The sequence below is a fragment of the Paenarthrobacter sp. CAP02 genome (genome assembly GCF_040137855.1).
GTDB lineage: Bacteria > Actinomycetota > Actinomycetes > Actinomycetales > Micrococcaceae > Arthrobacter.
This window is the reverse complement of record NZ_JBEEII010000015.1, coordinates 1-56,856: the sequence shown is the minus strand read 5'-3', so window position 1 is coordinate 56,856 and position 56,856 is coordinate 1. Positions and strand designations below refer to the sequence as shown.

At 63.4% G+C, this 56,856-nt stretch carries 54 protein-coding genes and 1 tRNA gene (1 of these 55 only partly in view); 30 read left to right on the top strand and 25 right to left on the bottom strand.

Annotation, left to right across the window (positions count from 1 at the left end; all coding sequences use genetic code 11):
• Positions 1-901 carry the 3' portion of an APC family permease gene (locus tag ABHM97_RS19945; protein WP_349471974.1) on the top strand. It extends 638 nt beyond the left edge of the window, so only the last 901 of its 1,539 coding nucleotides appear in the window; the start codon falls outside the window, past its left edge; its stop codon occupies positions 899-901.
• 113 nt (positions 902-1,014) lie between these two features.
• On the opposite strand, the gene ABHM97_RS19940 is transcribed toward ABHM97_RS19945, so the two are convergent.
• The 11 genes from ABHM97_RS19940 to ABHM97_RS19890 all read right to left on the bottom strand — a co-directional run bounded on the left by ABHM97_RS19940 (position 1,015) and on the right by ABHM97_RS19890 (position 11,113).
• The gene (locus ABHM97_RS19940; protein WP_349471973.1) at positions 1,015-1,560 is read right to left on the bottom strand and encodes an AMIN-like domain-containing (lipo)protein; all 546 of its coding nucleotides are present in this window, start codon (positions 1,558-1,560) and stop codon (positions 1,015-1,017) included.
• 216 nt (positions 1,561-1,776) lie between these two features.
• Positions 1,777-2,079 (bottom strand): DUF4193 domain-containing protein, encoded by a 303-nt coding sequence (locus ABHM97_RS19935; RefSeq protein ID WP_211712788.1) that lies wholly within the window; start codon positions 2,077-2,079, stop codon positions 1,777-1,779.
• A 131-nt stretch (positions 2,080-2,210) separates the two neighbouring features.
• Positions 2,211-2,423, bottom strand: coding sequence for a hypothetical protein (locus ABHM97_RS19930; protein WP_349471972.1), 213 nt, complete (start codon positions 2,421-2,423; stop codon positions 2,211-2,213).
• An 80-nt stretch (positions 2,424-2,503) separates the two neighbouring features.
• On the bottom strand, positions 2,504-3,709 hold the full coding sequence (lhgD, locus tag ABHM97_RS19925; RefSeq protein WP_349471971.1) for an L-2-hydroxyglutarate dehydrogenase: 1,206 nt from the start codon (positions 3,707-3,709) through the stop codon (positions 2,504-2,506).
• A 144-nt stretch (positions 3,710-3,853) separates the two neighbouring features.
• Positions 3,854-4,348, bottom strand: coding sequence for a DUF805 domain-containing protein (locus ABHM97_RS19920; protein WP_235518832.1), 495 nt, complete (start codon positions 4,346-4,348; stop codon positions 3,854-3,856).
• A gap of 316 nt (positions 4,349-4,664) precedes the next feature.
• Positions 4,665-6,212 (bottom strand): o-succinylbenzoate--CoA ligase, encoded by a 1,548-nt coding sequence (menE, locus tag ABHM97_RS19915; RefSeq protein WP_349471970.1) that lies wholly within the window; start codon positions 6,210-6,212, stop codon positions 4,665-4,667.
• Positions 6,213-6,223: 11 nt separating this feature from the next.
• A complete protein-coding gene (locus ABHM97_RS19910) occupies positions 6,224-7,549 on the bottom strand; it encodes an MFS transporter (RefSeq protein WP_349471969.1) in 1,326 nt (441 codons plus the stop codon).
• A gap of 41 nt (positions 7,550-7,590) precedes the next feature.
• Positions 7,591-8,046 (bottom strand): MaoC family dehydratase, encoded by a 456-nt coding sequence (locus tag ABHM97_RS19905; protein ID WP_235518828.1) that lies wholly within the window; start codon positions 8,044-8,046, stop codon positions 7,591-7,593.
• Positions 8,047-8,077: 31 nt separating this feature from the next.
• Positions 8,078-9,274 (bottom strand): acyl-CoA dehydrogenase family protein, encoded by a 1,197-nt coding sequence (locus tag ABHM97_RS19900; RefSeq protein WP_349471968.1) that lies wholly within the window; start codon positions 9,272-9,274, stop codon positions 8,078-8,080.
• Between the two features lies 1 nt (position 9,275).
• Positions 9,276-10,166: an amidohydrolase family protein gene (locus tag ABHM97_RS19895; protein WP_349471967.1), complete on the bottom strand. Its 891-nt coding sequence runs from the start codon at positions 10,164-10,166 to the stop codon at positions 9,276-9,278.
• Positions 10,167-10,168: 2 nt separating this feature from the next.
• Positions 10,169-11,113: an SDR family NAD(P)-dependent oxidoreductase gene (locus tag ABHM97_RS19890; protein WP_349471966.1), complete on the bottom strand. Its 945-nt coding sequence runs from the start codon at positions 11,111-11,113 to the stop codon at positions 10,169-10,171.
• 139 nt (positions 11,114-11,252) lie between these two features.
• Between ABHM97_RS19890 and ABHM97_RS19885 the strand changes: the two genes are divergently transcribed.
• From ABHM97_RS19885 to ABHM97_RS19875, 3 genes are all read left to right on the top strand, one after another.
• Positions 11,253-11,711, top strand: coding sequence for a MarR family winged helix-turn-helix transcriptional regulator (locus tag ABHM97_RS19885; protein WP_211712778.1), 459 nt, complete (start codon positions 11,253-11,255; stop codon positions 11,709-11,711).
• A gap of 89 nt (positions 11,712-11,800) precedes the next feature.
• Entirely contained in the window at positions 11,801-12,022 is a 222-nt protein-coding gene (locus tag ABHM97_RS19880; protein ID WP_235518821.1) for a hypothetical protein, read from the top strand.
• A gap of 42 nt (positions 12,023-12,064) precedes the next feature.
• Positions 12,065-12,793, top strand: coding sequence for a DUF72 domain-containing protein (locus tag ABHM97_RS19875; RefSeq protein ID WP_349471965.1), 729 nt, complete (start codon positions 12,065-12,067; stop codon positions 12,791-12,793).
• Between the two features lie 15 nt (positions 12,794-12,808).
• Here ABHM97_RS19875 and ABHM97_RS19870 read toward each other — a convergent pair whose 3' ends face one another.
• Both ABHM97_RS19870 and ABHM97_RS19865 read right to left on the bottom strand, forming a co-directional pair.
• A complete protein-coding gene (locus ABHM97_RS19870) occupies positions 12,809-13,270 on the bottom strand; it encodes a GatB/YqeY domain-containing protein (RefSeq protein ID WP_349471964.1) in 462 nt (153 codons plus the stop codon).
• Between the two features lie 67 nt (positions 13,271-13,337).
• Positions 13,338-14,618 carry an NAD(P)/FAD-dependent oxidoreductase gene (locus ABHM97_RS19865; RefSeq protein WP_349471963.1) on the bottom strand — a complete coding sequence of 427 codons (1,281 nt, stop codon included), beginning with the start codon at positions 14,616-14,618 and terminating at the stop codon, positions 13,338-13,340.
• A gap of 134 nt (positions 14,619-14,752) precedes the next feature.
• Between ABHM97_RS19865 and ABHM97_RS19860 the strand changes: the two genes are divergently transcribed.
• Both ABHM97_RS19860 and ABHM97_RS19855 read left to right on the top strand, forming a co-directional pair.
• A complete protein-coding gene (locus tag ABHM97_RS19860; RefSeq protein ID WP_349471962.1) occupies positions 14,753-15,529 on the top strand; it encodes a histidine phosphatase family protein in 777 nt (258 codons plus the stop codon).
• On the top strand, positions 15,513-16,436 hold the full coding sequence (locus tag ABHM97_RS19855; protein WP_349471961.1) for an NAD(P)H-hydrate dehydratase: 924 nt from the start codon (positions 15,513-15,515) through the stop codon (positions 16,434-16,436). The genes ABHM97_RS19860 and ABHM97_RS19855 overlap by 17 nt, the downstream gene beginning before the upstream one ends.
• A gap of 13 nt (positions 16,437-16,449) precedes the next feature.
• Here ABHM97_RS19855 and ABHM97_RS19850 read toward each other — a convergent pair whose 3' ends face one another.
• Positions 16,450-18,117 (bottom strand): RecQ family ATP-dependent DNA helicase, encoded by a 1,668-nt coding sequence (locus ABHM97_RS19850; RefSeq protein WP_349471960.1) that lies wholly within the window; start codon positions 18,115-18,117, stop codon positions 16,450-16,452.
• Between the two features lie 138 nt (positions 18,118-18,255).
• Positions 18,256-19,815, bottom strand: coding sequence for a glycoside hydrolase family 32 protein (locus ABHM97_RS19845; protein ID WP_349471959.1), 1,560 nt, complete (start codon positions 19,813-19,815; stop codon positions 18,256-18,258).
• A 311-nt stretch (positions 19,816-20,126) separates the two neighbouring features.
• Here ABHM97_RS19845 and ABHM97_RS19840 point away from each other — a divergent pair, with 311 nt between their 5' ends.
• The 8 genes from ABHM97_RS19840 to ABHM97_RS19805 all read left to right on the top strand — a co-directional run bounded on the left by ABHM97_RS19840 (position 20,127) and on the right by ABHM97_RS19805 (position 28,220).
• On the top strand, positions 20,127-21,563 hold the full coding sequence (locus ABHM97_RS19840) for a family 43 glycosylhydrolase (protein WP_349471958.1): 1,437 nt from the start codon (positions 20,127-20,129) through the stop codon (positions 21,561-21,563).
• A 45-nt stretch (positions 21,564-21,608) separates the two neighbouring features.
• The gene (locus tag ABHM97_RS19835; RefSeq protein WP_349471957.1) at positions 21,609-22,946 is read left to right on the top strand and encodes an ABC transporter substrate-binding protein; all 1,338 of its coding nucleotides are present in this window, start codon (positions 21,609-21,611) and stop codon (positions 22,944-22,946) included.
• A gap of 48 nt (positions 22,947-22,994) precedes the next feature.
• A complete protein-coding gene (locus tag ABHM97_RS19830; protein ID WP_309990001.1) occupies positions 22,995-23,876 on the top strand; it encodes a carbohydrate ABC transporter permease in 882 nt (293 codons plus the stop codon).
• Entirely contained in the window at positions 23,873-24,775 is a 903-nt protein-coding gene (locus tag ABHM97_RS19825) for a carbohydrate ABC transporter permease (RefSeq protein ID WP_349471956.1), read from the top strand. The genes ABHM97_RS19830 and ABHM97_RS19825 overlap by 4 nt, the downstream gene beginning before the upstream one ends.
• A 38-nt stretch (positions 24,776-24,813) precedes the next feature.
• Positions 24,814-25,893 carry a LacI family DNA-binding transcriptional regulator gene (locus tag ABHM97_RS19820; RefSeq protein WP_349471955.1) on the top strand — a complete coding sequence of 360 codons (1,080 nt, stop codon included), beginning with the start codon at positions 24,814-24,816 and terminating at the stop codon, positions 25,891-25,893.
• A gap of 115 nt (positions 25,894-26,008) precedes the next feature.
• A complete protein-coding gene (locus ABHM97_RS19815) occupies positions 26,009-26,902 on the top strand; it encodes a glucose 1-dehydrogenase (RefSeq protein ID WP_349471954.1) in 894 nt (297 codons plus the stop codon).
• A 218-nt stretch (positions 26,903-27,120) separates the two neighbouring features.
• Positions 27,121-27,726: a TasA family protein gene (locus ABHM97_RS19810; protein ID WP_257368994.1), complete on the top strand. Its 606-nt coding sequence runs from the start codon at positions 27,121-27,123 to the stop codon at positions 27,724-27,726.
• 86 nt (positions 27,727-27,812) lie between these two features.
• The gene (locus ABHM97_RS19805) at positions 27,813-28,220 is read left to right on the top strand and encodes an Hpt domain-containing protein (RefSeq protein WP_284985867.1); all 408 of its coding nucleotides are present in this window, start codon (positions 27,813-27,815) and stop codon (positions 28,218-28,220) included.
• Positions 28,221-28,231: 11 nt separating this feature from the next.
• On the opposite strand, the gene arr is transcribed toward ABHM97_RS19805, so the two are convergent.
• Positions 28,232-28,642 (bottom strand): NAD(+)--rifampin ADP-ribosyltransferase, encoded by a 411-nt coding sequence (gene arr, locus ABHM97_RS19800; RefSeq protein ID WP_349471953.1) that lies wholly within the window; start codon positions 28,640-28,642, stop codon positions 28,232-28,234.
• An 88-nt stretch (positions 28,643-28,730) separates the two neighbouring features.
• Between arr and ABHM97_RS19795 the strand changes: the two genes are divergently transcribed.
• From ABHM97_RS19795 to ABHM97_RS19785, 3 genes are all read left to right on the top strand, one after another.
• Complete coding sequence (locus tag ABHM97_RS19795; protein ID WP_349471952.1) at positions 28,731-29,243, top strand: DUF2306 domain-containing protein; 513 nt, start codon at positions 28,731-28,733, stop codon at positions 29,241-29,243.
• Complete coding sequence (locus ABHM97_RS19790) at positions 29,240-30,016, top strand: alpha/beta fold hydrolase (RefSeq protein ID WP_349471951.1); 777 nt, start codon at positions 29,240-29,242, stop codon at positions 30,014-30,016. Before ABHM97_RS19795 ends, ABHM97_RS19790 begins: the two co-directional genes overlap by 4 nt.
• Positions 30,017-30,535: 519 nt before the next feature.
• Positions 30,536-31,303, top strand: coding sequence for a Fic family protein (locus ABHM97_RS19785; RefSeq protein WP_349471950.1), 768 nt, complete (start codon positions 30,536-30,538; stop codon positions 31,301-31,303).
• Positions 31,304-31,376: 73 nt separating this feature from the next.
• On the opposite strand, the gene ABHM97_RS19780 is transcribed toward ABHM97_RS19785, so the two are convergent.
• Positions 31,377-31,450: transfer RNA gene (locus ABHM97_RS19780), tRNA-Thr, on the bottom strand.
• 175 nt (positions 31,451-31,625) lie between these two features.
• Positions 31,626-32,504, bottom strand: coding sequence for a DsbA family protein (locus ABHM97_RS19775; RefSeq protein WP_235518784.1), 879 nt, complete (start codon positions 32,502-32,504; stop codon positions 31,626-31,628).
• A gap of 176 nt (positions 32,505-32,680) precedes the next feature.
• Between ABHM97_RS19775 and ABHM97_RS19770 the strand changes: the two genes are divergently transcribed.
• The 5 genes from ABHM97_RS19770 (at position 32,681) to ABHM97_RS19750 (ending at position 39,368) form a co-directional block, all read left to right on the top strand.
• The gene (locus tag ABHM97_RS19770; protein ID WP_305082600.1) at positions 32,681-34,183 is read left to right on the top strand and encodes an alpha,alpha-trehalose-phosphate synthase (UDP-forming); all 1,503 of its coding nucleotides are present in this window, start codon (positions 32,681-32,683) and stop codon (positions 34,181-34,183) included.
• Complete coding sequence (gene otsB / locus ABHM97_RS19765; RefSeq protein WP_349471949.1) at positions 34,173-34,976, top strand: trehalose-phosphatase; 804 nt, start codon at positions 34,173-34,175, stop codon at positions 34,974-34,976. Before ABHM97_RS19770 ends, otsB begins: the two co-directional genes overlap by 11 nt.
• 199 nt (positions 34,977-35,175) lie before the next feature.
• On the top strand, positions 35,176-36,258 hold the full coding sequence (locus ABHM97_RS19760; protein WP_142936539.1) for an ABC transporter ATP-binding protein: 1,083 nt from the start codon (positions 35,176-35,178) through the stop codon (positions 36,256-36,258).
• Between the two features lie 105 nt (positions 36,259-36,363).
• Positions 36,364-37,950 (top strand): beta-N-acetylhexosaminidase, encoded by a 1,587-nt coding sequence (locus tag ABHM97_RS19755; protein WP_349471948.1) that lies wholly within the window; start codon positions 36,364-36,366, stop codon positions 37,948-37,950.
• Positions 37,947-39,368: a DUF4032 domain-containing protein gene (locus tag ABHM97_RS19750; RefSeq protein WP_257369003.1), complete on the top strand. Its 1,422-nt coding sequence runs from the start codon at positions 37,947-37,949 to the stop codon at positions 39,366-39,368. Before ABHM97_RS19755 ends, ABHM97_RS19750 begins: the two co-directional genes overlap by 4 nt.
• A gap of 7 nt (positions 39,369-39,375) precedes the next feature.
• On the opposite strand, the gene ABHM97_RS19745 is transcribed toward ABHM97_RS19750, so the two are convergent.
• Together ABHM97_RS19745 and ABHM97_RS19740 are read right to left on the bottom strand one after the other, a co-directional pair.
• On the bottom strand, positions 39,376-40,059 hold the full coding sequence (locus ABHM97_RS19745; protein ID WP_349471947.1) for a GntR family transcriptional regulator: 684 nt from the start codon (positions 40,057-40,059) through the stop codon (positions 39,376-39,378).
• 52 nt (positions 40,060-40,111) lie between these two features.
• On the bottom strand, positions 40,112-41,578 hold the full coding sequence (locus ABHM97_RS19740; protein ID WP_349471946.1) for a chlorohydrolase family protein: 1,467 nt from the start codon (positions 41,576-41,578) through the stop codon (positions 40,112-40,114).
• A 147-nt stretch (positions 41,579-41,725) separates the two neighbouring features.
• Here ABHM97_RS19740 and ABHM97_RS19735 point away from each other — a divergent pair, with 147 nt between their 5' ends.
• The 6 genes from ABHM97_RS19735 to ABHM97_RS19710 all read left to right on the top strand — a co-directional run bounded on the left by ABHM97_RS19735 (position 41,726) and on the right by ABHM97_RS19710 (position 48,965).
• Positions 41,726-42,778: an ABC transporter permease gene (locus ABHM97_RS19735; protein ID WP_349471945.1), complete on the top strand. Its 1,053-nt coding sequence runs from the start codon at positions 41,726-41,728 to the stop codon at positions 42,776-42,778.
• Between the two features lie 45 nt (positions 42,779-42,823).
• Positions 42,824-44,548: an ABC transporter substrate-binding protein gene (locus ABHM97_RS19730; RefSeq protein WP_349471944.1), complete on the top strand. Its 1,725-nt coding sequence runs from the start codon at positions 42,824-42,826 to the stop codon at positions 44,546-44,548.
• Positions 44,549-44,630: 82 nt separating this feature from the next.
• A complete protein-coding gene (locus ABHM97_RS19725) occupies positions 44,631-45,632 on the top strand; it encodes an ABC transporter permease (protein WP_235518772.1) in 1,002 nt (333 codons plus the stop codon).
• Positions 45,629-46,681: an ABC transporter ATP-binding protein gene (locus ABHM97_RS19720; RefSeq protein ID WP_349471943.1), complete on the top strand. Its 1,053-nt coding sequence runs from the start codon at positions 45,629-45,631 to the stop codon at positions 46,679-46,681. Before ABHM97_RS19725 ends, ABHM97_RS19720 begins: the two co-directional genes overlap by 4 nt.
• Before the next feature lie 8 nt (positions 46,682-46,689).
• Complete coding sequence (locus ABHM97_RS19715) at positions 46,690-47,712, top strand: ABC transporter ATP-binding protein (RefSeq protein WP_349471942.1); 1,023 nt, start codon at positions 46,690-46,692, stop codon at positions 47,710-47,712.
• A 23-nt stretch (positions 47,713-47,735) separates the two neighbouring features.
• The gene (locus tag ABHM97_RS19710) at positions 47,736-48,965 is read left to right on the top strand and encodes an amidohydrolase family protein (protein WP_349471941.1); all 1,230 of its coding nucleotides are present in this window, start codon (positions 47,736-47,738) and stop codon (positions 48,963-48,965) included.
• A gap of 83 nt (positions 48,966-49,048) precedes the next feature.
• Here the strand turns inward: ABHM97_RS19710 and ABHM97_RS19705 are convergent, their stop codons facing one another.
• The 3 genes from ABHM97_RS19705 to ABHM97_RS19695 form a co-directional block, all read right to left on the bottom strand.
• Positions 49,049-49,537, bottom strand: a complete 489-nt coding sequence (locus tag ABHM97_RS19705; protein WP_257369007.1) for a pyridoxamine 5'-phosphate oxidase family protein — start codon at positions 49,535-49,537, stop codon at positions 49,049-49,051.
• A gap of 102 nt (positions 49,538-49,639) precedes the next feature.
• Complete coding sequence (locus ABHM97_RS19700; RefSeq protein ID WP_349471940.1) at positions 49,640-50,920, bottom strand: MFS transporter; 1,281 nt, start codon at positions 50,918-50,920, stop codon at positions 49,640-49,642.
• A gap of 265 nt (positions 50,921-51,185) precedes the next feature.
• Complete coding sequence (locus ABHM97_RS19695; RefSeq protein ID WP_349472000.1) at positions 51,186-52,619, bottom strand: FAD-binding oxidoreductase; 1,434 nt, start codon at positions 52,617-52,619, stop codon at positions 51,186-51,188.
• Positions 52,620-52,908: 289 nt separating this feature from the next.
• Here ABHM97_RS19695 and ABHM97_RS19690 point away from each other — a divergent pair, with 289 nt between their 5' ends.
• Both ABHM97_RS19690 and ABHM97_RS19685 read left to right on the top strand, forming a co-directional pair.
• Positions 52,909-54,651 (top strand): glycoside hydrolase family 13 protein, encoded by a 1,743-nt coding sequence (locus tag ABHM97_RS19690; protein WP_349471939.1) that lies wholly within the window; start codon positions 52,909-52,911, stop codon positions 54,649-54,651.
• A 19-nt stretch (positions 54,652-54,670) separates the two neighbouring features.
• Positions 54,671-55,693, top strand: a complete 1,023-nt coding sequence (locus ABHM97_RS19685; RefSeq protein WP_349471938.1) for a LacI family DNA-binding transcriptional regulator — start codon at positions 54,671-54,673, stop codon at positions 55,691-55,693.
• Positions 55,694-55,718: 25 nt separating this feature from the next.
• On the opposite strand, the gene ABHM97_RS19680 is transcribed toward ABHM97_RS19685, so the two are convergent.
• Positions 55,719-56,237, bottom strand: coding sequence for a GNAT family N-acetyltransferase (locus ABHM97_RS19680; RefSeq protein ID WP_349471937.1), 519 nt, complete (start codon positions 56,235-56,237; stop codon positions 55,719-55,721).
• Entirely contained in the window at positions 56,230-56,724 is a 495-nt protein-coding gene (locus tag ABHM97_RS19675; RefSeq protein ID WP_235518748.1) for an SRPBCC domain-containing protein, read from the bottom strand. Before ABHM97_RS19675 ends, ABHM97_RS19680 begins: the two co-directional genes overlap by 8 nt.
• Positions 56,725-56,856: the final 132 nt, after the last annotated feature.

Genomic DNA, 56,856 nt, shown 5'->3' with positions numbered 1-56,856 from the left:
CTGGGACTGGTTCGACGTGACCAAGGTGGAAACCTTCGGCCAAATCGCTGCCGGCATCTCGTTGTCGATCTTCGTGTACTGGGGCTGGGATGTCTGCCTCACGGTCAACGAGGAAACCGCCAACGGCAAGAAGACTGCCGGACTCGCAGGCACGCTCACCGCTGTCATCGTCCTTGGCATCTACCTGCTGGTCACCATCGCCACCATGATGTTCGCCGGTGTAGGAGATGCAGGAATTGGCCTGAACAACGCCGAGAACCACGCCAACGTCTTCACCGCGCTGGCCTCTCCGGTCATGGGTCCGTTCGCGATCCTCATGTCCCTCGCGGTGCTGTCGTCGTCCGCGGCTTCCTTGCAGTCCACGTTTACGTCGCCGTCCCGCAGCCTGCTGGCCATGGCGCACTATGGTGCACTCCCGGAGCGTTTCAGCCACATGAGCAACAAGTTCTCGACGCCGGGCTTCGCCACTGTCGCTGCGGGCGTCCTGTCCGCAGGGTTCTACGCGGTGATGCACGTGATCAGCGAGAACGTCCTCAACGACACCATCCTGGCCCTGGGCCTGATGATCTGCTTCTACTACGGGCTCACGGCCATCGCCTGTGTTTGGTACTTCCGCAACAGCGTGTTCTCCAACGCCCGGAACTTCTTCTTCCGGCTCGTCTGCCCGCTGCTCGGTGGTTTGGGACTGTTCGTGGTGTTCATCCAGACCGCAGTGGACAGCTGGGATCCGGAGTTCGGCAGCGGTTCGGAAATCTTCGGTGTAGGGCTCGTGTTCGTGCTTGGCATCGGAATCCTGGCCCTCGGTGGCGTGGTCATGCTGGTTCAGGCCCGCATGCGTCCCGGGTTCTTCCGTGGGGAGACCATCCGCAAGGACACCCCGGCACTGGTAGTTCCGGAGTAGCCGGTCCGCACGGCTCGCATTTCGCCGAGTTCGTGGGAAAGCGGCCAGCTCGCAGGGAAGTTTCCCGCGAACTGGCCGCTTTCCCGCGTTGTGGCGGGCCAAGGGCTGACCGATCACCAGTGGTGGGCGACATCCACTACCAGCCGGGACCCGCCGTCGGGCCCGTCCAAGGTGAGAACCCTGAACGGAAGCCGCGCACGGACCCCCAGCCCAATGCTCGTGGTTCCTTCGAAGCTGCCGGCGAAAACCACCTGCCGGAACGTCTGGTACCCGGAAACATTGGACAGTTCCGCCTTGGCCGCGGGTTCATAGGTGGGTTGGCCGGCCTGGTTGTACGACGGCGCCGTCACAACCACCTGCAGGTCTGCGTCCCCCAGCACCGGGATGGGGAAGCCTGTCGGGTCCTGGGTCACCACCGGAACGTACTGCACGGAGTAGCCGGCAACCTTCCCGGCCATATCGATCACCAGGCGATCGAAGCACGGCTGCTGGCCGGTGCGGACGCCTGTGACGTTGGCGGCGCTCATATCGGGATCGGCCTTAGCCAGTGAACCCCACGAGATGCCGCAATACGTGGCGGCCGAGGCTGGTCCCGGCGCCACCAGACCGAGTCCGGCTGTTGCCACCACGGCCGCCAAACCCGCTCCCAATTTCCTCATTTTTTGTGCCCCCTTCAGGCGACGTTGATACTTCAACATTAGGAGGCTGGGAGGGGCTTGGGGCGGGTTGTGGCCGCTTCGGCACGCAACCGTTAAAGGGTGCGCCGATTGGTTACGGGCGGGTCATGACAAGGTCCCGCGGGCCGTGTTTTCAGGCCGGAAACGGGGTCTCCGTACCTTGGTTCGTGATCGAAGGTAACGAGACCTCGGCGTTATCTAGCCTTCGCAGTCCTTGCAGTACTTCAGGCCGTTCTTTTCCAAAGCCACCTGCGAGCGGTGACGGACCAGGAAACAGGATCCACAGGTGAATTCGTCGGACTGCTCAGGGACCACAATGACGGTCAGCTCTTCACCCGAAAGGTCAGCCCCGGGAAGGTCAATGCCTTCGGCCGTGTCGATGTCCTCTACGTCGATCACGGCGGTCTGGGCACCGCCGCCACGGGATGCCTGGAGGGCCTCAAGCGATTCAGCGGGAGACTCTTCTTCTGTCTTGCGCGGGGCGTCGTAATCAGTAGCCATTGGGTGTTCGCTTTCGTTGCTGCATAGTGCCTATTCCGGCACCTCAGTGATGCAGTTTAGGGCATGCTACCCGCAAATTACGAAAAGTGTGCTCAACGCAACAGTCCCAGGCTTTCCGACGCTCCCAAAGGCTAAATGACGGGCCTCGAAACGTGGGATTGAATGGCCTGCGAACCGGCAACTGTGACCCCGCTGAGCGCCGGCAACCACGTCAGATCCGCGCTGCCCGCCCCGGGGCTCTCCGACTCCGGCCCGGTGCAGTCCATCACGTAGGCAGCTTCAATGACGGAGCCCAGCTTGGCGAGCACGGTGGCGGCCCAGCTTCCAGGAGTCGATGCGATCATGCCGCCACGCTATCCACCGTGTGGTCCGGGGCGGTTTCAGGTACGTCACGGGCTTGTTAACTGTCGGGCGCCGCCCGTGGTCAGCCTGCCAGGGCCTGCTCCACGATGTACTCGGCGATGGCAAGGGACGACGTCGCGCCCGGGGAAGGCGCGTTGCGCACCATCACCGTGTCCCGGCGTCGTGCAATGACGAAGTCGTCCACCAGCGAACCGTCACCGTTCATGGCCTGGGCACGCACTCCACGGGTACCCGGCAGGACGCTGGCCCCCTCAAGCGAGGGAACGAAGCGCATTGCCTCCCGAATGAACTTCTTCCTGCTGATGACGGTCTGGAATTCCCGGACAGCAGACGGCACATTGTGCCGGGCGAAATTCCAGAAGCCCGGAAAGAGTGCGTAATCCAGGACGTCCCGGACATTGACGTTTTTCCATGCGTAGGATTCACGGCCAAAGGAGATAAACGCATTGGGACCCAGCATCATTTCGCCGTCTATGCGTTTGGTCAGGTGCACGCCCAGGAAAGGATGCTTCGGGTCCGGCACCGGATAGATCAGGCCCCGCACCTGCTCCCTGGCTTCGCCCCCGAGAAGGAAGTATTGCCCGAAAAGGGGCACGATCCGCGGGGTTGGGGGCTCTCCGGTTGCCTTGGCGAGGCGATCGGATTGGAGCCCGGCGCACGTAACCACCAGGTCGTAATGTTCGTCACCGTCCTTCGTGGACACCGCAACGCCGCTCCCCTGCTGTTCCAGCGACGTCACCTCGGTCCTAAGGCGGATGGTCCCGCCCGCTGTGCCGACGTCGTCGGCGAGCGCCCGGGTGATGGCTGCGTAGTCGACAATCGCCGTTTCGGGCGAGTGCAAAGCAGAAAGCCCGACGGCGTTTGGCTCCACCTCGGGTATCTGGTCACCGCGCAGCATCCGCGCTCCGGGCACCCCGTTGGCCGTGGCGCGGGCGAAGATGTTGTCCAGGCGTTTGGACTCCTCCGGTGTCTGGGCAATGACCAGCTTGCCGCAGGCCTCGTAGGGAAGGCTCTTGGCGGCGCAGAATTCCTGGAGCAGATCCACCCCACGGCGGCACAACCGTGCCTTCAACCCACCGGGCTTGTAGTAGAGGCCTGCGTGGACCACCCCGGAGTTGTGCCCGGTCTGGTGGGCCGCGAGGTGGTCTTCCTTCTCATACACGGTGACCTGGACGTCGTCGAGCGTGTTGGTCAGTTCCCTGGCCACAGCGATGCCAATGATCCCGCCGCCAACTACTGCGGCGCGTTTGATGTTTCGCGGGGACATGGCACTCCTCGTCGTTGGGGTCGGTCCGTGTCAGTCACAGCATGTCATGTCCGCCGCATCGGAACTCGGAGGTGGGCACGCAAAAGGGGCGGCACGCCGGGCGCCGCCCCTTTCATTGGAGCGTACTGCTTGGTGCTCGGCTGGCTAGGCAGTCGGCTGGTCGAAACGCTGGCCGGCCGGGTTGGACGGCAGGAGCGCAAAGATGAGCAGTGCCAGACCACCAAGGCCCGGGATCAGGCCGAGCAGGACGAGCCAGCCGCTGAAGTTGCCGTCGTGGAGACGGCGCACCAGCAGCGCGATGGACGGAATCAGGACAGCCAGGTAGAAAACGACAATCAGAATGAGTCCGACGACTGCGCCCGGCCCCGGAACGGAGGTGCCGTTGGCGCTGACGGTCGCGCCTGCGGCTCCGAGGATGCCGGTGAGGAGCTGCAGGACGAAACCGACGACGCCCAGGACCAGGGCGACCCACCAGTATTCACTGCGGCTGGCGCGGCCGTTGAAGGCGGTGTACTTCTTGAAGAAACGGTTGACTGCTGCGCCGATCGGGGCGCCGTAGTAGGGAGCCCACAGTGGCGGCTCGCCGCCTTGGGCGGCGTAGGGCTGGGTCTGCTGAGGTTGCTGCGGGTAAGAGCTCATTAGTATTTCCCCCGGGTAGGTGTGAGGTGCTCAGGTGATGAGTCGTGCCTTATCGTAATGCCCCGGGAGCCAATAAGGCAGTTTGATGGACAAAATTAACCCGGATTTAGCCTGTTGACGGATTATTTCCCCCAAACCCTCACTCACAAACCACCCCCACCCACCAAACCCTCACTCAGCAATCCGTGGGACGTGAGATAGCGTCCCCACCAAACGGGCGGGACGTGAGAGAGCGTTCGGATCAAACAGGCGGAACGTGAGAGAGCGTCCGGTTCAAACAGGCGGAACGTGAGAGAGCGTCCGGGGGTGGGGACCCCTATTGGGCGAACTGTTTCCGCAGGTCCATCTTGCGGATTTTCCCGCTGGCCGTCCGTGGCATCTCCTCGACGAAGACCACGGACTTGGGGATCTTGTACCGGGCCAGGCGCCCTTCCAGATGCGCCCGCAGTTGATCCTCCGTCAAGGTCCTCCCTTCACGCAGGGTGACGATGGCCCGGGGCACTTCGCCCCACTTTTCGTCGGCAACACCGATCACGGCCACGCTCCCCACCTCAGGCAGCTCCGCTATGGCAGCTTCCACCTCCGCCGGGTAGATGTTCTCGCCTCCGGAAATGATCATGTCCTTGAGGCGGTCCGAGACGAACAAGAAGCCCTCTTCGTCCTGGTGGCCCATGTCGCCCGAACGGAACCAGGAAGAGTCCGCGTAACTGTCTGCGGTGGCCTCGGGCCGGTTCCAGTACTCCTTGATGACGTTGGGGCCGGAAATCTGGATCTCGCCGACAGCGCCGAGAGCAGCAACACCGCCCAGTGGATCAGCGATCCGCACATCCGTGAAGAAATGCGGCAACCCGGCGGATCCGGCTTTCTCCTTCGACCGGGACACCGGCAGCATGGTTGCCCCGGGCGCGGTTTCGGTCATGCCATAGCAACTGGTGAAGCCGATGCCGCGCTCCTCATACGCGTCCAGAACCCGCTGCGGAACGGCAGAACCGCCGCAGGTGAGCTTGTCCAGGGAGCTGAGGTCCGCCGTCGACCATTCCGGATGGTCGCAGAGCATCTGGAACGTGGTGGGGACACCGTTGAGCGTGGTGACTTTGTGCTCCGCCACCAGTTCCAGTACCCGCCCGGCGTCGAATTTCGCTTCAAGGACCACGGTGGCGCCCTTGAGCAGCATCGGCAGCAAGCCCATGTCCAAGGACGCCACGTGGAACAGGGGCGAGATCATGAGGGCCACATCGTTGCGGTTCAGGTCCATGTCCACCACCGTGTTGATGCAGTTCCAGGTGATGTTGCCGTGCGTCAGCAGCGCACCTTTCGGCTTGCCCGTGGTGCCGGAGGTGTAAAGGATCATGGCGCCGTCGTCCAGGGTCACGGCCACATCCAGTGGCGTGTCACCTGCCGCGTCAATCGCGTCGCCATAATGCTCGACGCCGGGTGGCAGCTCAGCGACGGACCCGGCGTCGCCGTCGGGCGCCACAACGAGGCGGTGAGTGACGTCGGTTCCTGCCGTGGACGCACCCGCCACGGTCTCCAAAGCGGAAGCGTTAACCAGGAGCCGCGCGCCGGAGTCTTGCAGTTGGAACTGCAGTTCCGGGGCAGCGAGCCGGGTGTTGAGCGGCACGAAGATGGCCCCGACCAGCCCGCAGGCAAAGAAGGTCTCCACGAACGATGGGTGGTTTTCGCCAAGGTAAGCCACCCGGTCCCCTTTGCCCACGCCGCGGGCGACAAGTGCATTGGCCAGGCGATCGGTGCGGGTAGAGAGTTCGTCGTAGCCCAGGATCCGGCTGCCGGAGACGAGGGCAGCTTTGGCCCCGGACTTTGCCCGGCGGCGGTGCAGCCAGGATCCAACTCCGTTGTTGTCCATGGTCCGTACTCCTAACTGACCGATGAAAGGTCGTTGTTCTTAGACTCCCGCGTGAGCAGGATGAAGACAATCGACACCAATGACATTGCTGAGAGGAAGACCACCACGGGGACGATGCTTTGCCCGGCATCCTTGTAGAGGCCAGCCACGATGCCCGGGGTGAAGCCGGCACCTATCAGGGTGGCCAGTTGGTAGCCGACCGCCGCACCGGTGTAGCGGTTGGTGGTGCCGAACTGCTCCGAAACAAACGCGGCAAGCGGCCCGTAGAGGGAAGAGTGCAGGATCAGGGCAACGGTGAAGGCCAGGAAGATCAGGGCGATGTTGCCCGAGCTCAGCATCCCGAACATGGGGAACAGGTACAGGATGAACAGGGCCAACCCGGTGACCATCACTGGACGCCGTCCGAAACGGTCGGACATTCGTCCGCCCAGGAGGACGAACAGAATGGAAATAGCCGAGGCTCCCGCGAAGGCATAGAGCACGCCTTGCTGGGGTGCGCCCTTGGAGACCGCGTAAGTGACGGAGAACGTGGGCAGAACTACCTGCAGTCCGAACCCGGCGGCACCGGCGAACATGATCATGATCAGGGCCTTGGGACGCCGCAGCACTTCCAGGAGCGGGATCTTGCGCTTGGTTCCTTGTGCGCTTTCCTTGGCCACCGCTTCAGCGAAGATGGGGCTTTCGGAGACCCGGAGCCGCACGAACATACCGACAATCAGGAGCACGAAGGACAGCAGGAACGGCACGCGCCACCCCCACGCAAGGAAAGCATCCTGCGGAAGGGCGGAGAAGATGCCCATGACCACTGTTCCCAGCACGGCACCCGTCGGCGCACCAGCGTTGACGAACGATGCCGCGAACCCCCGCCGCTTGGGGTCCGAGTGTTCCAGCGCCATCAGTGCGGCGCCGCCCCATTCACCCCCGACGGCGATGCCCTGGCAGACGCGCAGGACCACAAGGAGTACGGCACCCCAAGGACCGATGACGTTCGCTCCCGGGATCAGCCCGATTAGCGTGGAGGCAATGCCCATCATGGCCATCGAGACGATGAGCATCCCTTTTCGCCCGATGCGGTCGCCGAAGTGGCCAAAGATGATGCCACCCAATGGCCGGGCGACATAGCCGGCGGCGAAGGTGGCGTAAGCGGCAACCACGCCAACCCATTCGTCCGTGCCGGCAAAGAAGACTTTGGGAAAGGCAACGGCCGCGGCTGTTGCGTACAGCAGGAAGTCGTAGAACTCGATGGTGCTGCCCAGATAGCTGGACAAGATGACCGTGCGTGCTTCTTTGCGCTTGGCGGCCGTGCTCGACGTAGCGAGCGCAGTGTGTCCTGACATGGCTGTTCCTTGGGAGAGGAGGGATATTGCTGGTGGAAGGTTTATTTGTAGAAGCGTGCGAGGAATTCAGCTACGACGGCGGGGCGTTCCTGGCCTTCGATTTCGATGGTGGCGTTGACCTTGATCTGGGCGCCGCCCTTGACTTCGCTGACTTCGGCGATGGTGCCGTTCATGCGGACTTTGGAGCCCACCTTGACCGGTGAGGTGAAGCGGACTTTGTCCAGGCCGTAATTGACCTTGGTGGTGACCCCGTCCACGTCGAACAGCTCTCCCCAGAACGGGATGATCAGGGAAAGCGTGAGGAAACCATGCGCGATCGGGGCACCGAAGGGGCCGTCCTTGGCGCGTTCGGGGTCGGTGTGGATCCATTGCTGGTCGTCCGTGGCGTCGGCGAAGAGGTTGATCTGCTGCTGGGTGATTTCACGGTAATCAGTGGTGCCGAGGTCCTTGCCGGACATGGTGAGCAGGGTGTCGAAATCGACGACGAGATTGGGCATCTTTGCCTCCTGTGTTGTTGTTTGAAGAGATTCAGCGGGTGAAGGCACTCTCGCCCGTGAGGGCGCGGCCGATGATGAGGGCGTTGATTTCGTGGGTGCCCTCGTAGGAATAGACAGCTTCTGCGTCGGCGTGGAAACGCGCGACGTCGGCGGCGAGCGTAATGCCGTTGCCGCCCACCACTTCGCGGGCCAGGGCGACGGTTTCGCGCATCAGAAGGCTGGTCTGCATTTTGGCGAGCGCCGAGTCCTGGTCCCGCACGATCCCTGCGCTCTGCTGTTCGGTGAGACGCACCACGAGCGACAAGCTCGCGGTGAGGTTGCCGAGCATCCGGGCCAGCTTCTCCTGCACCAGTTGGAAGGAACCGAGCGACCGGCCGAACTGTTGGCGTTCCTTGACGTACGCCAGTGCGGCTTCGAACGCCCCGGCCTGTATCCCGGTGGCGATCCAGGCAACGTCCGAGCGCATGGCGCGCAGCATCGCCGCAACGTCCTTGAAGGAGTTCACGTTGTGAAGGCGCATGGCTTCCGGGACGCGGACACCGTCCAGGGTAATGTGCGCATTCTGCATCATCCGCAGGGACGTCTTGCCCGTGATCTTCTCCAGGCTGACGCCGCCGGCGGTTCGGTCCACGAGGAAGGCCTTGACCTGTCCATCGGCGACGTCCCGGGCAAACACACACAGCACATCCGCAGTTGAGGCGCCCCCAATCCAACGCTTGGCGCCGTCCAGAACCCATGTTCCGCCGTCGGAATCTTCTTCAAACCGGGCGGTGGTGGCCAGTCCGCCGGCAATGTCCGAGCCGTGCTCCGGCTCGGTCAGGGAGAAGACACCCTTGAGTGAAAAATCCACAACCTGCGGCATCCATCGTTTCTGTTGTTCCTCCGACGCGCCCACCCGGATCGCCGTCCGGAACAACCCGGCCTGCGCGGTGTACCAGGTGGCCAGGGAAGCATCGGTCCGTGCGAGTTCGAAGATCCGGAACCCCTGGTAGATGCCCCGGGCCGGAGCGTCGAAGGGTTCCATCAGGTCAAGGTCGATCAGCGGTTGGGCCAATTGCTGCGGGAACTCCCCCCGCTCCCAGTACTCGGCCAGGAGCGGCTTGGCCTCGGCGTCCAGGAATCCGCGAAGCCGGGCCAACACCTCCCGCTCTTCAGTAGCGAGGAGCGCTTCGGCGTCGTACCAGTCCCCTACTGCGTAGAGCCGTTGTTCCAATGCGGTGGTGGACATTTCAACCACCGAGCCCGAGCAACCGGACAGCGTTGTCCTTGAGGATTTTCGGCCGGACCTCGTCCTTCAACGGCAGGTCCGCGAACGCGCCCAGCCACTTCTGCGGAGTGATCAGGGGGAAGTCTGTGCCGAAGAGCACCTTGTCCTGCAGCACCGAGTTGGAGAGCCGGACCAAGGATTCCGGGAAATACTTCGGGGACCACCCGGACAGATCGATGAACACGTTGGACTTGTGTGTCGCGATCGAGTTGGCCTCGTCCTGCCACGGCACCGAAGGATGCGCCATGATGATCTGCAGGCCCGGGAAGTCGGCGGCGACAGCATCGAGCAACAACGGGTTCGAGTACGCCAGCTTGATGCCGTATCCCCCGGGCAGCCCGGCACCCATGCCGTTCTGGCCCGTGTGGAAGATACACGGCAGGCCCAGTTCCTGGAGGGTCTCCCAGAGTGGGTAGAACTGCTCGTTGGACGGATCGAAGCCCTGCAGGGACGGGTGGAACTTGAAGCCACGGGCGCCGAGCTCAACAGCCTGGTGCTTGGCACCGGCGATTGCGTCCTCCCCCGTGCGCGGGTCCACGCTGCCGAAGGGAATCAGCACGTCGTTGTTCCGCGCCGCGCCCTCGATGAGCTCCGGGATGCTGTTGGGCTCGTGCTTGAGCTGGGTGCGCGCGTCAACAGTAAAGACGACGGCGGCCATGTTCAGTTCGCGATACACCTCGGCGATCGTGTCCAGCGACGGCGTCCGGTCCTCGGCCTTGAAGTACTTGGCCGAGGCCTCCGTGAGCGCATCAGGGAGCGATCCGTGGCCGCAGCTGTCCACTTCGAGGTGGACGTGCATGTCGATCGCATCCAAGGCAGCCGCGTCGATGCCCGGTTCGTAACGGGTGGCCATGATCAGCGGGCCTCAGCCTTGGCCGGTTCGGGCTGCAGTTCCTCGGGCAGCGGCAAGAATTCCTCGCCGTAACTTTGAAGGTTTTCCTGGCCGAAGAGCGTGCCGGCGCTCTCCCGCAGTGCGTCGTAGCTCCAGCCGCCTTCGCGGTATTCGGTGCTGACAGCGGTCGGGTGGGTCCAGACCTGCAGCCGGTCACCGCCGGCGCCGATCGCCTGGCCGGTAATCCCGGCAGCTTCGTCGGAGGCGAGGAAGGCAATCAGCCCGGCGACGTCGTCGGCCGTTCCGAAACCGAGGTCGTGGCGGAAGAAGGACGGCATGGCCTCGCCACGCTCGTCCGCTTCCACGGCCTTCTGGAAGTACGGGACGGTCTTGGTCATGGCGGTGGCAGCCACCGGGATCACGGAATTGACCGTCACGCCGGCCCTCTTCATCTCCAGCGCCCATGTCCGGACCATGCCCACGATTCCAGCCTTGGCGGCGGCGTAGTTGCTCTGACCGAAGTTGCCACGCTGGCCCGTGGGCGAACCGATGGTGATGATACGGCCCGCGATGTTGTTTTCCTTGAAGTATGCAAACGCTTCACGGACGCAGGTGAAGGTGCCTTTCAGATGCACGTTGATGACCAGGTCGAAATCCTCGTCGGTCATTTTCAGCAGGCTCTTGTCCCGCAGGATGCCGGCGTTGGTGACCAGGATGTCCAACCGCCCGAACGTATCGACTGCGCCCGCCACCAGCGCTTTGGCGGCATCCGTGCTGCCCACCGGGACCACGACGGCGGTGGCCCGGCCGCCGTCGGCCTCAATCTGCGCGACTGCGGCAGCAGCGGTTTCCTGGTTCACGTCATTGATCACGACGGCGGCACCTTGGCGGGCGAGCTCCCTCGCGTAAGCGAGTCCAAGACCCTGTCCGCTCCCGGTGACGATTGCAACCTTGCCGTTCAAGCTCATGGCGTGCTCCTTCGCATGCAGTAACCGGCCGGAGCCGGTGGGGCCGATCCCACTGCGGCGTGAGATCCTTGTCATGATCAATGAGAATACGGATCATTGAAAAAGTCAACGATTGTTTTTCATTACTATTGGAGTTGTCATGGGACCGCAAAGCACCGAAGTGGAAACCCCGCGCCTGGCCGCCGCCAAAATCGGCAACGATGTGGGCCTGCTGCTGGCCAAGCTCCACGCCACCGGTTCCCTCCTGAACAACAAGGCGCTGGCGGACTACGGCCTTCGGGAACGGTCGTTTTCCGTGCTGACACTTGCCTGCAGCGGACTCGAACCCACGCAACGCGAGCTCGCCGATTTCCTCAGCCTGGATCCCAGCCAGGTTGTCAGCCTGGTTGACGACCTGGAACACCGCGGCTTGGTCAAACGGGCCCAGGGCAAGCAGGACAGGCGTGCCAAGATCATCGTTTCCACCGCTGAGGGCCGCCGGATCCACAACAAGGCCCGTGCCGCGCTGGAAGTGTGCGAGCAGACGCAACTTGAAGGGCTGAGCGAGGACGAAAACCTGCAGCTCAGGGCTCTGCTCAAGAAGGCGCTGTGGGGGTAGGCCTGCATGGACATCTGCACAGCGCCCACATAGGACGATATGCAACTGTCCATTTCGGGGGTTCCGTGGTTGTGTCAGGATCAGGAATCATGAACTTCCCGCTCTTTCACGATCCCTTCCAGGGCGCCGTCGCTGTTGACGCGCAGCCCGTTCGGGACCCCCAAATTCGCCGCCAATCGCACAACTCCAGCCGCGCGGAGCGTCCGGCAGTCCACGGATCAAAGCCGATCCGCAGTGCCCGCCAACGTGAGGTCGCCAAAGTCGCAGAGGACCTCCGGGCCCTCATGGCCAGTACCGCAGCGAAGCAGTAGCGGCTCGCGTTAGCAGGCATCCGACGCGGGTACATTTCCAGCATGGGTATCCACATAGGTACATCCGGCTGGAGTTATGACCATTGGGAGAACGTTCTCTATCCGCCCGGCCTTCCGACTGCCAAGCGTTTAGCTCACTACGTGGCGCGGTTCAACACCGTGGAACTGAATGCCAGCTTCTACCGTTGGCCCCGCGACACCTCGTTTGCCAGCTGGCGGAACCGGCTGCCTCCCGGTTTTGCCATGTCGGTCAAGGCCCCGCGAGGCCTCACGCACGCCAAGAAACTGTACAGCCCGGAAGTCTGGGTGGAGCGGATAGAGCGCTGCTGGCACGAACTGGGCGACAAGAGGGCCGTGCTGCTGGTCCAACTCCCGCCCGGTTTCGCCCGTGACGACGCCCGGCTCGACTACTTCCTGGCTGCCCTGCCCCACTGGATCCGCGTCGCCGTCGAATTCCGGCACGACAGCTGGGACCACCCCGAGGTGTATGCCCTCCTGGAACGGCACGAGGCCGCGTACTGCATCATGAGCGGAGCCAACCTCCCCTGCATTCTCCGGGCCACCGCGCCGTTCGTCTATCTGCGGCTGCACGGCCCGGACCACCAGCATCTCTACGGTGGCTCGTACTCTGATGACGACCTGCGATGGTGGGCCGATCGGATCCGCGAGTGGAGCAACGCCGGCAAGGACGTGTACGCCTACTTCAACAACGACGGCGGTAACGCCGTGCGGAACGCTGAAACTTTGCGGTGGCTGCTTGAGGCGGGATGACGCTCGCTTCCGCTGCTAGCCCAGACGGCCGCGCACGATCTCGCTCACGGTTTTGCCGTCGAAGCGTCCGGCCACCTTGGCGGTAACGGGCTTCATTACGGCTCCGATGGACCGCATGGATAGCTCCTGGCCGTCCGCCTTCAGGTCAGCAATGGCCTCATCGACGATTGCTTCCACTTCGTCACGGGTGAGCGCCTGAGGCAGATAGTCCTCGATGATCTCTGCTTCTGCAATCTCTGCGGCGGCCCGGTCGGTTTCGCCAGCCTCTGTATAGATGCGGGCGGTGTCGCGGCGCTTGGCAGCTTCCTTCTGCAGCAGCGAGGTGACCTGGACGTCGTCGAGCTCCACCGGCGTTTTGCCGGACTTCTCGCGGGTGGTGATTTCGCCCAGGACGTTGCGCACGGTGGTAAGCGCGACCTTGTTGCCGGCCTTCATGTGGTCCACGACGTCGGCCTTCAAGCGTTCTTTGAGTGACATGATGCTCCTTGTTTGGGTGTCCTCCTGCTATCTTCCCAGTTCGGCGCCCAGCGGTGCACTCAGGTGTTCAGGCAGTCCCGGGCGGAGCCTGCTCCGGTGGATCCTTCTCGACCGGTCCGCTCACCACAACCTGGGCCGGGCTGTGCAGGACGTACCCGTTGAGCCAGGAGAACAACGCACGCGCCTTCTGCTGGAGTCCGGACAGCAGGGCGAGGTGCACCAGCAGCCAGGACAGGAAAGCGAAAGGCCCCTGCAACTGGTGGCGTTTGCGTCCGAGCTCGGCCACGGCCGCGCCGCGGCCCACCATCGCCATATACCCCTTGTCGAAGTAACTGAAGGGCTTTCGCGTGCCTCCCTGCAGGTCAGCGACGATGTTGTTGGCCGCCCACTTGCCCGCTTGTTGGGCGACGGATCCCAATTGGGGCAGCTTGGCTCCGGTGGAATCGGTGATGTTGGCGGCATCCCCCAGGACATAGACCCCGTCAACGTCGGGCGCGGTCAGGTCGGGATTAACATCGATGCGCCCTCCCCTCCCCTGGGTGAGGCCGGAGTTGGCGATCAGGTCCCCGGCTTTCAGGCCGCCGGCCCACACAACAATCTGTGCAGGCACGGTGCTGCCGTCCGCCAACGTCACACCATCCTTGCGAACTTCAGTGACCCCGACGCCCATGTGCAACTGGACCCCGATCTTGGTCAGATGTTCCGTGGCGTAGCTTTGGGATTTGGTGGAGAACATGTTCAGGACACTCGGAACCATGTCCACCAAATGCACTTTGCACCGCGCAGCAAGGCCTGGCGAGAAGTACTTGCTGACAACGTATTTGACGTTCTCTGCCATGGCCCCGGCGGTCTCTACCCCGGTAGGGCCACCGCCCACCACTACAACGTCCACGGATCCGTCGGGGCTCCTGTCGGCCTGGTCCAGTAACCGGGTGAGGCCTGTACCGAGTCGGGTGGCATCGGTGACCGAGTACAAGGGATATGCGAACTCCTCCGCGCCGGGCGTATTGAAGAAGTTGGGGACGGCTCCGACGGCGATGACCAGGACCTCTGCGCGCAGGGTTCGGCCCTCCGCTGTGGTGACGGACCGCTCTGCCGCATCCACGGACTCCACCTTCGCGGTCAGGACCCGGACGGACTTGAAGCGTCGGAAGACCGAGCGGAGGGGCCGGGCAATGGCCGAGACTCCGATTTGCGAGGTCGCCAGCTGGTAAAGGAGCGGCTGGAACTGGTGGTAGTTGTTCGAATCGATGAGCAGGACGCGAATGCCCTTTCGGCCAAGCTCCTTGGCTGCTGCAACGCCTGCGAATCCGGCACCGACCACAATGACTTGGTATGAGTCCTCCATGCGAGCAACTTACTTCACGGGAGGTCCATGCGACAGGGGTCGACGGCGGACACCTCACGTTTAGTCTCTGGTCCGGTGGGTACGCAGTGGGTAGGGTTCTGAATTCGGCAAAGCACGCGGAAAGGTGATCTTTAGTGAAAGAGGACGGACTGACAGACGCTGTGCAGGAGGCCGGGGCTGTTGAGTTGCTGCTGATAAGGCACGGTGAGAGCGAAGGCAACGTGGCCGCAACCGAGGCGCACCTGTCCGGTGCCGAAATCATCGATGTGCCTGCGAGGGACCCCGATGTGAAGCTGTCCAGGACCGGGCAGGAGCAGGCCAAAGCCCTGGGAACGGCGTTGGCCAGGATCGCAGAGGAGCTGCGGCCCGATGCCGTGGTGTCCTCCCCCTACGCACGCGCCCGGCAGACAGCGGAAATTGCGGTCGAAACGGCGGGTTGGCCCGTGAAAGTGCTCATAGACGAGCGCCTGCGTGACCGTGAACTGGGAATCCTGGACCGGCTGACACGTCGTGGAGTGGAGAGCAGGTACCCGGATGAGGCCGAGCGGCGGCTCTGGCTCGGCAAGCTGTACTACCGGCCGCCGGGCGGCGAATCGTGGGCGGACGTTGCCCTGCGGCTGCGCTCGGTCCTGGACGAACTCAACACCCTCGCGGCAGGCCACCGGGTGATGTTGGTCTGCCATGACGCCGTGATCCTGCTGGTCCGCTACGTCTTGGAGGGCATGTCCGAGGATGAAATCCTGGACCTCGCGGCGAGCACATCGGTACTCAACGCCTCGATCACCCGCTATGTCCGTCCCAGTGGTGCGGGCCGCTGGGAATTGGAAAGCTTCAACGTGGCCGACCACCTGACCGAGCAAGGCGTGACGGTCACAGAGCACTCCGGAGACGCCAGTGTCCACCCCCAATAACCATGAAGAGCCCACTCTGGTGACCCCGTCCCTGTTGCGTGACTGGCCATTGCCGGCACCGGGCGACAGCAAGTATTCACGTGGAGCAGTGCTGGTCATAGGCGGGGCACGTGCCACCCCGGGCGCGGCTTTGCTTGCCGGCACCGCCGCCCTTCGCGCGGGTGCAGGAAAAATATCGTTGGCGGTCGCTGAATCCGTGGCTGTGCAGGTGGGCATCGCTTTCCCGGAGTGCGGGGCGCTGGGCCTGCCGGAAACAGATGACGGATCTCTAACCGGCGAAGGCCTGGACCGGATATCTTCCTATCTGGACGGTTCGGACGCGGTCCTGATCGGTCCTGGCCTGGACGATCTCGACCTGGCTGAGACGATGCTTAGGGCGCTGCTGGAGCGGGAGGAACAAAGCGGTGACCCGGACGGCGACGGCGGCCCCGCCGTCGTTCTTGACGCTTATGCGCTGGGGGCGCTAACCAAGCTGGAAGACCACATCGGGCCGTGGCGTGGCCGGCTGATCCTCACGCCGAACCCCACCGAAGCCGGGATCCTGCTGGGCCGGGACGTGGACACTCTGGAAGGGGCCATCGTGGAGATCGCCCAACGCTTTGACGCCGTGGTCAGCTGCCAGGGCTACATTGCCGGTCCATCCACCCCGGACGCGGACTCGCCCGGACTCTGGAAAATCACCACAGGCTACGGCGGGTTGGGGACATCGGGCAGCGGCGACGTCCTTGCCGGTGCCATCACCGGGTTACGGGCCCGCGGAACCAGCGACGCTCAGGCTGCGTGCTGGGGCACGCACCTCCACGCCGCTGCGGCCGATCGCCTGGCCAGCAAGCTCGGTCCCTTGGGCTTCCTGGCCCGCGAGCTCAGCGACCAACTCCCTGCCCTCATGCTGGAACTGAACACGTGACGCCCCAGCCAAACTACGCCGGTTTCAGCAGCTCGTGCTCCACCACCGCAGTGCGGGACAGGGTCTTGTAGCCCTCCTGCTCGAACAGGACTGTGATGACGTCATCCTCGTGGCGCATCACCAGGCCCTGCCCCCACTCCTTGTGGATCACCGTTGATTGAAGCGGAAACGGCTCATCAGATGCTGCGGGCACAGGGTCCGTACCAGTCGGAGCTTCGGAAGGGTCCGCCGCCTCGGTGCACGTATCGCAATTGCCGCACGGCTGGGGCATGTCCTCGCCGAAGTACCCCAGGAGGAACTGGCGCCTGCAACCGTCCGTTTCAGCGTAGGCACGCATCATGGTGAGCCGGGATTGGTCTACGCGCTGCCGGGCTTCGGCCAGCTCGACCGCCCGCTCCACCAAAGCGGGCAGCTTGGCTTTGGACGTGAGCCGAACGCCACGTTTTCCGGGGCTGACGGCACTGGCTTCCTCGAGCTGGCTTACCAGCGCGGTGACCCGCCGCGGCGGGAAGCCGGTGAGCTCTGCAATGGCGCTCTTGGGAGCTGGCGCCTTGGCGTTCTTCACCACGGTTAACACCGCGAGAAGAGCCTCGGGGTCCGGCGAATGGGTGCCGAAGAACTTCCGCAGCCCCAAGTCCTCCTCCCGGTAATGGAGGATGGCTGAGGCGGGCTCCCCGTCCCTGCCAGCACGTCCGATTTCCTGATAATAGGCATCCAGGGACTCCGGGATGTCCGCGTGTACGACGAACCGCACGTTTGCCTTGTCGATGCCCATACCGAACGCTGTCGTGGCCACCACAACGTCCAGTTCGTCGTCCAGGAATTGCTGGTGGATGCGTTCGCGTTCGGAGGCATTCCTGCCCGCGTGATAGGCCTCTGCACGGAGCCCGGCCTCGGCTAGCTTGCTGCTGTACTTTTCCGTGTCCTTGCGTGTTGCGGCGTAGAGCAGCCCCAAACCGTCGGTCTTGGCCAATGCGGCGACCTGTTCCACCACGGCCTTACGCTTGCCTTTGTCGTCCTGGTGGCGGACGACGTCGAGGCTGATGTTGGGGCGGTCGAAACCGCGGACCAGGATCAGTGGGTCCGTCATGCCCAGGCGCTCCACGATCTCGTCGCGCACCGGCGGGGAGGCCGTGGCGGTCAATGCCAGCACTGGCGGGTTGCCCAAGCGTTTGCGGACATTTCCAAGGTCCAGGTAGTCGGGCCGGAAGTCGTGACCCCAGGACGAAACACAATGCGCCTCGTCAACGACGAACATGGTGACGTCCATCGCGGCGATCCGGTCCACCGTCTCCTGCTTGGCCAGTTGCTCCGGCGCGAGGAAGAGGAATGTGGCACGGCCTGAACCCGCTGCCTCCCATGCGGCCTCCACGTCGGCATCACTGTGGGACGAGTTGACCGCGACTGCGGCGCCCTCCCCCAGGTCCTCGGCCAGGCCGTCGAGCTGGTCCTCCTGCAAGGCAATGAGGGGAGAAATCACGACGGCGGGTCGTCCCGTTTTGTTGTGAAGGTACTGGGCCGCCACCTGGTAGGTGGCGGACTTGCCGTACCCGGTGGGCATGACGGCCAGGACATCACGGCCCTCGACCAGGGCACTCATGCCGGCCAGTTGGCCGTCGCGCAAAGTTGGCAGGGAAAAAGCTGACGCCGCAAGGGCGGCGAGGTCTACGTCGTCGGACATTAAGAGGAAAGCTCCGCATAGGTGGTTCCTGCGGCCACTTGCATCAGCCGAGGTAACCAGCCTAGCGCGAGGCGAGGGCCGCCGTCGTCCGTGTCCTTGCGTTTGTGGATAACGACGTAACCCCGCCCCGCTGCGCCGCTAGATGGGATTCCCGAACTCGCGGATGGTTATTCCGGTGAAGGTCGCTGGGCCACCGTCGGCGTACAGCGAAATGCCGGTGTCACCTTCAGCGAAATGCACCTGCTGCGACACCACCGTGTGCCCGGAATTGACGAAGACCTCCACGCTTTGGGTGTCGACAAAAATCCGCAGGTGCACTGACCGCGCGCCGGCGTCGATGGGCGCGGCAGCACGCGTGTAAGGCGTCAGCGCGTATCCGCTCTGGTCTGACGGCGCACGGTCCACGTAGAGGTCCCCACCGTATTTGCCAATATTGGTGTGCCGCGAACCGTCGGCGGAACGCCCCACGGACACCCCAACATTCGCTGCGGCATCCCAGGAAATGTCGAGCTCCAACTCGTACGCGCGGCCCGACCACGGAAGCACTGCGCTTCCGTTCACCGTGCGATCAGGAAGCTGAACGGTGGCTGTCGCGTAGGACTCGAGAGCGGCGATGGGGGCGCTCAACAGGCTGTACCAGCCACCGGACTGGCGCTCCAGCCGAAGCTCCCGGACTATCGAGTTCTGCCCGTTGTAGCCATCCGTTGCGTCCGTGGGGACGTCGCGGGCAGCGTACTTCCAGTTGTTCATCCAGGCGACGGCGAGCCGCTTTGTTTCGGGCGCTTCCACGGCCGGCCACGTCACCGCGGCGTACCAATCCCACCCCCAATCGAGCCACTGGGGCGTCAGGTTATCGGCTGTGAACATCGTGCCGTTCCAGGAACCAGTCCAGTAGGCGTAGGTCATCGGCAGGCCAATGCTGTACGCATCCATACTCGCCCCGAAGATCCAATGCCGGGTGCCGTCGTCGGCGGTCATCTCGTACAGATCGGGGCATTCGATCCCGCCGAGCGCGTGGTTCGGGTAGTCGAAGTTGGAGGTCCACTGCCAGTCGCGCAGGTTGGATGAGGTGTAGAAGGCTGCGTAGCGTGCCCGCCCGATGACACACACCCATTCGTTCCGTGCGGTGTCCCAGTGAATCTTCGGGTCACGGAACCACTCGGCATTTTCGATCTCCGCGGGCGTCGTGGCGGCGCGACCGTCGGTATTCACGATCACCGGGTCCGGCAGCGCTGTGAAGGTAAAGCCGCCATCCGTGGACCAATAGAGGTATTGCTCCTGGTACTTGCGGATCCCGTCCGTGGGCTTGGTCGCGAGGGCGATCACCGCCCCCGCGCCAAAGCCCGCCGTGTTCGCTGTATCCACCACCGCCGATCCTGACCACACAGGAAAATCGGACTGGAGCGGCATCACCACACCGTGGTGGGTGAACGAGACGCCGTCATTGGTGGTCGCGTGGTCCCATCCGCCCTGGCCGTTGTTGATGCTGGAGTGCAGGTAATAGAGCTGGTAGGCACCGTTGGTGTGGACCGGCCGTTGGGGATCACACAGCCAACCAGACGGCGGTGTCATGTGGTAAACCGCCCTGAGGGAGGGCGCCGCTTGGGCTGTTCCGGCGGCGACGCCTCCCATGAGCAGCGCCAAAGCGCCCGCTCCCGTCCCTTGCAGGACTGTTCGGCGTGAAAATTTGAGCGTCATGAAGTGGTTCCTCTCAAGCATTCAGTGGCATGAGGACGTGACAAAGGGGCCGGCAGGGTGTGGCCGGGCACGCAAAAGCTACGCCGTCATAGGGCTGGAGAACATGTTTCGATGACGGTGACCAGGTCAGCCCGCTCGGCGTCGAGGGAGCGCGGTTTGTCATCGGTAGCTAGGACCATAGTGGCTTCCCGAGGCAACGGTCAAGCGTTTTAGCATCGCAACATTATTTTGCTAAAACGCTTGATCAGTTGATGTGACCTGCGCTACCTTCATGGTGATCAAACGCTTTAGCAGAATGGACATCAGCGCAGATGAAACGCTCAGTCTTCTTCCAGCCCGCCGACGGATGGGTTGGGGACCTCATCCCCTTCGAGAAGGACGGGGAGTTCTGGCTCTTCTACCTTCATGAAGAACGCTCCCACCCCAAGCCCGGAACGGCATGGAACCTGGTCACCACCAAAGACCTCACCCAGTTCGAAAACCACGGTGTCGCCCTGCCGCACGGAACCGAGGATGAACCGGACTTCAATGCCTACACCGGCAGCGTGACAGTCGACGGTGACGGCACCCACCACCTGTTCTACACCGGCCAAAATCCGGGAAACCTGGGCCCTGACGGCGCTCCCCTCCAACTGGTCATGCACGCCACCAGTACTGACGGGATGCGGAGCTGGACCAAGCACCCGGAGCTCACCTTCGGCGCACCGGAAGGGTACGAGACCGGCGACTGGCGCGACCCCTTCGTCTTTTACGATCAGGGAAGCGGACTCTGGCGCATGCTCATCGCAGCCCGGCACTCCAAGGGCCCCGAACGCCGCCGGGGTGTCATCGCCCAGTGCGTCTCCCGGGATTTGATGACCTGGGATTATGCGGATCCGTTCTGGGACCCGCGCCGCTACATCACCCACGAGTGCCCGGACGTTTTCCAATGGGGCGACTGGTGGTACATGGTGTACTCCGAGTTCTCCGAATCGTTCACCACCAGGTACCGCATGGCCAAAAGTCCCACCGGTCCATGGTCGGTCCCCGAGCTGGACAGCATCGACGGCCGCGCCTTCTACGCTTCGAAGAGCGCCGCCCGCGACGATCGTCGTTTCTTCTTCGGCTGGATAGCCAGCAAGGAAGGCAACGCCGACGACGGTTCGTGGCAGTGGGCGGGCACCATGTCCGTCCTGGAAGCCCGCCAGAACTCGGACGGGACACTCGGCTTCGGTTTTGCCGACGAACTCGTGGAGAGCTTCTGGGAGGACGTGCCCGTAACGCTGCCCGTTCCACTTCCGGCCACCCTGGACGTGCCGGACAACTACTCCGCCATGGTCTCGAACGAGGAACTGCCCAGCCAGTTCTACGCGAAGGCCGTGTTCGACATAGCGCCCAACACCACCGAATGCGGGCTGCTGCTCCGGTCAAGCCACGACGGCGACCAGTCCTACGTGCTGCGCCTCGAACCCAAACGGGGCCGACTGGTCCTCGATCGTTGGCCCCGTGAAGTGACCGGCGATGCCCAGTGGCAGGTGTCGGGCGATGTGCCCTTCGACATCGCCTTGGAACGCCCCTGCCACCTCGCCGCAGGCAAGCACACGCTCGAGGTGATGGTCGACGGCGACACGTGCGTCGCCGTCGTCGACCGCCAAGTGGCGCTGAGCGCAAGGATCTATGACCGCCCCACGGGACGGATCGGCGTCTTCGCCGGCGAAGGCGCGGTCACCGTGGCCGAACTTGAGATACGCCAACGCACCGACAACTGAATATCCCCAACCCATCATTCCGACCAATCAAGGGAGATTGTCCCCATGAAGAAGCTTTTCCGAGCCGCGGCTGTTGCGGCTGCCTGCGCGCTGGCGCTGACCGCGTGTGGTGGCGGCGGCACCGCGGGCAACCCAACCGACGTGAGTCCTACCGGCGAGATCAAGCCCCGCGAAATCTCCTGGCTGCTGTCCCGGCCCGCCGACGGCGCCGTCATCAACATCATGAAGAAGCTCGCCGATGACTACGCCAAGGACCACCCTGGCTTCGCGCTGAACCTCATCACCACCCCGGACCGCCCCTCCTACATCCAAAAGCTCGAAACGTTGGCCGCCGCGAACAAGCTCCCTGAACTGTTCGACACGGACGCCACCCCCTTCGCCCAGCAGCTGGCCAAGCAGGGCAAGATGGTTGACGCCGATAAACTGCTCAAATCCTTGGGCGTCTACGACGACTACCGCCCCGGGGCCCTGGACTACCAGCGCTTCGACGACGGCTCCCTGTACATGATTCCGTTTCAGTTCGAGCTCGAATTCATGTGGTACAACAAGGCACTGCTGCAAAAGGCCGGCGTTTCCGTTCCGAAGTCCCTCGATGACGTCCCTGCCATGTGCACGGCGTTGAGGAAGGCCGGCATCACCCCCATTGCCCTGGACGGACAGGACCAGTGGCCGTTGGAACGCTACGTCGCCTACCAGCCGTTCCGTGAAGCCGGGCCGGAGTTCGTGCAGAAACTGAAGAAGGGCGAGGCCTCATTCGCCGACCCGGCCGGGAAAAAGACGGTGGGGTGGCTGGCCGAACTCGGCAAGGCCAACTGCTTCCAGGACGGATTCTCGGCCCAAGGCTATTCGGACGCCCAGAACCAGTTCACCTCCGGCCAAGCAGCCATGTACAACATCGGAACCTGGGAACTCCCCAGCCTTGCCACCGACAAACTGAACCCTGCCGTGCGGAACGACATCGACTTCTTCACCCTCCCCACCACTGAGGGATCGGTGACGGGATCCAACGAGTACGTCTCGCCGTCGGGAATCGGCATGGCCGTGAACTCCAAGACCTACGATCCGCTGGTCAGCGACTTCCTGAAGTTCGCCCTGGGGAAGTATCCGGCTGAATACGCCGCAACCGGCGCCCTGTCCCCCACCACCACCGTCCAAACCGCGGTGCCGGCGAACGCCACGCCGCTGTACAAGAAGGCCCTCGACGCTGCGAACGGCCTCGGGAGCAAGCAGGCCATGCCATGGGACACCCAACTGGATCCAACCACCAACGGCAGGTTGCAGCAGGAACTCGTCCTCCTTGTGCAGGGAAACATCACCCCTGAACAGTTCACGCAAACGATGGACGACGCCATCAAGCAGAACGCGCCCAAGTTCTTCAAGTAGACACACATGCGGGGGGCTGCAAAAGCCCCCCGCACCGAAAGGCCCACCATGCTTCCCAACAGGTCAAGGACCTCAGTCCTGGTATTCCTGCTCCCGCCCCTCCTGCTCTATTGCGCAGCCGTGCTCTTCCCGATCCTCCAGTCGTTGTTCCTGAGCTTCTTCTCGTGGAACGGCATCAGCGACATGGAGTTCGTCGGACTGGCAAATTACGTCAGGATGCTCACTGCCGATGACATTTTCTGGCGCTCATTCTTCAATGCCCTGCTTTACCTGGCTATCTGCCTGGTCCTGCAACTCGGCGGCGCGCTGGTGGTCGCCAGCCTGTTGACCTCCCTGCGTCGCGGCCGGGAACTCATCAAGACCCTCTACTTGCTGCCCGCCGTCATCTCGACCGTAGCCATTGCGTTTCTCTTCGTACGTATCTACTCGATCGACCCCGTGGGCCTGCTGAACCAGTTGTTGCACTGGGTAGGCCTGGGGTCCTTGGAGCGGGCGTGGCTCTCTGATGTGAACACCGTCCTGGCGGCAGTGTCCGCGCCGGAAGGCTGGCGCTTCACGGGTCTCTACATGCTCATCATCTATGCGGCCCTCATCGCCGTACCCAAGGAGCTCGAAGAAGCCGCGGTCCTTGACGGCGCCTCCAAGTGGACGCTTTTCACCAAGATCCGGTTCCCGTACATCCGCCCGGTATGGATAACCACCACCATCATGGCCACCACTTATGGCCTGCGCGGGTTCGACATCCCCTACCTGATGACCAACGGAGGCCCGGGTCAATCGTCGGAGCTGCTGACCACCTACATGTACAAGACAGCATTCACCAGTACCGATTTCGGGTACGCAAGCACCATCTCCGTGTTCATCGTGATCGAGTGCCTCGTCGCCGTCGGCCTCATCCTGTTCATGCTCAAGCGGAAGGCAGACTCATGATCGCCCAGACAGCCCCGGCCACTACCCGCACTGCCCCACCACCGGCACCCGTTTACAAGCCGCGTCGCCGCAAGCCCAGCCTCTACCGGACCCTCTCCCGGGTCCTGATCATGCTCATCGTGATTGTCCAGGTCTACCCTCTGGCATGGCTGTTCCTCACCAGCCTTCGCACCGAACAGGACTTCGCCACGGGAGACCCGTTCGCCCTCCCAGGTTCCCTGACCTGGGAGAACTACGCCCGCGCCTTCGAAACGGGAGACCTGGGCCGGAATATCCTCAACAGCTTCATCGTGACCATGGGCGCCAACCTGCTCATTGTCTTGTTCGGAATGATGGCCGCCTACGCCATCCAGGTTCTGGGCTTCCGTTTCAGCCGGTTTGTTCGGGGCCTGTTCCTGGTCGGGATTATTGTTCCCGTCCAAATCGCACTTGTCCCGCTCTTCATTGATTACTCAACCGTGAACCTGCTGGACACCTATCAGTCGATGATTATCCCGCTGGCCGGATTTGCCCTCCCGATGTCGATTTACCTGTTCTCATCCTTCTTCGAATACATTCCCCGCGAAACCTACGAAGCTGCTTCACTGGACGGCGCTGGGCCCTATCGGATTTTCGGTCTCATCACCTTGCCGTTGTCATTGAACACCGTGGTCACAGTGGTCCTGGTCAACAGCATCTTTATCTGGAACGACTTCATTTTCGCCAACACTTTTGTCCTTTCGGAGGAACTGAAAACAATCCCGTTGGGCCTGCAAAACTACATCGGTGCCATGGGCAAGGTTGACTGGACGGCCACTTTCGCAGCAGTGTGCGTAACTATCACGCCATTGCTCCTGGTTTTCCTGGTGCTGAACAAGGCCATGATCCAGGGCCTTGAAAGCGGGGCGACCAAGGGATGACGGCATCCACGGGCGGATATACTCCTGGTGGAGGACAGATGATTTCGCAGGAGAAAAATCCAGGCAACGCGGCCACCCCCGACGTTCCTGTCACAAGGGACCGCGTACATCCAGTGACCCTCCGCGAAGTGGCAGAAGCAGCCGGCGTTTCCACGGCCACAGTCTCCCTGGTGATCAACAAGAAAAAGAACGCGCGCATCGCAGACGAAACGCGCCGGCGCGTCAACGACGCCATTCGGCAGCTCGGATACCGTCCCAATGCGATGGCCAAGAACCTGGTCAGTGGAACCTCAAAGTTCATCGGGCTGGTCGCCGACGGAGTTGCCACTACCCCCTTCGCCGGCCAGATCATCCACGGCGCACAGGACGAAGCCTGGAAACACGGGTACGCGCTCCTGATAGCCAACACCGAGGGCAACGTGGACCTGGAAAAAGACGCCATCGCCATGATGCTGGAGTACAAGGTCCGCGGCATCCTGTACTCCACCTGGTTCCACCGGCCCACCGACGTTCCGTCGACGTTGCGGGAATCCGATTTTGTCCTGGTCAACTGCTTTTCGCCGGATTCACCGTCTGCCCGGGCTGTGGTTCCGGACGAGGCCCAAGGCGGGCAGTCGGCAACGGAGATCCTCCTCCGTGGAGGCCACCGCCGGATCGCCTTCATCAACACCACCACCCCTGCCCCGGCAAAGGACGGACGGCTCGCCGGCTACCGTGCAGCGCTGGATGCTGCGGGCGTACCCTTCGACCCTTCACTGGTCCTGGAGGCTTACCCGGACCAGGAAGGCGGCTACGGCGCTACCGGGGAGCTCTTGGAACTCGACGTGTCCGCCGTTTACTGCTACAACGACCGGATGGCCATGGGCCTGTACGACGGCCTGCGGGAGAACGGCCTGTCCATCCCGGACGACATCGCGGTGGTGGGGTTCGACAACCAGGAAGTCATCGCAGCACACCTTCGGCCGCCGCTCTCCACGGTATCGTTGCCCCACTACGAGCTCGGGGCGGCCGGCGTCCGCATGCTGCTGGGCCTTGAGGCAGCCCCGGACAATGCTGCTTTGAAAATCGAATGCCCGGCTGTTGAGCGTGCTTCCGTCGCCGTTCACTCGGCGGCATAGACACCGGTATCCGCTTGCGACTTGGCACGCACACCTCCACGTGCCTAAGGTAGAAATCGTAAGCCTACTTAGCTTTTCCGTCCGAGTTCCACGATGAAGGACCAGGAGGACCACCATGACTGACCAGTACACCTTCCGAAACCCGGTCACCGCCTACGAGCACATTTCCCCGCCCAAGCAGCACCAGCCTGAGCCCGGCCTCGACGCAGAACTGACGCCGCAGGCGGACCTGGGCGAAGAAAGCTACCGGGGCACGGGGCGGCTGGAAGGACGCAAAGCGATCATCACCGGGGCCGACTCCGGCATCGGAGCCGCTACCGCCATCGCCTTCGCACGCGAGGGAGCCGACGTCGTCCTTTCCTACCTGCCCGAAGAGGAAGAAGACGCGGCCCGGATCGCCAACCTCATCGAAGCCGCAGGCCGCAAGGCCGTCAAGGTTCCCGGCGACCTCAAGGACTCATCCACCTGCCAGGAACTCGTGGACACCGCCGTCGCCGTGTTGGGCGGGGTGGACATCCTGGTCAACAACGCCGGCAAGCAGGTGGCCCAGAAGGACCTCGCCGACATCACGGACGAGCAGTTCGACCACACGCTGAAGACCAACGTGTACGCGATGTTCTGGTTGACCAAGGCCGCCCTCCCGCACTTGGAGCCAGGCTCAACCATCATCAACACCACCTCCATCCAGGCCTACAACCCCTCGCCGACGCTGGTGGATTACGCCACCACCAAGGCAAGCATCAACAACTTCACCAAGGGCCTGGCGCAGCAGCTTGCGCCCAAGGGAATCCGCGTGAACGCGGTGGCTCCAGGACCGATCTGGACACCGCTGCAGGTCAGCAGCGGTCAGCCGAAGGAGGAACTGCCCGAATTCGGCCATTCGACTCCCCTGGGCCGCGCCGGCCAACCCGCTGAGCTCGCCCCGGCGTATGTCTTCCTCGCCTCGCCTGAATCCAGCTACGTGGTGGGCGAAACGCTGAACGTCAACGGCGGCAACCCCACCCCGTAGGACCGCTCTAACTGAATAACGACGCCGGTGCCTCCCCCTTGTGGGGAGGCACCGTTGCGTTTGGCGCGAGTCTTGAGGTTTTCCTGAGGGACTGTTGCGGGTTTGCAGGATTGGTTCTTGAGGGTGGCCCTGCAGAGTAGTTCTTGTCAGCCAGAGAGGCTGGAACGAAGAACGGCCGGCCGGTCTCACGGTGGCCTACCGAAAGGACATTGATTCCCATGGCCATCAGCCTCAAGACCACCTCCGGCAAGATCCTCGCTTCCGTCGCACTGGTCGGCACCGCGGCCGCCGTCGCCGGCATGGGAACCTACGGCGCGTTCACCTCCTCGACCTCCGCCTCACAGGCCGTCACCGCAGGAACCGTCACCATCGCCCTGGGCACCGGCGCCAACAACACCCTCAACGTCCCCGTCGCGGGCCTGCTGCCCGGCGACAAAGTCGAAAAGCTCGTCACCCTGGCCAACACCGGCAACTCCGACCTGAACAACGTCACCCTCACCACCTCCGCCGGCGCCACCGGATCCCTGCTCACCACCGACACCACCAACGGCCTGCAGCTGACCATCGAGAACTGCTCCGTTGCCTGGACCGGCACCGCCGCCCCCTACACCTGCGCCGGCACCAAGACCACCGTCCTGGCCTCGGCCCCCGTCATCACCGCGAACAAGGTCCTGAACAACCTGACCTCCCTGACCAGCACCAAGACCGACAACCTCAAAGTCACCACCGCGTTCCCCACCACCGCGGACAACACCTTCCAGGGCGCCACCTCCACCATCGCCTTCTCCTTCACCGGCACCCAACGCACCGAAACCACCAAGTAACCAACCACCGCACCACCAAGCTCCGGGGACCGGCCTGTTTGCCCTTCAGGCCGGTCCCCGGTCCACACCCGAAAGGAAGTCCAGGAATGAGCGCACCGCGAAACAACCGTGAAGGCCTCGACCTGGACCGGCTCCGCAGCCTCGCCGACGACCTCGGCGACCCTGCCCCGGCGTTGCGGTTCCTGACCAAGTACCTGTCCATGCTTACCGGCCGCGTTGAACGGATCGCACGGGCCGTGGAACAGGGAGACGAGGAAGAGACCACCAATGCTGTCCTGAGCCTGAAGATCAGCTCAGCGATGGTTGGGGCGATCGAAACCGAGCACCAATGCCGGGCCATCGAATCCATGATCAGGGAAGACCACTTCGACTACGCGGCCGACGCGCTTCCAGCCCTCCGGCAGACCGCGGACCGCTGCGTGGCAGCCCGATCTGACCTCATCAGCGCGGCCCACGCCTCCATGACGCGGCACGGTGGATTCTTCCGGGCCTGAAGGGCCTGGCACTAGTTGATGATCTCGCCGCGTTCGTCCGCAAGGATCGCGCCCAGGCGTTCCTTCCAGGCACTCAGCGCCTCCGGGGTCAGACGGGTCCAGTTGGTCACTTCGCCGATCACGCGGAGTGGCGCGGTGCTCCGATACGAACGGGTGGGGTTGCCCGGAAACTTCTTGTCCGTCACGTTCGGATCATCCTCGAAGGGTCCGGTCGGTTCCACAGCGTAGACCCGCGGCTCACCCTCCCCGGCTGCGAGCTCAGCGGCAAGTCCCGCACCGTCCCTCAGAGCAGTGAAGTAGATGTGGTTCATAATCACTTCCGGACGGTAGTTGGACCTGAAGCCCGCCCTCAGGAGGTCTCCCTCCCGGAGATCTGCCTTGGTGCCATGGAAGAAGGGGCCGTCGTCACGAGGTTGGGTCACGGGACCACCCTAACCCCGCGACACGAAGCTCCGTAGCGTTCAACCGGGCTGAGGCGGATCGGTCCGCCCTGACCACTAGGCTGGCCGTATGCCTTCGCCGTGGACATTCCTCATTGCATTGCACGCCATCGCCGCAGGCTACTCGCTGATCTTCGGCGCCGTGAACCTGCTCCGCCGCAACAAAGGCAGTGTGGCGCACAGGATTCTGGGCCGTATCTGGGCTGTGGCAATGTACGTAGTGGTGCTTACCTCCTTCGGGATCCGGACCATTGACGGCGGGTTCAACTGGCTCCATGCTCTCTCGGTTCTGACTTTCTGCACGCTGACCGTCGGCTTATGGTCGGTACGCAAAGGCAACATCCGAGCCCACCAACGCTTCATGACCGGGAGTTACTTTGGCCTTGTCGGAGCCTTTATCGGCGTGGTGGCCGTCCCGGATCGGCGGCTCCCCCAGATGGCTGTTCACGACCTCGCGGCCCTCACCCTGTGGGCTGGAGCCCTCGCACTCACCGCAGGACTCACCGTTGCCGGCCTGCTGCAATTGCGCCCAGGACCGGGGCCCAGCCCAGCATCCGGGAGCAGGGATAAAGTGGCACGGTGAACTTCGCCGAAGCGCCCGACGGCACCGGACTCGCCTGGACGTCCGAGGGCGAAGGCGAGCCACTGCTCCTCATCGCCGGACAGGCAACGGCAATGGATGGTTGGGGCCCGACGGCGGAACTCTTGTCCCGCTTTTACCGCGTCATCCGCTTCGATCACCGAGGGATTGGACGGAGTGGGCGGGGTGACGCCGATCGGTACACCACGCGGCTCCTCGCCGAAGACGCAGCAGCTGTCCTCTCCGCCGCCGGAGCGGACAACGCACATGTGTACGGCCACTCAATGGGTGGGCGCGTTGGGCAATGGTTGGCCATTGATCATCCGGAGACGGTCCGCACCTTGATCCTCGCCGCCACCAGTGGCGGCAAATGGCCGGATCCAGCAACCCAACCCGACAGGGATGCCCTCGAAGCGCTGGTGGGCGGCGACATGTCCCGGCTCGAACCGCTCTTCTTCGACGCCGACTGGGTCCAGCGCAATCCTGACGCGACGCATGCTTTCTTCAATTCCCCGGCCTCGGCATGGGCCAAAGCCCGGCATTTCAGGGCGAGCCGGGACCACGACGCGTGGAGCGCACTGGGGTCCATCAAGGCACCCACTTTGATACTTCATGGGACTGTTGACCGGCTCACCCCATTGCCCAATGCCCTGCTCCTCCGCCGGCATATTCCCCGGTCAGTGCTGGTGCGGGTGCCCGGCGCTGGTCACGGTCTCCATTTGGACCGCCCCGAAACAGTCGATTGGATCCGTCAATTCATCGCCCGCACAACGTGAACGCAAGCCTCCCTGGCTGCGCGGCTTATCCGACCGGCTGGAGTTTAGGATCCTCACCGAGTTGGCTGGTGGGAACTTTGTAGGTTTCCCTCAGGCGGACCATGGATGTTGGTTCCCTCCCATCATCCGGTTCAGGCAGAAGCGTTGGTCCGCAGCGGTCGTAGACGTTCGACTGAGCGCCGGCAACATGAGAACCAGGGACGCTGATATTCTCATTTCACACTCACTATGAGAAAATCAGGGTTATACCTTCTCAAAGGAAACCATGAACTCCCAGGCTAGACACCCGCACGGCATCCCCGCCGGCGGACAGTTTGCCGCAAACCCGCACGCCGAACCAGGCGTCTCCCTGTTCGACGGCGCCGGGGGCTGGCCGGCAATTGGCTATGAGGAGCATCCGCTGGCGCCCGCAAGATCGCCCTGGCCCAGCTTGGTGACACCTCCAGCACAAACGCCTCACTGATCGCCTCCAATGTCAGGGCCCTGCAGGCTGCGATCGACCTGTCCGAGGACCTGTCAGTGCAGAACATCGCGGTCATGCACCACGCCCTGCTGAACGCCTCCGACGAAAACATCGCCGGTGAGTACCGGGACGCGCAGAACTGGATCCGCGGCAACTCCCCACACACGGCCGAGTTCGTCCCGCCCCACCCGGATCGGGTGATGCCGGCAGTCGAGGACCTGGTGACCTTCATGCAGCGTGACGACATCCCGGCCCTGACCCAAGCGGCGATCGCGCACGCCCAGTTCGAAACCATCCACCCATTCGCCGACGGCAACGGCCGCACCGGGCGAGCCATCGTCAGCGCCCTGCTGCGTGCTAAGGGCGTCACCGAGAACGTCACCGTGCCCGTGTCCTCGGGATTGCTGACCGATACCCGCCTGTACTTCCACGCACTGGGCGCCTACCGCGAAGGGGACATCCAGCCGATCGTGGAGCGCTTTGCCGAGTCCGCTGTCCGCGCCGTCGACAACGGCCGGCAACTGACGACAGACATTGAGGCGGTAGAAGCAAGCTACAGGGAACGCCTGGCGGGTGCACCCTCATCCGTCCGTAAAGTCCTGGACCTGGTACCAAAGGAGCCGGCACTGACGGCTGAAATGGTCGCCGAACACACTGGGGCCTCCATGGCCACCGCCTACCGGGCAGTGGAACGGCTGGAACACGCGGGCGTCTTGGCATCCGCCGGAAAAATCCGCGGCACCCGGGTTTGGGTGGCTCCGGACATCATCGCAGCCCTGGACGCCTTCGCCGACCGGGCAGGACGCAGAAACAGGCATCGATAAAGACCGGACGCGTTCTACAGAGCAGCAGAAAACCCCTCCATCCCGGCAAGCGCCGGAATGGAGGGGTTCGCGGAGCCCCCTGTCGGATTCGAACCGACGACCCCCGCTTTACAAGAGCGGTGCTCTGGCCAACTGAGCTAAGGAGGCGTAACAACACAGGCGTAACAACACATCAGCGCCGCCGAAACAACGCTAGACAAGGTTAGCCCACACCCTCCCCCGCAACGAAATTCGGAAGCAGTGCGGTACCACGGGACCAAGAACAAACGGCGGCCGGCCACCCCGTGAGGGTGACCGGCCGCCGTCGTAATTCAAGGAAGGCTTAGCCCTTTGCCGTGATGGCGGTCTGGATTTCAGCGTTCAGGTCCGTGGAGCCGTCCCACTGCTTGCCGTCGACAAAAACGGTAGGCGTACCCGTGACGCCGATCGCTGCGGCTTCCTGCGTAGCAACCTTCACCCAGGGGCGGTACTGCTTGCTGTCGACGCAGGAGTCGATGTTTGCCGCACCTACCTCGGTGGCCATGGCCTTCAGGTCCTTGTCAGAGATGCCTGCGCTGCCTTCAGCCGGCTGGCGCTCAAAGAGGAGGTTGAAGAAGTCCGCGTACTTTTCCGGGGAAGAGTTCACTACGCAGGCCGCAGCGTTGGCCGCGCGCGAGGAGTAGTTGGTGGTGGACTGCTGGTCCAGGAAGCCAAGTGCGCGGTATTCGAGGGAGATTTTTCCATCGTTTCGGAGCTTGGTCAGCGAGTCACCGTAAGTGGTCTCGAAGCGCTTGCAGACGGGGCAGATGAAGTCGATGTAGGCAACAACCTTGACCGGCTTTCCGGCTTCAGCCTCGCCACCGGGAACAGTTACGGTTGCGGGCTTGCTGGCCAGCGGAGCAGGAACGTCGGCCACGTTGACGGTGGCGGGTTCGGACTTCACAACCTCGCTGTTGGCCAGCAGGGTGACGCCACCGTGGACGTTGCCGTTGGCGGGGGTGGGGCCGTTGTCGGCAATCGGCGCGTTGTTCTGGACGTTGCCAACAACCACGAACGCCACCACCGCGATGATGACAACGATGGCAACCACGATGCCCCAGCCGACCAGAAGCTTGTTGCGCTTCTCTTTCTTCAACTGCTCTTCGCGGATTGCGCGCGCTTTTTCCCGTGCCTGGGCGGTGCGCTCAGCCTTGGACAGGCGGGATTCGTTTGCGGGGCTCATCAGTTCCTCGGGTTACTCGACGTCGTAGTGAATATCTAGGGCAACGGGGACAGTTTACGGGAGCGAACTTGGAGCTCTACCGCACACCCTCCCGCCCGGTTGTTGAACGATCAACTGCCCGTGAAGATTCCACTAGTAGGCTGGGAGTTGAGTCACAGCAACCCCAGGGAGCGTTAATGCAGGAACCGGCAAGCGAAAAACTCAGTACCGAACAAGCCCCCAAGGCTTCTCCAACCAAGAAGCCTACGGCCAGCACGTTCGATTTCATGGTGGTCTCCAACAGGTTGCCTGTGGACCGTTGCAGCAGCGACGGCAACGACGACGGCGGTGACGGCTGGCGCCGTTCGCCCGGCGGCCTGGTCACGGCCCTGGCCCCCATGATGACAAAGTCCGACGGCGCGTGGGTGGGTTGGCATGGGGCCCCCGACGAGACGGTGCGGCCCTTCAGCCACGAAGGCATGGACCTGGTCCCGGTCCAGCTCAGCAGCCACGAAGTTGAACTGTATTACGAGGGCTTCTCTAACGCGACCATCTGGCCGCTCTACCATGACGTCATCGCCCCGCCGGAGTTCCACCGTACGTGGTGGGACTCCTACCGGACGGTCAACAAGAAGTTCGCCGACGCCGTCATCCGCCACGCCGCGGACGGCGCCACTGTGTGGGTCCAGGACTACCAGCTCCAGCTGGTGCCCCGCCTGCTGCGTCAGGCGCGGCCGGACCTGAAGATCGGCTTCTTCAACCACATCCCGTTCCCTCCGCCGGAAATTTTCGCGCAACTGCCCTGGCGCCGCGAGATCATCGACGGCCTGCTGGGGGCGGACCTTCTGGGCTTCCAGCGTCCCAGCGATGCCGGCAACTTCATGCGCTCCGCACGCCGGTTCCTGGGCGCCAGCGTCAAGCAGCAGCAGGTCCACGTGAAGGGCCCCGACGGCGAAGTCACCCACATCGCCCGGGCCCAGGCCTTCCCGATCTCCATCGACGTGGACCAGATCCGGCAGCTGGCAAGCAATCCGGACATCATTGAGCGTGCCAAGCAGATCCGCCGGGACCTCGGCAACCCCAAGACCATCCTCCTGGGCGTCGACCGGCTCGACTACACCAAGGGAATCGGGCACCGGCTCAAGGCTTTCGAGGAACTCCTCGCTGACGGGCAGATCAAAGTCGAGGACGCCACGCTCATCCAGGTGGCCAGCCCCAGCCGCGAGCGCGTGGAACAGTACAGGCTGCTTCGCGAGGAAATCGAAGGCACCGTCGGTCACATCAACGGCACCTATGACACAATCCAGAACACAGCCGTCCGCTACCTGCACCACAGCTACCCGGTGGAGGAGATGGTGGCGCTGTACCTGGCCGCCGACGTCATGTTGGTGACCGCACTGCGCGATGGCATGAACCTGGTGGCCAAGGAGTATGTGACCGCCCGCGCCGATGACAACGGGGCGTTGGTGCTGAGCGAATTCGCCGGCGCCGCGGACCAGCTCAAGCAGGCGTTCCTCATCAATCCGCACGACATCGACGGCCTCAAATCAGCCATCCTCCGCGCGGTCAACCTCGAGCCCAAAGAGGCCCGCCGCCGCATGAAACTCATGCGGAAGCAGATCCTGGACCACGACGTCGACCACTGGTCGGCCGAGTTCCTGGCCGCACTTGAGGAAAAGGTGGTCCGCGATGACAGCTGAAAAACTGTCCTTGAAGCCCGAACTGCTGGACGCCATCCGCCGCATCGCCAACACCGAGCAGCTCCTGGTGGCCCTCGACTTCGACGGCACGCTCTCCCCTCTGGTGGACCGCGCAGAGGACGCCCGGCCGCTCCCGCGGTCCGCCGCCGCTTTGACGGAACTCGCCGAACTTCCACGCACGACGACGGCACTCATCTCAGGCCGGGCATTGGACAGCTTGCGGCTGGTCGCCTCCCCTCCGGCCGCCACGCTGCTGGTTGGGAGCCACGGGGCAGAGGTCTGGCTGGGCGAAGGCTCCCACGGTTTGGAACTGGACGAGGAACAGCGCACAACGCTGGCTGCAGTTCGTGATGTGCTCCAGGAAATCGTGGAGACGGCTCCCGGGACGGTGCTCGAAGACAAGCCTGCCGGTGTCGTCCTCCATACGAGGATGGCAAAGGACGACGTTGCCGAGGACGCTGTGGAAGCCGCTACGCGCGTGCTCCGCGAATATGCAGGTGTCTATTTGAAGACGGGCAAGCGGGTGCTGGAAACCTCGGTAGTCCACGCTTCAAAGGGTGAGGCTGTGGAGTTCCTCCGGCAGGCAACCGGCGCGACGGCCATACTGTTCGCCGGGGATGACGTCACGGATGAGGATGCTCTGGGCCGGCTGATGGGTGATGACGTGGGCATCAAAGTCGGCTTGGACTTCACCCAAGCGCAGTACCGCGTGGAGGCTCCAGTCCACATGGCGGAGCTGCTGGAGGCGCTGCTGAGGGAGCGTCGCCGCGTGGTCGCTAGGCCCGACCGGTGACCAACGGCACATGTGACCTTTGTAACATTTAGGTCTTTCATCCAAAAGTCTGACATACTCTTGGATGTGATGTGACGCACAGCACCGTGCGACGTCACACGATCCTCCCCGGCCAATGGCCGGGGAGTTCAACTGAAGAAAATGAACCATTCACAACGGATCGTCCGGCACGTACCTGCCGGTGAAGGGATTGATAACTGTGGCTACAGTTACTTTTGATAACGCTACGCGTCTGTACCCGGGCACAGATAAGCCCGCCGTCGATAAGCTCAACATCGACATCGCCGATGGCGAATTCCTGGTCCTCGTTGGACCCTCCGGTTGCGGTAAGTCCACCTCGCTGCGCATGCTCGCAGGTCTTGAGGACGTCAACGCAGGCCGCATCCTCATCGGCGACCGCGACGTCACGGACGTTCCGCCGAAGGACCGCGACATCGCAATGGTCTTCCAGAACTACGCCCTCTACCCGCACATGACTGTTGCGGACAACATGGGCTTCGCCCTGAAGATCGCCGGCGTTTCCAAGGAAGAGCGCGCAGAGCGCGTCCGCGAAGCCGCCAAGCTCCTCGACCTCGAGCAGTACTTGGACCGCAAGCCAAAGGCACTCTCCGGCGGTCAGCGCCAGCGTGTTGCCATGGGTCGCGCAATCGTCCGAAACCCCCAGGTCTTCCTCATGGATGAGCCGCTTTCCAACCTTGACGCCAAGCTCCGCGTCCAGACCCGTACGCAGATCGCGTCCCTGACCCGCCGCCTGGGCGTCACCACGGTTTACGTGACGCACGACCAGGTCGAGGCCATGACCATGGGTGACCGCGTGGCTGTGCTAAAGGACGGCCTGCTGCAGCAGGTTGACACCCCGCGCAACCTGTACGACCGCCCGCAAAACGTCTTCGTTGCAGGCTTCATTGGCTCCCCTGCCATGAACCTGCTGGAACTGCCGGTAGTCGACGGCGGCGTTCAGTTCGGTGGAACGGTCTACCCCGTGCCGCGCGACGTCCTCCAGGAAGCACACGGCCAGACGGTTACCGTTGGCTCGCGTCCGGAAGATCTGGAGACGGTCGGCAACGGCGAAGGCCTCCAGGTCGAGGTTGACGTTGTTGAAGAGCTCGGCGCCGACGCTTACGTCTACGGCCACACCATCCTTGATGGCAAGAGCCACGACATCGTCGCCCGCGTCGATGGCCGTCGCCCCCCGATGAAGGGCGAGTCCATCTTTGTTCGTCCGCAGTCCGGCCACGTCCACCTGTTCGACACCAAGACCGGCCTCCGCCTGGGCGACTAAGTCCCCACCGGCGCTGACGCGTCTGTACGTTCCGCATTGTGATAGCGGCCCGACCCCTCACGGTCGGGCCGCTCTCGCGTTAACCTTTCTCCCAGGAAGAACGGCATGAACACGACAGATACCCTGATCCCCCGCCCCTCGCACGTCGAACACCTGGACAGCCCTGCCTTCACGCTCTCCCCCAAAGCCCGGATCGTGGCCAGTGATCCTGCCGTGCCCGTCGCTGAGCAGCTTGCCTCGCTCCTGCGTCGCGGCACCGGTTTCGAGCTGCCCATAACGGAGGACGCCCGCCCCGGTGACATCGTCCTCGAGCTGGTGGACATGTTCGACGGCGGCCCGGAAGCGTACTCGCTCACTGTCACCAGCGATGCCATCCGGCTTTCGTCCTCCACTGATGCCGGCCTGTTCAACGGAGTGCAGACACTGCGGCAGCTTTTCCCCGCATCCATCGAGGGTACGGAGTCGGGCGCCGATGGCGTCTGGGTGATTCCCGCCGTCGAAATCGTTGACGCGCCGCGTTTCGCCTACCGTGGCCTCATGCTGGATGTTGCCCGCAACTTCTTCACTGTGGAGGAGGTGAAGGAGCAGATCGATGTCATGACCCAGTTCAAGCTGAATGCACTGCACCTGCACCTAACCGATGACCAGGCGTGGCGCATCGAAATCCTGGAGCCCAAGGAGAATCCGTCCGGGCTGGACTACGCGAACCTCACCCGGCTGGGCGGCACGGGCGCCGTCGAGGTCCCCACTGCCGTGCCCGCGCGCGGCAACTCGGGCTTCTACACGCAGCAGGATTTCCGGGACATCCAGGCGTACGCCGCCAGCCGCAATGTCCTGGTGGTGCCGGAAATCGACCTCCCCGGGCACGTCAACGCCGCCCTCGCCGCCATCCCGCAGCTCAGCCCGGACGGCGAGGCCAAACCCATGAGCACCACGGCCGAGGTTGGCTGGTCAACCCTGAGCGCGGACCTACCGACCACCTACGAGTTCGCCCGCGAAGTCCTCGGACAGCTCGCCGACATCACAGTAGGCCCGTACCTGCACATCGGCGGAGACGAAGCCCACGTCACAGCACACGAGGACTACGTCGCCATGGTGCAGCAGTTTGTCCAGATAGCCGCCGCGACGGGCAAGGCCGTGGTGGGTTGGAACGAGTTTGCCGCCGTCGAGCTTCCGGAAGATGCGGTGATCCAGTACTGGCACGGCGATCTGGAGGCCACCGTGCGACAGGCCCATAACAGCGGAACACCGGTCATCATGTCCCCCGCAGCGAACACCTACCTGGACCAGAAATATGCACCGGAAAGTCCTGTTGGTTTGTCGTGGGTGGAAGGCGGCCCCTTCACCTGGTCCGAGTATTACAACTGGGACCCGGCCCAGAGCGGCCTGCACGACGAACAGATCCTCGGCGTCGAAGGCCCCCTGTGGTCTGAGACGGTACGGAACAACAAACAGGCCCAGTGGCTCCTGTACCCACGGGCGGTCTCACTGGCGGAAGTGGCCTGGTCCGGCCAGGAAGTCCGCAACGCCGGTGACTTCCGACGTCGGCTCGGCGCCTTGGGTGAGCGGCTCACGCGGCAAGGCGTCGTCTTCCAGGAAGCGCCCGACGTCGAATGGTCGGCGAAGCCGGAGTACCCCTTTTCAGGCGCGATGACCGCCGGCGACCCCAAGTACGGAACAATTGAGGCATGAGCGAGCAAAACGGAGCCCAGTGGCACGACGAACCCACCGACTACGGGCAGATCGGCAAGCTCCCCAGGACTGAGGCGGCCAGCGCGCAGGACACCGCACCGCCGGCCAGCGTGATCGGTTCGCTGAACATCACTGCTGCGGCAGCCGATCCCGAGCTGCTGGACCTGCCGTGGCACATCGCCCTGGAGGACTGGCCAGCCGAGAACCTCGCCGCCCTGCCCCGCGGTATTTCCCGGCACATCGTCCGTTTTGCCCACCTTGGCGGATCGGTCATTGCCATCAAGGAAACCTCAGAACACGTCGCCCGCCACGAGTACCACATGCTCCGTAAGCTGGCCCGGCTGGACGTTCCCTGCGTGGAACCCGTGGCCGTCATCACCGGCCGCACCACCGCGGATGGGCGTCCGCTGAACCCCGTGCTGGTCACCCGGCACCTGAAATTCTCCATGCCCTACCGCGCGTTGTTCTCCCAGATGCTGCGGAAGGACACGCTGACACGCCTCATTGACGCGCAGGCACTGCTGCTGGTGCGCCTGCACCTGGTGGGTTTCTACTGGGGTGACGTGTCACTGTCCAACACCCTGTTCCGCCGTGACGCCGGTGCTTTCGCCGCTTACCTGGTGGACGCAGAAACGGGTGAGCTCTACCCGGACCTTTCCATGGGCCAGCGTGAATATGACCTCGAAATAGCCCGGGTGAACATTGCCGGTGAACTGATGGACCTGTTGGACGGTGGGCTGATCGAGGAAAAGGTCGACCCGGTAGCCACCAGCGAGCTGATCATGGACAGCTACCGCCGGCTCTGGACCGAGCTCACGGAGAAGGAGTCCTTTGAGCTCGGCGAGCGTTGGCGCGTGGGTGCGCGCATCCGCCGCCTCAACGAGCTGGGCTTCGATGTGGAGGAATACGCCATCAAGACCACGGCGGACGGCTCCACCATCCAGCTCCAGCCCAAAGTGGTCGACGCCGGCCACCACCAGCGGCGGTTGCTCCGCCTCACGGGCCTGGACGCCCAGGAGAACCAAGCCCGCAGGCTGTTGAACGACATGGACCAGTTCCGTGCCGACAACAACCCGGAACTGGATGAGGAAATCAGCGCCCATATTTGGGTGAGCCAGATCTTCGAACCCATTGTCCGTTCCATACCCCGCCACTTGGCCGGGAAGCTGGAACCGGCAGAGGTGGTCCATGAGGTCCTGGAGCACCGCTGGTACATGAGCCAGAAGCAGGACAGGTACGTCCCGTTGGCGGAGACTGTGCAGTCCTACCTGGACACCGTGCTGCAGCACCGCCGCGACGAGGCAGCCATCATGCTGAATCCGGACACTGAGTTGTTGAAGATCCTTGAGGTCGAAGTGGAGGAATCCGGCCGCTACGACGACGAGGATGAAGACGAGTACCCGGACGCCGACGACTAGTGCAGCTTCAGGGCTCCAACGTCTCGGCGAGCCCGGACAGGACCGGTTCGCGGCCCAGCTCGATGTGCGAGTACGCCAGGGAGTAGGCCAGATCGGGCCGGCCTTTCAAGATGGCGTTGCAGAGCTCGGTGTGCTCGTCGCGTTGGAGTTCGTTGCTGCGGTTGTGCGCCAGCCCGAAAATCCACCGCATCCTGCCGAACAGCGGCTTCACGGACTCGATCAGCAGGCGGTTTCCGGACAGGCGGACGATTTCGGCGTGGAGTTCGGCACTGATCACGGCGACGTCCTCCGTCCGGTCCTCATCGATGGCCGAAGTGGAGGCCTGCATCAGCTCCTCCAACCGGCCGCCGTCGGCACCTTCTGCCACCCGGGTGGCAGCCATCCGGGCGGCGAACGTTTCCAGGCACAGCCGGATGTCGAACAGTTCGTTGACGTCGGTGAGGGTCAGCTGCCGGACCACGGCACCGCGGCGCGGGAACGTCTGGACAAAACCGTCCTGTTCCAGGCGTTGGATGGCTTCACGCACCGGAATACGCGAGACGTTGTAGACCTCGGAGAGTTCGCGTTCTCGTAAACGCATGCCCTGGGCATACGTGCCTGTGACTATGCCTTCGAGCACCAGTTGATAGACGTTCTCGGCGCGGGCCTCGTCGTCGCGGCCAGTTCCGGTTTCCGGCATCGCCTCAGCCACTGTCAAACCTTCCTTCACACCCTTGCACGCCTCGTGTGCCGGACGGCGCCGGTCAGCGTTCCAACCGAGCATACACGGGAGGAAACAGCTCATTGGCCGGGCGGTTCAGGGTGTCCCGAACGCTGTAGGCCTGGCGCATCTTGTCGAACAATTCCTGGCCCTTCAGGCGCCAATAGTCCAGGTCCACCCCGTCGATCACACCGTCAGCCATGATGGTTCGGCCGGCCACCACGGACAGCACAGCCTGGCGGGCTGTTCCGTTCAGGATAAGCGTCCGGAGTGGATCGTCGTGGACGCCGTCACGGATGTCTCCCAAGGAGAAGGCCACCAGGTCCGCCTGGGCTCCGGGCTCCAACCGGCCCAGGTCCGGGCGGCGGAGGGCATGCGCACCACCGAGCGTGGCTGCGTCGAAGTATCCCGCAACATCACCGGCGTCGTTGGTTCCGGCGAGGATTTTCGCGAGCTGCACCCCGGCGTCGATCCCGCGGATCAGGTCCGGCGGGAAGGAGTCCGTGCCCAGCGAAATGTTGATGCCCGCTTCCTTGTAAGCATTGAAGGAATCCAGGGCACTGCCGTAACGCATGGACGTGAGCGGGCAGTGGATGATGCTTGCACCGCTGTCCGCAAGCGTTGAGAGGTCGCCGCGGTCCTCGCCGAACACGGCCGGGTTGCGGTCTGTGTAGGTGGCATGCGGAATCAGCAGCCGTTCGCCCAACAGACCCACCTGTTCAAGGAGCTCCAAGGGCGCCACTCCATGCCGGTCCAGGATGAGTTCGCGTTCCATCAGGCCCTGCAGGGAGTGGAGGCGCACCAGGATGTCCCTGCCCGCAGATGCCGCCGCCGTTTCCTTCAGCAAACCTATGTCCAGTGTTTCGATCCGGCACGGGAGCAGGACGCCAGTCACCAGAGGGTCCTTAAGTTCCGTCGCATGGTCGATGAAGCGCAACGCATCGGCAAAACCCTCACGGCCACGCTCGACGTCGAACATCACCGAACGCTTGCCGCTCTCCAGGACGACGTTCACGCCCGAGCGGTAGGCAGGACCCAGGAAGCCGCGCAGGCCGAGGCGTCGGCTGGTGTCGGCCATTCCCACCAGCTCATCGAAGGGCTCGGCCCATTCGGAGTGTACTTCGGAGGCGATGGGCATGTAGGTGGTGATGCCGTGCAGGATGAGCTGGATCAGGGCGTACTCGCGGATTTGCTGGCGCTCTTCGGGAGTAAAGACGTCTGCGCGGCGGTTCCGGAAGTAGTCCTCCGACCACTGGTGCCCTTTGGCGTGTTCCGGTCCGGCCCAGCTGTCCAGGATGAGGTGGTCGATGTCCGTGAGCGCGTCGAGGTCGATCAGGCCGGGCATCAGCACGGCGTCACCGAGCTGACGCTCTTCGTCCACGGGTCCGGTGTAGTCATGGCCGACGTACTCAATGGTGGAGCCGTCATACACAACGCAGGCGTCTTCAAGGAGGACGTGGTGTCCGTTGTGATAACCCAGCACGTAGCGGGCGGTGACCTTGGTTGGCACGGGCGGCTCCTCGTTGTTCCTGTCCTCTGCGTACTCAGCGCGAGGATCTTTCTGGTATTCCAAACAGTACATTATTTGTGATTTACATCGCATGAATCCTGATCTAATCTATTTTGGTATACAAGAACTCCGGAGCACGCTCCTCGGATGATGAAACGAGCAGAACCGTTGACCCAGTTACAGTCCATCGAACCGAACACCGGCAGCCCGCCGCTTCCTCGGGCAGCGGCGGGCGAGTCCAAAGCGCCTGCCGAGGCCCGCTCACTGCTCGCCACTGCATGGATGCGGATCCGCCGCAGCAAGATCGCGCTCCTCAGCCTGTGCGTCGTGGTGGCCATCATGGTGTTCGCCATCCTGGCTCCCGTGTTGAGCGCCATGTCGGGAAACGACCCCTTTACGTCGAACACCAGCCCCGAGGTGCTGGATGACTTCCAAACACCCGGGCTTCCGCTTCCCGGCTACATGTACCCCTCGGCACAGCACTGGTTGGGCGTGGAGCCTGGCCTGGGCCGCGATCTCTTCGCCAGGCTTGCCTACGGCGGCCAGGTTTCCCTGACCATCGCCTTGCTCTCCACCGCTGTCTCGGTCGTGCTCGGAACTGTCCTGGGCGCGGCGGCCGGCTACTTCGGTGGCAAAACGGACGCGATCATCAGCCGCATCATGGACCTGTTCCTCGCTTTTCCCCATCTTCTCCTGGTGCTGTCGCTGACGCCCATCCTTCAGTCACGGCTCCGGGATACCCCGCTGGGCGAAGGAAGCTTCCTGCCCATGGCCTCGCTGGTGATCATCCTTGGCTTCTTCGGCTGGGCCTACCTCGCCCGCATCGTCCGTGGCCAGGTACTCAGCCTCCGCGAGCGCGAATTCGTGGAGGCCGCCAGGTCCTTCGGCGCCTCGCACGTGAGTGTCCTGTTCCGGCAGATCATCCCCAACGTCATGGGAGTCGTGCTGGTTTACGCCACCATGCTGATCCCCACCAACATCTCAGCCGAAGCGGCACTGTCTTTCCTGGGCGTCGGCGTAAAGGACCCCACACCGTCGTGGGGCCAGATGCTGAACGCCGCCCAATCCGGTAACTGGTACCTCAGCGATCCATGGTTCCTGGCCGTTCCCGGCGTCATGCTCATCGTCACCGTCCTGGCGTTCAATCTCCTGGGTGACGCCGTCAGGGACGCACTGGACCCTAAAGCTTCCCGCCACTGAATCCCGCATTCATCCCCGCATCACCACACCCCCTCAAGGAGCATCATGAAAACCCCTGCAAGAGCCTTGGCTCTTTCCGTGCTGATCGCCGCAGCCGCCACCGGCTGTGGCGCGGGACAGAACCAGCCCACCAACTCCAACCAGGCCCAGTCAGTCACGGAACTTGCGCCGGTTGTGGTCAAGTCCGGTTTCAACGGCAAGGGCGGAAACATCAACGTGCTGATGTCCTCCGACTTCCAGACACTTGATCCTGGCAACAGCAACTACGTACAGACGGCCAACGTCGGCCAGCTGTACTACCGCACGCTGACGATGGCCAAGGAAACAGCCGGCCAGCCGCCCACTGTGGTGCCGGACCTCGCAACGGACACCGGTAAAGTCTCCGACGACGGCCTCAGCTGGACGTTCACCCTGAAGGAAGGCGTGAAGTTCGAGGACGGTACACCCATCACCTCCGCCGACATCAAATACGGCGTGGAGCGCACTTTCGCGCAGGACGTCTTCACCCAGGCGCCGCAGGAGTTGAATGCAGCACTCGACGCCGGCGGGTACAAGGGGCCGTACAAGGATCCTTCCGCTGAACTCAAGGCAGTTGAAACACCCGACGAGCGGACCGTGGTCTTCCATCTGAAGAAGCCATTCGCGGAATTCCCCGCACTGGCTTCCCGCTCCAACACGGCCCCTGTTCCCAAGGCCAAGGACACCAAGCTGGACTACACCAACCACCCGGTATCCTCCGGCCCGTACATGGTTGAGTCCTACAACCGCGGCAAATCCCTGAAACTGGTCCGTAACCCGCACTGGGATGCTGCCACTGATCCCAACCGCTCGGCCCTGCCGGACACCTTCAGCTTCTCGCTGTCGACCTCCCAGGCCACCATCAGCCAGCAGTTGTTGGCCGACTCGGACCCCAATGCCATCACCCTGGACTCCAATGGCGCACTGCAGACCTCGGATTCCGCCAAGCTCGCAGACGCAAAAGTGAAGGATCGCGTGGCCTCCGGGCTGCTGGGCTGCAACGATGTGCTGAGCCTGAACACCCAGAAGATCAAGGACCCCGATGTCCGCAAGGCGATCGCACTGGCTTTGGATCGGCAGTCCATCCTGGTCCAGTACGGTGGCCGACGCTTCGGGGAGCTCACCCAAAGCCCACTGAACGCGAAGATGCGCGGGTACGTGGAGACTGAGCTGGAGCTCGACCCCACCGGCAAGCCGAAGCTCGAGGAAGCCAAGAAGCTCCTGGAGGGCAAGGACTACCCCAAGACCCTTACGTACGGTTACGCGAACAACCGCGACGCTTTCAAGAACACCGGCACCGTGGTCCAGCAAAACCTCAAGGCTTTGGGAATCGACGTGGAACTGGTGCCGATTCCGGCCCCGAACTACTACTCGGTCCTGGCCAGCGAGCAGCTTCCGGATATGGGACGGTCCGGCTGGTGCGGCGGTGCCGACCCTGCATCGGTGCGCACCTCGGCCGATCCGCTCCTGGGGCCGAACAATGACGGCACCAGCTATGGCTTCTCCAACACTTCCCGGTACTTCGACCCCGTAGTGTCCAAGGCGATGTTCGAGCTGCGCAACACTGACGGAACCTCGGAGGAACTCGGTAAGAAGTGGTCCGAGGCCTTCGGCTCAGCTTTGAAGACCTACCCGATCGTGCCGCTCATCCGCACCCACACCAACAGCGTGGTGGGCTCCAATGTCCGCAATGCCCAGGTGGGCTACTTCTTCGGCGGCATCGACCTTTCGATCGTCGGCGTCGAGCAATAGCCGGACTTCGAGAAACCAATCGGGCATAGTCCAGAAGGAGAAGCGGGCCGCCTGCATCAGCGGGCGGCCCGCAACCACCACCATGACGACTTTTATTATTCGCCGGACCGGATCGCTGGTATTGCTCCTGGCAGCGGTCAGTTTCATCACCTTTACGCTCTTCCAATTGGGCCCGTCTGATCCTGCCGCGGCTGCCTGCGGCCAGGAATGCACCCCCGAACGCATATCCGAGGCACGGGTCGCGCTGGGCATGGATCAGCCGTTCTTCGTCCAGTACTTCGACTACATCCGCGGCCTCTTCTCGTCACGGATGATCGGTGCCCCCGGCGCCCAGACGCTGTGCGAATGGCCGTGCCTGGGTAAATCGTTCCAAACCAACGAGAACGTAGCCGACATCATTGCCCGTTCCCTCCCCTACACCTTCTCGATGGCCATCGGTGCGCTTGTCCTGTGGACCATCACCGGCGTCGGGCTCGGCCTCCTGGCGGCCCTCCGCAAGGGTTCGCCGGTGGACAAGTTCATTGTGGGCGCAGCCTCTGTTGGCGTTTCCCTTCCCATCCCGGTCACGGGCCTGTTCCTGCTGCTCCTGTTCGTCAACCAACTGCACCTGTTGCCGTTCACCACCAACGAGATCAACAGCCCCTTCGGTCCGCACGGTCCCGGGGCCTGGGTGGCCAACTACCTGCTGCCCTGGATCGCGTTGGCCGTCCTCTTCAGTGCTTCCTACATCCGTGTCACCCGCACCAACATGATTGAGACATTCGGTGAGGACTTCATCCGGACCGCCCGTGCCAAAGGCCTGGCGCCCCGCACTGTGACTTTCAAACACGGTGTCCGTGCCGGCATCACCCCTGTGGTCACCATGCTGGGCATGGACATCGGCCTGCTGCTCGGCGGAGCAGTGCTCACCGAACAGATCTTCTCCGTCCCCGGCCTCGGCTTCACGGCAGTGCACGCTGCCATCGCCGGGGACCTCCCGGTCACCATGGCCATCACCATGCTCGCCGCATTCTTCGTCATCGTCGCCAACGTGGCGGTGGACCTTGCCTATGCCGCCATCGACCCCCGAGTGAGGCTCCAATGATGCAGTTGAACACCGCCCCCGCGAGCGCTCCCGCCAGCGGTACGGCCACCGCGCCGTTCCTGGAGGTCCGGGACCTCAGCGTGAAATTCCCTACGGACGACGGCGTTGTCTCCGCAGTGAACGGCATGGACTTCACCTTGGAACGCGGCCAGACCCTGGGAATTGTGGGCGAATCCGGATCCGGAAAATCCGTCACGAGCCAAGCGCTCATGGGCTTGCTCAAAGGCACGTCTGCGCAGGTCACCGGACAGGCCATGTTCCAGGGCAAGGACCTGGTGGCGCTCCCCGAATCCGCCATGCGTCAGTTGCGTGGCCGCAATATCGGCATGATCTTCCAGGATCCCCTGTCGGCGCTGCACCCGTTCTATACCGTGGGGCACCAGATTGCCGAGGCGTACCTGGTCCACAACAAGGCGAGCAAAAAGCAGGCCCGGACGGCCGCCGTCGACATGCTGGGAAGGGTGGGCATCCCCAGCCCGGAGCAACGCTATGACGAGTACCCGCACCACTTCTCCGGGGGCATGCGGCAGCGGGCCATGATCGCGATGGCGCTGATCTGCGAACCCGAACTGTTGATCGCGGACGAGCCCACCACTGCGCTGGACGTGACGGTTCAGGCCCAAATCCTGGACCTGATGTCCGGACTCCAGGAAGAAACAAACTCGGCGCTCATCCTCATTACCCACGATCTCGGAGTGGTGGCGGAAGTCTGTGACGACGTGCTGGTCATGTATGGGGGCCAATGCGTCGAGTCGGGGCCAGTGGACGGGATCTTCTACGACACCCGGCACCCCTACACCCTCGGCCTGCTCAACTCGATGCCCACCCTCAACAGTGCCCAAAGCCGGCTGAACCCCATTCCGGGCCAGCCGCCGTCGCTCCTTGACCTGCCCAATGGCTGCATCTTCAGCGCGCGATGCCAATACGCCGAAATCGCCGGCGACGGCGTCTGCGCCAGCCAGCGTCCCGAACTGCGGATCGAGGACGGGCACGGCAAGCGCTGCCATTTGAGCGGCCCGCAGCTCATCAGCATCCGGAATTCGCGTTAGGACCCGTCATGGAACATCAGCCAATTCTCCAGGTGGAGAACCTGCAAAAGCACTTCGCGCTGAAAGGTGGCCTCCTTCCCGGCTCCGCCAAGGGTTCGGTCAAAGCGGTCGACGGCGTGTCGTTCAGCCTTGCCCGCGGCCAGACTTTGGGGCTCGTGGGTGAGTCCGGGTGCGGTAAGTCGACCACCGGACGGATGGTGGCGCGGTTGCTGGACCCGACCGGCGGCCGGATCGTCGTGGACGGTGAGGACATCAGTGAACTGCACGGAAGGGGCTTGTACAACTTCCGGCGGAAGGTCCAAATGATCTTCCAGGACCCGTTTGCCTCGCTGAATCCCCGCCAAACCGTCGGGACGGCGATCGCGGCTCCCATGGTGGCGCAGAAGATCAACCCACAAGGTGGCCTGAAGAACCGGGTCAAGGAACTCCTGGACCAAGTGGGTTTGAAGCCTGAGCATTACAACCGTTTCCCCCATGAGTTCTCCGGGGGTCAGCGGCAACGGGTAGGTATCGCACGGGCCATTTCCCTGAACCCTTCGGTTATTGTCTGCGACGAACCCGTCTCCGCGCTGGACGTCTCGGTGCAGGCGCAGGTAGTGAACCTCCTGCAACAGATTCAGCGTGACACCGGCGTTTCTTACATCTTCATCGCCCACGATCTCTCAGTGGTCCGTCACATTTCCCACGACGTTGCCGTGATGTACCTCGGAAAGATCGTGGAGCAGGGACCCCGCGACGCCTTGTTCAGCAACCCCTTGCACCCTTACACCAAGGCCCTGTTGTCAGCTGTGCCATTGCCGGATCCGCGTGCCGCCCGTGAACAGGTGAAGATCCGGCTTCGCGGCGACCTTCCTTCGCCGGCCAATCCACCCAGCGGTTGCGTCTTCCGCACCCGCTGCCCGCTGATCGGCACGCTTCCCGAGGAACAACGCCAACGCTGCATCAACCAGATTCCTACACCAGCCACCCCGAACGCGCCCGCCTGCCACCACGCAGGTATGGCTGCCACGGTGCTGTCCGGTATGCAATAGATTCACTACCAAAGGAGCAAACATTGAACACCCTGATCCGCGCCGTTCGCCCGTGGGGGCATGAGCTCAGCGACGTCAGCATTGTTTCGGGCGCAACGGGCGGCCAGATCACCGCCGTCGAACCTCACGACCCTGCCCGCGCAGTTCCGGAAGGCGTCACAGTGGTGGAGGGCCGGGGACGGCTACTCCTCCCATCCTTTTCCGATGTCCATGTGCACCTCGATTCGACCCGGATAGGCTTGCCGTTCCGCGAGCACACCGGCGGTCCGGGCGTGTGGACCATGATGATGAACGACCGCCTCAACTGGCGCAACGCCGAGGTCCCCTTGCAGGACCGCGTCAACGACACCCTGGGCCGGATGATCGCGCGCGGCACCACCCGCGTGCGCTCATACGCGCAGGTGGATGTGGACTGCAGGCTCGAACGATTCGAGGCGGTGGCTGCGGCCAAGGAGAAGTTTGCGGGTCAGGCCTCCGTGGATATCATCGCTTTCCCCCAGGCCGGGTTGTTGCTGGAAGAAGGCACAGTGGAACTCATGGAGGAGGCACTGAAGGCCGGTGCCAACGTCATGGGCGGCATCGATCCCTGTACTCTGGACCGGGATCCGGCCAAGCACCTGGACATCGTGTTCGGCCTGGCCGAAAAATATCAGGTGCCCATCGACATCCACCTGCACGAGCCCGGCGAGCTGGGCGTGTTCAGCACTGACTTGGTACTCGAGCGCACCCGGGCCCTGGGCATGCAAGGCAAAGTGACCATGTCCCACGCCTACCAACTGGGCAGCGTCAACGAAGCCACTACACGCAGGCTCATTGACGCCTTTGCGGAGCTGGACGTTTCCTTGGCTTCGGTAGCTCCTTCCGCCGCAGGACAATTGCCCATCCCGCTCCTCACCGAGGCCGGCGTCCGTTTGGGCCTGGGCGAAGACGGCCAACGCGATTACTGGTCCCCTTACGGCAACACGGACATGCTGGACCGTACATGGCAGCTGGCGTTCACGCACGGTTTCCGCAAGGACGAGCTGATCGAGCACTGCCTGGCCATCGCCACCATCGGCGGCGCGAGCATCCTTGACCCCAGCGCTACCCGGCTCAAGGACACGGCCCACCGTCCCGGCGTCGAGGTTGGCGATCCTGCCGAACTGCTCCTGGTGGACGGCGAAACGGTGGCCTCCACGGTGATGGACCGTGGCAAGGACCGTACCGTGATTCATGCAGGCCGTGTGGTGGCTGACCAGTTGGAACTGGTCTAGCCGCTACGAAACCCGCCCTGGTTGGTTCTCCTCGCCGTTGAGCATGAGGAGTTCCGAACCAGGGCGGGTTTCGTTATTAACGGCTACTCGCTTCGCGCAGTCGGCGCGTCATCCAACGGCGTCCACCATGTCACAGCCGGAGTGACTGTGAAGCGACGGCCTGTGACTTTGCTGGGTGTGATGCGGATGAACTGGTCCTTCTGGCCGGCTTCCCACGGAAACAGCAGGAGGCCGATCGTGTCCAGCACGTCCTGGGTCAGCTTCACCGCGGACGCCTGGCCCCTGACCACGACGCTCCACGCCACGCCGGTTTCGGCATTGACCCCGTCGGCTTCAATGGCCACCGGGGTGTCGCCAAGGGCCGCGTGGAGCTTGGTTCCTTCGCCTGTCCTGAAGACCAGGGTTCCGTGGTCCACTTTGTAATTCACGGGGAAAATGTCGGGGTGGTCGTCCACCCACACAGCCAGCCTGCCAACTGATACGCCGCGCAAGAGCTCCCAGCACTCGTTGGTTTCAAGGATTTCCGTAGCGGGTGTGGCTGGCTGATTCGTCCCTGATGCTGAGGTCGTCATATCGCCGAGGATACGCCGCAGAGGGACCCCCCGAAAGGCCCCGCCTGCCTCCGGAAAGGTTGTCTTCAGCGCCAGGTGGTTCCACCGGCGTCGGACAGCGCCTCAGCGAAGAGATCCAGCTTTCGACGCGGGTTGCGGGGGCACCTCGGCCAGTCCGACGCCCACCACGGGCCCTCGAATCGCCAGGAATCCTGCCCCGGCCAGCACCAGCGCCTCAGCCGCGAGCGCCCAGAACGTCAATTCCCAGCCGCCAGTCATGGTGTGAAGCAATCCGGCGCCCAATGGGCCCAGCGAAGCAAGCGCAAAGCCGAACCCTTGGCTCATGGCCGAGAGCCGACCCGCTGACTGTGGCCCCGCCGAGCGGATCACCACCAGTGCCATGGCCAGGCCAAAACCGGCGCTTTGCACAACCCCGAGTATGCCGACCATGAGGAACTGCAGCCCTACAGGTGCAACCAGCACTCCCACGAGTGCGAGGGCCACGGATATTCCAAGTCCGGGCGCCATGACCCGCAGTATCCTGGGCCGGCCCGCCAGGACAGGAGCAAGGAGGCTGGCCGGCAATCCAGCGAGGCTGAACCATGCCAGCAATGCCGCAGCTTCCGAAGGCGAGAGCCCCCGGGATACCAGATACACAGCCAGCCATGAGGTGATGGCGAAGTAGAGCATGGCCTGCAAACCGAAGAACGCCGTGACCGCCCATGCTGTGCGCTGCTTCCTGAGTGGGTTGGCTGAGCCAGGTACTGGGCTGGCCGAACCAGGCACCTGGCTTGCCGTTCCCGGCGACGGGGGTGTCGACGTCGTGCGTCCTCCGGAGCGGTGGATCAAGAAGGCCCCCAGCAGGGCCGGCACGGCCCAGGCGGCAAGTGCCGACGGCAGGCTTCCGCCGAAGGCCTGCTCCAGTGGCTGGACCAGCCCGGCGCCAAGTGCTGCACCTAGTCCAAATCCCATGGTGCAGAGGCCAGTCCACCACCCCGTTCCCCTGTTGGCTTTGACGATCTGCGGAACCAACACGCTGGCGCTCATGATGGCCATGCCTGCCAGGAAAGTGCCCGGGAGCAAGAGGGCTGGCACGGTCGCACGGAGGATCAGCGCTGCAGCCAACGCCAGGAGTGCCACGGCTACGGCCCGTCCGGTTCCCAGTCGGCGAGCCAGCCACGGCCCAATGGGTCCCGAAATCCCGAAGGCCAGCACCGGCAGCGTTCCCAAGAGCGGAAGCAGCGAAGGATCGAGTCCATAAACCCCGTGCACCTGGTTCATCACCCCGGCCACCGTAGTAATTGCCGGCCGAAGATTGATGGACACCATCACAAGTGCGAGCAAGATCAGGCCCGTCGTCGCCCTCGGACCCAGACCCGGTCCACCCACCCGGTTTTCACGCACGCAATCCTCCTCATAGCTTCTTTGGTATACCAAACAAGAGTATGAGTAGAACCCAAGAAAGTAAATGTGGGTAGGTGATGCAGCCAGAGGATGAGATAGTCATACTTTGGAATACCAGAGCGGGGGTGTGATGTGGCGGCAACGCTGCCGGCGCGCCCCCAAGGGGCCCGAAGGCCCGGAACGCGGCAGCGCGCGTCTAAGGGAGGAACGACCGAGCGCGCAGAGCGTTCCGGCCCTTCGGGTCCGGCCCACCCAGATGTCGGACCTAGATAGCCTTCCCCGGGTTCAGGATCCCCTGCGGATCGAACAGCTCCTTGATCCGCCGCTGCAGCTCCCGCACGGGCTCGGGCTGCTCGAGTCCCAGCCAGCGCAGCTTGTATTGCCCTACGCCGTGCTCACCGGTGATGGTTCCACCCATCTGGAGCCCCACCCGAATGGACTCGTCCAAGGCTGCGTTCAGGCGCTGCAGGGCGTCGGTGTCGGTGACGGGGTCCACCCGGTCCATCCAGAAGGTGGGGTGCAGGTTACCGTCGCCGGCGTGGGCCACTACCTTGAGCCGGACCTGGAACCGCTCGGCCATCGCTTCAAGGGCGGCTACGAAGTCCACCAGCCGCGATCGTGGGACGGCAATGTCTTCGCCTACCCGGAATTCGTCGTCGACCTCGACGCCGCGGCTGTTGCGTCGCAGTTCCACCAGCATTTCGGCTTCGGCGCTGGCTTCGGTGGTAACGGTGGCGCCACCGTCGGCGAGGACCTGCCGTACGACGTCGGCCTCCGCAGCAGCACCGAAACCGTCGGTCTGGATGAGCAGCAGGGATTTGCCGCGTTTCTGGAGGTCTCCCCCGTGCAGTTCGTCCAGTTGCACCAGCGTGCCGTTGTCCAGGAGTTCCATGATGGCTGGCTGGACCCGTGCCCGGCCTACAGCGAGGACGCCCGCGGCGGCGCTGCGGAAGTCCTGGTAGAAGGCGGCGATGGTGTGGATTTCGCGCGGCAGGTATTTCAGTCGTACTGTCACGCCCACCACGATTCCCAGTGTTCCTTCGGAGCCCACCAGCAGGGCGGTCAGGTCGTAGCCCGCGACGCCCTTGAAGGTCTGGTGGCCGGTGTGCATCAGGGAGCCGTCAGCCATGACGACATCCAGTGCCAACACGGAATCACGCGTTACACCGTATTTGGCGCAGCGCAGCCCACCCGCGTTCGTGGCCACATTGCCGCCGATGGTAGACATTTTGTAACTGGCGGGGTCCGGCGCGTACATCAGTCCGTGTTCGGCGGCTGCTGCGTTCAGTTCGGCGTTGATGACGCCGGGTTCGACGACGGCGGTCTCGTCGTCGGGGTTCAGGTCCAGGATGCGGTTCATCCGTTCGAGACTCAGGACGATGCACCCTTCGGTGGCGTGCGCACCACCGGAGACACCTGTTCCGGCGCCTCGGGCGACGATCGGAACCTGGTGTGCGGCGCAGGTGCGGACGACGTGTTGCACGTCCGCCACGGACTCAGCCCAAACGACGGTAAGGGGCAGGTGCCGTTCCAAGAGGGGGCCCTGGTCGGCTGAGTAGGTGCTGAGTGTTTCAACGTCCAGGGCCAGATTGCCGGCGCCCAGGCCTTCCGCAAGGTCGCGCAGGAAAGCCCGCTGCGCTGCTGATGGCTGGGCTGCTTCGCCTTGGCCGTGTGTGCGTTTCTGTGGTGTACCGGCCATGGCCATTTCGTCAGACAAGGTGTTCCCTTCACACGAGCACCGCGGACACGCCAACCCGGCAGTCTTCGCAGTGTTTCCGTGCTCATAGTCTAGCCAGCGGACCCTTGGCCGTTTTGGCACAGCCGGGCTAAATCCGCCGGGCCTCCCTCGATGGCGTCTGTAAGCGTTTCCAGACTTTGCCCCGAACTTACTCCTGCGAAAATCCGCCCCACTTCACTTTGCTGCGGGTGGCGCGTTCATGAAAGTGGAAGCGCTTTCAATATTCCGGGCTGTCTCCTACGATGTGTCCATGTCCGTTGATTCATTGCTCTCAGTTGAGGCCTACGAGCCCACTGCTGCATTCACGCAGATAACCCCAGTCCACGACGCCTCCGACGCCCACGGTTGGTGGCGTTCCGCCGTCATCTACCAGATTTATCCGCGGTCCTTCCGCGACCTCAACGGTGACGGTGTAGGAGACCTGGCTGGCATCACGGAAGAACTGGGGAAGCTTGCAGCTTTGGGAGTGGACGCCGTGTGGCTGTCGCCGTTCTACCGTTCGCCCCAGAGGGACGCGGGTTACGACGTGAGCGACTACTGCGACGTCGACCCGCTGTTTGGCACCCTGACGGACTTTGACGCACTGATTGCCGAAGCCAACAGGCTGAACCTGCGCGTCATTGCGGACCTGGTTCCCAACCATTGCTCCGACCAGCACGTAGCGTTCCAGGCGGCACTCCAGGCCGGACCTCATAGCCCCGAGCGCAACATGTTCATCTTCAGGGACGGGCTTGGTCCCGACGGCAACGAGCCGCCCAACAACTGGCAGTCGCACTTTGGCGGCTCGGCCTGGACCCGCATCATCGAAGCGGACGGGAGGCCAGGACAGTGGTTCCTGCATCTTTTCGACTCCTCGCAGCCGGACTTCAACTGGGACAACCCTGCGGTCCACGCCGAGTTTGAACGCGTGCTCCGTTTTTGGCTGGACCGCGGTATTTCCGGCTTCCGTGTTGATGTTGCCCACGCCTTGGTCAAAGCCGCAGGCCTTCCCAACTGGGGCGGCCGTGCTGATGGCAACAGCTCGGACGGCTTCCCGGGCCAGGATGCTCCCATGTTCGGCCAGCCCGCACTGCACGACATCTACCGGCGCTGGCGCTCCATCCTGGAGGAATACGGGCCGGACCGCATCCTCTGCGCCGAAGCCAATGTGGACCCGCTTCCGCGGCTGGCGCTGTGGGTCCGCCCCGACGAGATGCACCAAGCCTTCAACTTCCCGTACCTGCATGCCGGCTTGGACGTCTACCGCCTTCGCCACACCATCACTGACTCCCTGGTCTCGCTGGATGCTGTCGGGGCCCCGAGTACTTGGGTTCTCTCCAACCACGATGTTGTCCGGCACGTTTCCCGGTTCGGCTACGACGGACCTGGCCCCCGCGATGGTGATGGCATAGGGCCTGACGACGTACAACCCAACGAGGAACTCGGACGACGGCGGGCTGCCGCGGCCACCATGTTCATGCTCGGCCTGCCGGGCGGCGCCTACCTTTACCAGGGTGAGGAACTGGGCCTCCCCGATTCCACCACCATCCCCGCCGCGCTCCGGCAGGACCCCACGTTCAGCCGGACAGGCGGGGCCCGCATCGGCCGCGACGGCTGCCGTGTGCCGCTGCCGTGGCGGTCCGCGGACGCCAACGCCGGATTCGGGGACGGCAAGGATCCTTGGCTGCCCCAGCCCGAGTCCTGGCCCGCACTGGCGAGGGACAAGCAGGAGTCCGATCCGGCGTCGCACCTTAACCTGTACCGTGCATTACTGGCCGAAAGGGCCGTACTCCGACTCGGTGAAGGATCATTGGCCTGGGTGGAGGATTACTGCAGCGGCTCGTCGCTCGCGTACCTCAACGGATACATTTTGGTGGTCATGAACACGGCACACCAGCCCATGCCAATGCCGCCCGGAGAGCTGATCCTGCGCAGCTCCCGGCATGTAGGCGCGGAACCACAGGCTCCTGATCAAATAAGCTCGGGAGAGACAGTCTGGCTCAAAGTCAGCTAAATCTTTTTCAAGGAGCGGGATGACCGGTATCAAGGACGTTGCCGAGCGCGCAGGTTTGTCCGTGGCAACAGTTTCCCGGGCCCTGAGCGGCAAAGGCAGCGTATCCCCTGCCAGCCGCGCACGTGCCCAGGCTGCCGCCTCCGAGCTGGGTTTCGTTTTGTCCTATCACGCATCCAGCCTGGCGTCCGGCCGGACCCACAACGTTGGCCTGGTGGTACCCTCTGTCCATCGCTGGTTCTTTTCAGCGGTGGTGGAGGGCGCATCAACAGCCCTGTTGGAGGCGGGCTACGACCTCACGCTCTACAACATCGGGGAGAATGCGGCCCACCGGCAGAGTGTCTTCAACGATTTCCTTCTGCGTAAGCGTGTGGACGCGGTCATTGCGGTCTCCTTGGAATTGAGCGAGAACGAGCTCCGGCAACTCCACGCCGTGCACCGCCCGATTGTTGGCATCGGCGGGCCACTGCCTGGGGCCTCCACCATCAGGATCGACGACACGGCCATTGCGCGCCAGGCCACCAACCACCTTCTAGGCTTGGGGCACACCAAGATCGCCCACATCACCGGTCATGAAGCCTACGATCAGGACTTCCATCTGCCCGGAACCCGCCGCACCGGTTTCGAAAAGGCAATGAACGACGCCGGATGTCCGGTCAGGCCCGAACGGATCGTTTCTGCGGACTTCACCATAGAAGGCGCCTATGCGGCCGCCCGGCAGTTGCTTGCCGGCGCGCCGGAACGGCCAACCGCCGTCTTCGCAGCATCTGACGAAATGGCGATCGGCACCATCCTGGCTGCCCGCGACTTCGGGCTGCGCGTCCCGGACGACATCTCGATCATGGGCATCGACGGACACGATCTTGGTAACGTCATGGGCCTGACTACCATCGACCAGGATGCCAAGGGTCAAGGGGCACTTGCAGTCCGTACCCTCCTTGGGGCGATCACCAACGGCACCCCTCTCGTCGCAGCGGACACGCAGCACCCCACCAGGCTCGTTGTGCGCACCAGCACCGCTGTTCCACCGGCCGACGCGAACTAGCTGTACTAGCGCTCTGGCCCGCCGTCTACAGCAGCCGTTCCATCACGAGCTCCAGCTTGGCCGGATCTTGCGGATAGGGCCGGCTGGCACCCGTCAACTCGAATCCATGGCGGCTGTAGAACGCTTGAGCCCGGGCATTGTCCTCATGGACTCCCAGCTCAAGACGATCGGCGCTCAGAGACTCCCCTGCGGCCCTGCACGCCTCATTCAAAAGCTCATCAGCCAACCCCAAGCCGCGATGCTCAGGGGCCACGTAAACACTGATGAGCATCGCTTCCCGTGTCGACTCAGAATCCTGCGGGTGCTTCAGGACCACCCTCATCAGCCCGTAGAGCGTGGGATCGTCTTTGCCCCCATCCGCAACCAGCGTGACGTTGCCATCCCCGCACATTGCGGCCGCTCGCTGCTGCCATTGGGTATCCGTCTGCCGACGTGCCGCCTCCAGGCTTTCGATGTAAGCCATGGGGGTGTCTGCAAGCATCTCCAAGCGAACGTTCTTCAACAACAACCAGTCATCGGCGTGGAGCCGGCGGACCCTAGGCAACGGCTCCGCCCATGAATCTCACGTAGCGCTGCAGCACGCGAGGCCAACCCTCGGCATAGGAAGCCCGTGAAGCCTCAGGATCCTCGGCCCCTTCCCAACCATCGTGGACCAGGCGTACCTCCGTGCCTTCATCAACTGCACGGAATGCCACACGGATTTCCGTGGACCACAAGGGGGTGCTCGCCGGGTACCAGCTGGCATGGAAGGACAGGGGTGGCTGCCAGTCGTCAATGGTGCCCCAGACAGAGGTGCGGCCGTCCTCGGCTGTCTCCAGGATCAGGTTCTCCTCAAACTCCACATGGGAACCGAGCCCAAAGACGCTCTCCTCCTCCATGGGCCACCACAGGTGGGGGTGGTCAGTGAAGCCCTGGAAAGCATGCGAAACGTTCGATGGGACCACCACGGTCACCACCAGGGGCTCAAGCTCATTGCCGGACTGCTCGGAGGGCTCGGGTTCGGACGCGGGATGGCTGAAGAGATTTTCCATGACCACCTACTTTACCGGCGGCGCGAACCGGGTGGTTAAATGGGGGGAGCCCCGACCGTCGTGGTCGGGGCTCTCCCTGTTAATGGTTGTCCGGCGGTGTCCTACTCTCCCACACCCTCCCGGGTGCAGTAC

Bases quoted from the DNA above. Each gene is read 5' to 3' on its own strand.
- ABHM97_RS19770 (WP_305082600.1), top strand. From the start codon at position 32,681: ATGCAGGAACCGGCAAGCGAAAAACTCAGTACCGAACAAGCCCCCAAG.
- ABHM97_RS19885 (WP_211712778.1), top strand. From the start codon at position 11,253: ATGGGACCGCAAAGCACCGAAGTGGAAACCCCGCGCCTGGCCGCCGCC.
- otsB (WP_349471949.1), top strand. From the start codon at position 34,173: ATGACAGCTGAAAAACTGTCCTTGAAGCCCGAACTGCTGGACGCCATC.
- ABHM97_RS19895 (WP_349471967.1), bottom strand. From the start codon at position 10,166: ATGGCCACCCGTTACGAACCGGGCATCGACGCGGCTGCCTTGGATGCG.
- ABHM97_RS19725 (WP_235518772.1), top strand. From the start codon at position 44,631: ATGACGACTTTTATTATTCGCCGGACCGGATCGCTGGTATTGCTCCTG.
- ABHM97_RS19940 (WP_349471973.1), bottom strand. From the start codon at position 1,560: ATGAGGAAATTGGGAGCGGGTTTGGCGGCCGTGGTGGCAACAGCCGGA.
- ABHM97_RS19795 (WP_349471952.1), top strand. From the start codon at position 28,731: ATGCCTTCGCCGTGGACATTCCTCATTGCATTGCACGCCATCGCCGCA.
- ABHM97_RS19805 (WP_284985867.1), top strand. From the start codon at position 27,813: ATGAGCGCACCGCGAAACAACCGTGAAGGCCTCGACCTGGACCGGCTC.
- ABHM97_RS19820 (WP_349471955.1), top strand. From the start codon at position 24,814: ATGATTTCGCAGGAGAAAAATCCAGGCAACGCGGCCACCCCCGACGTT.
- ABHM97_RS19840 (WP_349471958.1), top strand. From the start codon at position 20,127: ATGAAACGCTCAGTCTTCTTCCAGCCCGCCGACGGATGGGTTGGGGAC.
- ABHM97_RS19715 (WP_349471942.1), top strand. From the start codon at position 46,690: ATGGAACATCAGCCAATTCTCCAGGTGGAGAACCTGCAAAAGCACTTC.
- ABHM97_RS19875 (WP_349471965.1), top strand. From the start codon at position 12,065: ATGGGTATCCACATAGGTACATCCGGCTGGAGTTATGACCATTGGGAG.
- ABHM97_RS19920 (WP_235518832.1), bottom strand. From the start codon at position 4,348: ATGAGCTCTTACCCGCAGCAACCTCAGCAGACCCAGCCCTACGCCGCC.
- ABHM97_RS19705 (WP_257369007.1), bottom strand. From the start codon at position 49,537: ATGACGACCTCAGCATCAGGGACGAATCAGCCAGCCACACCCGCTACG.
- ABHM97_RS19815 (WP_349471954.1), top strand. From the start codon at position 26,009: ATGACTGACCAGTACACCTTCCGAAACCCGGTCACCGCCTACGAGCAC.
- ABHM97_RS19865 (WP_349471963.1), bottom strand. From the start codon at position 14,618: ATGGAGGACTCATACCAAGTCATTGTGGTCGGTGCCGGATTCGCAGGC.
- ABHM97_RS19735 (WP_349471945.1), top strand. From the start codon at position 41,726: ATGATGAAACGAGCAGAACCGTTGACCCAGTTACAGTCCATCGAACCG.
- ABHM97_RS19775 (WP_235518784.1), bottom strand. From the start codon at position 32,504: ATGAGCCCCGCAAACGAATCCCGCCTGTCCAAGGCTGAGCGCACCGCC.
- ABHM97_RS19695 (WP_349472000.1), bottom strand. From the start codon at position 52,619: ATGGCCGGTACACCACAGAAACGCACACACGGCCAAGGCGAAGCAGCC.
- ABHM97_RS19905 (WP_235518828.1), bottom strand. From the start codon at position 8,046: ATGCCCAATCTCGTCGTCGATTTCGACACCCTGCTCACCATGTCCGGC.
- ABHM97_RS19850 (WP_349471960.1), bottom strand. From the start codon at position 18,117: ATGTCCGACGACGTAGACCTCGCCGCCCTTGCGGCGTCAGCTTTTTCC.
- ABHM97_RS19910 (WP_349471969.1), bottom strand. From the start codon at position 7,549: ATGTCAGGACACACTGCGCTCGCTACGTCGAGCACGGCCGCCAAGCGC.
- ABHM97_RS19825 (WP_349471956.1), top strand. From the start codon at position 23,873: ATGATCGCCCAGACAGCCCCGGCCACTACCCGCACTGCCCCACCACCG.
- ABHM97_RS19675 (WP_235518748.1), bottom strand. From the start codon at position 56,724: ATGGAAAATCTCTTCAGCCATCCCGCGTCCGAACCCGAGCCCTCCGAG.
- lhgD (WP_349471971.1), bottom strand. From the start codon at position 3,709: ATGTCCCCGCGAAACATCAAACGCGCCGCAGTAGTTGGCGGCGGGATC.
- ABHM97_RS19935 (WP_211712788.1), bottom strand. From the start codon at position 2,079: ATGGCTACTGATTACGACGCCCCGCGCAAGACAGAAGAAGAGTCTCCC.
- ABHM97_RS19870 (WP_349471964.1), bottom strand. From the start codon at position 13,270: ATGTCACTCAAAGAACGCTTGAAGGCCGACGTCGTGGACCACATGAAG.
- ABHM97_RS19900 (WP_349471968.1), bottom strand. From the start codon at position 9,274: ATGTCCACCACCGCATTGGAACAACGGCTCTACGCAGTAGGGGACTGG.
- ABHM97_RS19810 (WP_257368994.1), top strand. From the start codon at position 27,121: ATGGCCATCAGCCTCAAGACCACCTCCGGCAAGATCCTCGCTTCCGTC.
- ABHM97_RS19755 (WP_349471948.1), top strand. From the start codon at position 36,364: ATGAACACGACAGATACCCTGATCCCCCGCCCCTCGCACGTCGAACAC.
- ABHM97_RS19730 (WP_349471944.1), top strand. From the start codon at position 42,824: ATGAAAACCCCTGCAAGAGCCTTGGCTCTTTCCGTGCTGATCGCCGCA.
- ABHM97_RS19750 (WP_257369003.1), top strand. From the start codon at position 37,947: ATGAGCGAGCAAAACGGAGCCCAGTGGCACGACGAACCCACCGACTAC.
- ABHM97_RS19880 (WP_235518821.1), top strand. From the start codon at position 11,801: ATGAACTTCCCGCTCTTTCACGATCCCTTCCAGGGCGCCGTCGCTGTT.
- ABHM97_RS19720 (WP_349471943.1), top strand. From the start codon at position 45,629: ATGATGCAGTTGAACACCGCCCCCGCGAGCGCTCCCGCCAGCGGTACG.
- menE (WP_349471970.1), bottom strand. From the start codon at position 6,212: ATGGACAACAACGGAGTTGGATCCTGGCTGCACCGCCGCCGGGCAAAG.
- ABHM97_RS19845 (WP_349471959.1), bottom strand. From the start codon at position 19,815: ATGACGCTCAAATTTTCACGCCGAACAGTCCTGCAAGGGACGGGAGCG.
- ABHM97_RS19690 (WP_349471939.1), top strand. From the start codon at position 52,909: ATGTCCGTTGATTCATTGCTCTCAGTTGAGGCCTACGAGCCCACTGCT.
- ABHM97_RS19890 (WP_349471966.1), bottom strand. From the start codon at position 11,113: ATGAGCTTGAACGGCAAGGTTGCAATCGTCACCGGGAGCGGACAGGGT.
- ABHM97_RS19830 (WP_309990001.1), top strand. From the start codon at position 22,995: ATGCTTCCCAACAGGTCAAGGACCTCAGTCCTGGTATTCCTGCTCCCG.
- ABHM97_RS19685 (WP_349471938.1), top strand. From the start codon at position 54,671: ATGACCGGTATCAAGGACGTTGCCGAGCGCGCAGGTTTGTCCGTGGCA.
- ABHM97_RS19835 (WP_349471957.1), top strand. From the start codon at position 21,609: ATGAAGAAGCTTTTCCGAGCCGCGGCTGTTGCGGCTGCCTGCGCGCTG.
- ABHM97_RS19930 (WP_349471972.1), bottom strand. From the start codon at position 2,423: ATGATCGCATCGACTCCTGGAAGCTGGGCCGCCACCGTGCTCGCCAAG.